This is a genomic window from Williamsia sp. Y712 (assembly GCF_059445525.1).
In genome coordinates this window covers 911064-967195 of the sequence record NZ_JCAIUN010000001.1, presented here as the reverse complement: position 1 = coordinate 967195, position 56132 = coordinate 911064, and the positions used below count along the sequence as shown (strand labels likewise).

The window sequence follows — 56132 nt, the reverse complement described above, 5'->3', positions numbered from 1 at the left end:
TACCGCGTCGAAGATCGGTGCACGGTAGACGCACATCAGGGCCACGTCGGTGAGCGGATCGCCCAGCGTCGACATCTCCCAGTCGACCACGGCCTTGATCTTGCCCGGATCATTCGCGTCGAGAATCGTGTTGTCGACCCGGAAATCACCGTGGACAATCGAGTTGGACGTCTGCGCCGGAATCGCTTCACTCAGTGCCGCATGCAGTTTGGCGACATCGTCGAGTTCGCGGGTCTTGACGTGCTCCCACTGGCGCGCCCAGGTCTTGACCTGCCTGGCCACGAACCCGTCGGGCCGACCGAACTCGCCGAGACCCACGGCCTGGTAGTCCACCGCGTGCAGGTCGGCAAGCGCCTGGATCAGGCCGTCGACATTCCGCTCGACATCATCGTCGCGCAGCGGTTTGAGGTCGTCGGCGCTACGCACAACCGAACCGTCGACGAACTCGACGACGGTGCAGGGCGCACCGAGCGCGTCACCTTCCTTGTCGAAGGCGACGGTGACTGCGACCGGAACCGCAGTGTGCTGCAGTCCGTTGGTGACCGTCCATTCGCGGTTCATGTCGTGCGCCGACGGCGTCAGTCCACCGGTCGGTGGGCGCCGAACAACCCAGTGCGAGTTGTCATCCCGGACCGAGAATGTCAGGTTGGACCGCCCGCCGCTGATCAACTCGACCGCCAGATCACCTGCGACCGGAACACCACGCTCGATCAGGAACGTGCGGAGCTTGGCAACGTCCATCCCGGGCAGCGAGGTCATGATGCCTTCCCGGCGGCGATGGCCTTCTTGGTCTTGCCGACGGCACGCTTGGCGATGGCCCACCGGTGCACCTCGGACGGGCCGTCGTAGATCTGGAACGGGCGGAGCTCACGCTGCAGTCGGGCCAGCGGCAACTCATCGGAAACGCCCATGCCGCCACACATCTGGATCGAACGGTCGACCACTCGGGAGAATGCCTCGGCGCCGAACGTCTTCGCAATCGAGGTCTCATCGCCGGCGTTGGAACCCTGATCGAGGGCCCAGCAGGCCTTGACCAGCAGCGCCCGAGCAGCGGCGAGGTCGATCTCGTTGTCGGCCACCATCTTCTGGATCATGCCGAGGTCGCCGAGCTTGCCGCCGAACGCCTCACGCTGCGCGACGTAGTTCAGCGCGACATCGTGCGCCCGGTTGGCACTACCCATCCAGCGCATCACGTGGGTCATCCGAGCCGGCCCCAGACGGACCTGCGCATAGCGGTAGCCCTCATCGACCTCACCGAGGACGTCCTCGTCGGGGACGAATACGTCACGGAATGCGACCTCGCAATGCCCACCGATCATCGCCCGGTCGATCGTGTTGATGTGGCGCCCGACGGTGATGCCGGGAGTACCCGCCGGGGCCAGGAACATCGTTGCCCCGCCGCGATCGCCGGGGGCGCCGGCCGTACGGGCCATGATGATGAAGAATCCGGCGCCATCGGCTCCGGTGATGAACCACTTGTCGCCGTTGATCTTCCAGCCGCCGTCGACCTTGGTCGCCGCGGTGCGCAGGGCCGACGGATCGGCACCGGCACCGGGCGCGGGTTCGGTCATGGCAAACGCCGACCGCTGGTCACCGGCGGCCAGCGGTGCGAGGTACTTCTGCTTCTGCGCGTCCGAGGCGATGTGGGCCAGCATGTGCACGTTGCCCTCGTCGGGGGCGCCGATGTGCAGGGCGATGGGCCCGAAGACCGAGTAGCCGGCCGCTTCGAAGACCGGCGCGCGGTCCGACATGTTCAATCCGAGACCGCCGTATTCAACCGGGGCGTGCGGTGCGAAGACACCTGCCTCACGGGCACGGTCGCGCATCTCCAGGCGGCGCTCGTCGCCACCGGCCGCCGTGATGTCGCCTGCGAACTCGTCCTCGATCGGCAGCACGTGGTCGCGGACGAAGACGTTCGTCTTCTTGATGATGTCCTCGACCTGGGGATCGTAGGAAAGCTGAATCGCCATGGGCACCTCCTTGTGCGCGGTGCTCGACGATCCGGAACCCCGGCCCGACCGAGCGATCGTTCGGTAGTTGGGGATCACCGTGCCATGCCTGCACCGGGGCGGTCAAGCCGTCCGGTTCACTGCGTCCCGGGCATGACCCCAACCATCTGCCGTGCGATCAGCAGATATCGCGACACCAACTCGTCGGGACCGAGGCGTCCTCGTGGCCGGTACCACGTCGAAACACCCACACACATGGTCGCGACGGCCCGCGCCGCATCCTTGGGATACGGACACACGAAGTCCCCCGTCGCCACGCCGGCCTCGACGATGTTGTCCACCATCCGTTGCTGGCGGTCGCGGAGGGCGATGTACTCCAGACGGAAGTCCGGTTCGAGGCTCCGGGTCTCGGTGGAACCGACAAACGCCCGCGCCCGGCGGTACATGTGGAATCGCAGGAGCGACTCGACCACCGCGTCGAACTGCTCCAAGGGTGCAGGCCCGGCTTCGGCCAGCGCGGCTTCCGAACGGTCCAGGAGGTCGCTCATCGTCCGTTCGAGCAGTCCCTGCAACAGCGACTGCTTGGACGGGTAATGGTGATAGAGGCCCGGCACGCTCAGACCCGCGCGAGCAGCGATGTCACGCACCGACGTGCCGTGGTAGCCGTGCTCGGCGAACGCCGCGAGCGCAGCAGCGAGAGGGACCGGGAGGTCTTCCTCGTCCCCGTACTGCCGCCACGCACCGGAGCTCCGCGCACCGTCATCACTGGCGTGCGACGTCGGATCGACCCCGGAGTTCATGGGTTTCAACCTAGCTTGTCGCGCCGCTGCCCCCATACACACGCACCGACGCACGCGAGCCCGATTGGTGATCCTCGCAGATGATCCGGCAAGCTGACTGGATGCAGGCCGACCCCACCTCGCCCCGGCCCAGTTCCGTCGGCATCAGCTCGTCACTGACGCTCCTGTTCGCGCTCACCTGCGGTCTGTCGGTCTCGTCGCTGTACCTCCTGCAACCGGTCCTCGACGAGATCCGCGCGGACTTCGCCGTGAGTACCGCCACCGCGGCACTGGTGGTGACCGCCGCGCAATTCGGCTACGTCATCGGCATGCTCCTGCTGGTTCCGCTTGGCGACCTGTGGAATCGAAAGTTGCTGGCGCCCAGCATGATGGCCGCGTCTGCCGGCGCTTTGCTGGTCAGTGGACTGGCTCCCGGATTCATCGCACTGTTCGCGGCATCGATCCTGGTCGGGATCAGCGCAGCCACCGCGCAACTCGTCATCCCCTGGTCGTCAGCACTGGCACTGCCCTCCGATCGCGGCCGCGTGGTGGGTGTGGTGATGAGTGGACTACTGATGGGCATCCTGCTCGCTCGCCTGGTCAGCGGCGTGATCGCCGAGTTCGGCGGCTGGCGATCGGTGATGTTCGTCTGCGCCGCACTGATGGCGGCCCTGGCGGTGGTCGTGTATTTCATGGCACCCCCCGATGCCGCACGGCCACATCAGCCGTACGGACAACTGCTGCTGTCGGTGGCCCGGATGGTCCGCACCGAGACGATGCTGCGCCAGCGAATGGCGCTGGGATTTCTCACGATGTTCGGATTCAGCGCGATGTGGACGTCGACGGCGTTCCTGTTGTCCGGTAACCGCGGCGAGCACTTCGACTACTCCGAATCTGCGATCGGCGCCTTCGGGTTGGCCGGGATCGCCGGCGCCGCGGGTGCACCGCTGATCGGTAAGCTCGCCGACCGCGGACATCTGCGTTTGGCAACAACGTCGGCGTGGCTCGTCACCATCGCGGGCTGGCTGCTGCTGGCGTGGCCCAGTACCCCGTTGGCCGCCTTCATCATCGGACTCGTGGTGTTCGACCTCGGAGCGCAGGCTTCACAGCTGTCGAACCAAACTGCCATCTACACACTGGCTCCCGAAGCCCGCAGCCGGGTGACCACCGCCTACATGGTCACGTATTTCACCGGCGCGGTTGCCGGTTCGGTCTGCTCGGGATTTGCCTATGCAGGTGGCGGCTGGGGCACGTTGTGCGTGATCGGGATCGTTGTCTCGACCCTCGGCCTGCTGTTGTGGATCGGCTTCGACCGCTGGAACAACCGCAGAATCAGTGGTGCTGATCGGCCCGCTGCGGAAGCAACTCCGACACCGCACCGTACATCATCGTGACACATAGGTCGACGAGTTCGTCTGTGCTGCAGTCGATCCCGCCGTCGATCCAGGCGGACAGGACCTGCCCGAACCCGCCGACGTAGAAATGGGCAGCGCCCTGCACCTCGGGCCCGTTGTCCTCGGCGCCCGAGTTCTGCATGGTCAGCGTCGCGAACATCAGGATGGTGTCATTGCGTTTACTGGCAAGCTTTCCGCTCAGCAGGGTCTGCGAGAACAACACCCGCCCGCGCCGACGGTCCGCATCGATCCGGTCGACGATGACCCGCACGACCGACGCGATCTGATCGCGGGTCGATCTGCCACCTGCCACCACCGCCTCTTGCGCGGCCGCCGCGATGTCGAGAACGACCTCGTCGTACGTGGCCGCGACCAGCGCGTCGACATCCTCGAAGCTCTCGTAGAAATACCGGGCCGTCAGACCGGCCTGCCGACAGACCCCGCGCACGCTGATCAACCCGCCGTCGGGCGACCCGAGGATGTCCAATGCTGCGTCCACCAGGGTTGCCCGGCGCCGTTTCACCCGGTCTGCTCCGTTTTCGCCACCATATGGGCGCAAGGGGTCAGCCATCCCCCCATCTTGTCACCTCGTGTTCCAGGCGATTGACTTTCGGTCAACGGATCGGTTGAATCAAAGCGACAACGCACGTAGTCACAATGTTCATTGCGAGAAGGGCAGACAATGACGTCTGGGATCATCGATGGAAGCAGCGCACGCTCTACGGAGATACCGGTACCGACGTGGACCCGGGACGAGACTGACAGCGCTTCCGGAGACCTGCTCGAAATGCCCGGTATCTCGGCCCTCGCCGGTGCGGCAAATGTGATCATGCAACTTGCGCTGCCTGCGGTCGGTTACGGGGTCGCGGAGAGCAAGGTCGACTCCGGCAACCTGTTCAAGCACCCACTCAAACGGGCCCGCACCACGCTGTCGTACCTGGCGGTCGCGGTCAACGGGACACCTGCGGACCGCAAGGCCTACCGCAAGGCGATCGGCCACGCCCACGCCCAGGTCAAGTCGAGCGCCTCGAGTCCGGTGAAGTACAACGCCTTCGACCCGAACCTGCAGTTGTGGGTTGCCGCCTGTCTGTACAAGGGCTGGGAGGACATGCAGTACCTCTACGGTGATCCCGAAGCAGTCACCGAACAGGCCTATCAGCAGGGTGCGCTGATGGGCACCACGCTGCAGATGTCCCGCGACATGTGGCCCGCGACCCGCGCCGACTTCCAGGAGTACTGGGACACCACCGTCGCCGGACTCGAGATCGACGACACGATCCGCGAGCTCCTTCTTTCCATCTCCAAGTTCGAGTTCTTGCCGCGGCCGTTCTCCTTCGTGATCGGCGGTTACGGAATGTTCCTCACCACCGGCTTCCTGCCGCCGGAGTTCCGCGACAAGATGGGCTTGGCCTGGTCCGATCGGAACCAGCGGGTGTTCGACATCCACAACCAGCTCGCCAGGTCCGTTGCGACCCGGCTACCGAAGCCGTTGCGCGCCTTCCCCTTCAACGCGTACCTGTGGGACGTCCGGCGCCGGATCCGGACGGGCCGCTCGTTGACCTGACCGCGGCGACGCGCGACCGGCCAGGCCCGGCGCAAACGTCAGATGACTCTCTTCAACGACGCCGGTGTCAGATCAGCGGCGCTCGTGTGGCCCGACAATCCCAGCGTCAGATCCAGCTCGGCGATGATGTTGGCAACGACATCGCGGGCACCATCGGCCCCGGCCAAGGCCAGACCGTACATGTGAGGCCGCCCCACGCAGACCGCGTCGGCGCCAAGCGCCAGCGCCTTGAATGCATCGGCACCACCGTGAATTCCGGAGTCGAGCAACACTTTTGCGCGCCCCTGCACCGCGGCGACGACGTCCACCAGCGCGTCGACCGATCCGATCGCCCCATCAACCTGCCTGCCACCGTGATTGGACACCAGGATCCCGTCGACCCCCAGGTCAACGGCCTGCAGGGCGTCGTCGGGATGCAGAATGCCCTTGAGGACGATCGGCAGCGAGGTGCGTTCACGAAGTCCGGCGATATCGGCCCAACTCAGCGACGGGCGTGAATAGATCTCCAGGAACGTCTGCACCGATTCCCGCGGGACGGGCGAAAGCAGGTTGCGCACAGCACCTCCCGGGGTATTGCGGGCCATCGAGACCAGAGATTTGATGGCACCGAGGGTGATCTGTGGTCGCTCCCGCGGGAGCGCTGCCGCGATCCGCTCCCGGACGATGTCGACGAACCGCGGGTCCGAGGTGTACTGGTCGATCCCGAGCCCCTGAGCGAATGGCAACGATCCCAGATTCAGATCCTGGGGACGCCAGCCGAGCATCGTGGTGTCCAGAGTTACGACTATGGCTGCGGCCCCGGATTTTTCGGCCCGATTCAGGAAGCTGTCGACCAGGTCCTCGTCGGTCGACCAATACAGCTGATACCACCGTGGCGCACCGGCGGCGACCTCATCCATCGCGGCCGCGGTCTGTTCCATCGGCACACTGCCCTGGCTGGAGAAGATATATGGAACGCCGAGCTCGGCAGCGGCACGTCCGATGTGAATATCGGCCTGCGGGTGTGCCAATGCACCGGCACCCACCGGCGAGAAGAGAATCGGTGCAGGCAGTTGTTGCCCGAAGAGTTCGGTCGTCAATGTCCGCTTCGACACATCCCGCAGCATCCGGGGCACGATCGCCCACCGGTCAAAGGCCTTGCGATTTGCCGACATCGTGCCACCGTCACCGGCGCCACCGGCCACGTAGGCCCAGGCCTTCGGCGACATCTTCTTCTTCGCAGCCCGTTCGAGCGCTTCAAAATTGGTTGGTACCTGAGGTTTTCGGCCGAAGACGCCGTTCGAATAGATGGTGTTCTGCCGGGCCCGGCCCACCGAATTCGCCCCGTCTGCCGAGTCTGTTGGGTCGCTGCTCATCGCTCCACCGTAGTGACACCGGGTCGACCAGAACAATGGGTGACGGAACATGGCGCCATTGACGGAACACCGCACCAGGGGCACGGTGGAGGTACACGGTCGATCTCGATGAGGAGACACATGACAAACGCCACCCGTATCGTGCTGGCCGCGCGGCCACACGGTGAGCCCAAGGACTCCGATTTCCGTTTCGAGGAGTTTCCATTGCGTGAGCCACAGGACGGTGAGGTCTCGTTGCAGACGCTCTACCTCTCCCTGGATCCCTACATGCGCGGCCGGATGAGTGCCGCGAAATCGTACGCACCGCCGGTGGAGATCGGCGACACCATGGTCGGCGCAACGGTGTCCCGCGTCATCGAGTCCACCGTCGACCGTTTTGCACCGGGCGATGTGGTGCTCGGCTACGGGGGCTGGCAAACCCATTCGGTCGAGCCCGCCAAGCAACTGCGACTCCTCGACCCGAAGACGAATCCGCCCTCCACCGCACTGGGAGTCCTCGGCATGCCCGGGTTCACCGCGTATTCGGGGCTGCTGACCATCGGTAAACCCCAACCCGGCGAAACCGTTGTGGTGGCGGCCGCGGCGGGTCCGGTGGGATCGGCCGTCGGCCAGATCGCAAAGATCAAGGGGGCACGCGCCGTCGGCATCGCAGGCGGCCCCGAGAAGGTCGCCTACCTGGTCGATGAACTCGGATTCGATGCCGCGGTCGACCATCGCGCCGACAACTTCGCCGAGCAGTTGGCCGCAGCCACACCCGACGGCATCGACGTGTACTTCGAGAACGTGGGCGGCGCGGTGTTCGACGCAGTGCTGCCCCGGATGAACCTCTACGGCCGGATCCCGGTCTGCGGACTCGTCGCCAACTACAACCTGACGTCACTTCCCGAGGGCCCGGACCGGACCGGGCAGCTGATGGGAATCGTGCTGGCCCAGAGCCTGACGATCCGCGGATTCATCCAGACCGAGTTCGCCGCCGAGCAGATGCCGAAGTTCCTCGAAGAGGCGTCCGGATGGGTCGCCGATGGATCGCTGAAATACCGGGAAGACGTCACCGACGGCTTCGAGAACGTCCTCGACGCGTTCCGCGGACTCCTCACGGGACGCAACTTCGGCAAGGCCCTGGTCCGCGTCGCCAGCTGACCCGACCCCCGGACCCCCGCACCAGTTGGGATGGTCGGGTCAGCGCAGGCGTTTGGGCACGACCATCGGTAGATCGGTCACCGGATCGGGCACCACTACGGCGTCGAGTCCGAACACTTCGCTGATCAAGTCGGCGTTCACGACGTTCTCGGGCCGGCCCTGCGCGGCGATCCGGCCACCCGACAACGCAACCAGGTGATCGGCGAATCGGCAGGCCTGGTTGATGTCGTGCAGCACCGTGATGATTGTCCGGCCCGAATCCCGCAGGGACGAACAGAGCTCGAGCAGCTCGTATTGATGGGTGATGTCCAGGAACGACGTGGGCTCGTCCAGCAGGAGGTAGGACGTGTCCTGCGCGAGCACCATCGCGATCCAGACACGTTGCCGTTGACCACCGGACAACTGGCCAACCTGTCGCTCGGCGAGGTCGGTGACACCAGCCTGATCCATCGCGCGGTTCACCGCCTCCTCGTCATCCGGGGACCACATCGACAGCACCGACTGATGCGGGAACCGACCACGGCGCACCAGCCCGTGGACCGTGATGTTCTCCGGTGCCACCAGATCCTGTGGCAGAAAAGCGATCTGCCGGGCCACCGATTTGGGTTTGAGTGAATTGACGTCGGCCCCGTCGAATTCGATGACACCGTCGACCGGCTTGAGCAGCCGCACCATCGCGCGCATCAGTGTCGACTTGCCGCAGGCATTGGGGCCGACGATCGCGGTGAACGCGCCGTCCGGGATGTCGAGGTCAAGACCGGTCGACACGACTCGCCCCTCGTAGCCCAGTGTCACGCCACGCACCCGCAGTCGGGACGGTTTCGTCCCGGCCCTCGGCCCGGCCACCTTGTCAACTGTCACTGTCCCAATCCTTTTCGTGCGCTCTTGACCTCTTTGACCAGCAGCCAGAGCAGGTATGTTCCGCCGATGGCGGTGGTGACCACACCCACCGGCAACGACACCGGCGCCAACAACAACTGCGCGATGAGGTCGGCGGCAAGCAACAGCACCGCACCGGTGAACGCGGCCGGAATCAACGCCACGCCCGCGGACCCGGCAAGCCGGCGCCCGATCTGCGGCGCCGCCAACGCGATGAACACGATCGGTCCGGCCACCGCGGTCACAGTTGCGGTGAGGACGACACCGGCCCCAACCAGCAACAGCCGCAACCGATTCAACTGCACACCACTGGTGACGGCCAGATCGTTGCCCAACGTCGACTGGTGCATCGGTGATGAAACCGCCATGAGTACCAGTACCATCCCGGCGATGATGGCTGCCGGTAGAGCGAGCTCATCCCAGTCCACCCCGTTGATCGACCCGGCGCTCCAGCCCGTCGCAGCGATCGCCACATCGAGGTCGGCACGCAGGATGATCCACGAATTGACCGCTGTCAGCATGGCATTGAACGCGATGCCGACCACGATGAGGGTCACGCCGCCACGCCCGGATCCGAGTGAGAACGCGTAGATGAGGGCCGCGGTGGCCAGGCCTCCGATCACAGAACTCACGGCCAACTCACCCGAGGTCCCCGAGAGCACCGTGATCGCAACCAGGGCACCCGTGTATGCCCCGGCGTCGAGGCCGATCACATCCGGGCTGCCGAGTGGATTGTTGGTCAAGTTCTGAAAGATGGCCCCTGCCAGGCCGAGCGCAGCACCGAAGACCAGTGCGGCAACGACTCGTGGCATCCGCCAGTGGGTGATGACAAACCATTCGTCGCCACGCCCGACCAATGCCTGCAGCACCGTGGCCGGCGAGGACCAGTCGCTGCCGTAGCTCAGCCCGACGAAAGCGAGTAGGACGGCGAGGACAGTCAGGGTCACACAAGCGGTCACACCACGTCGCTCGGCGCGTAGTGTCACCTTTCCGGTGCGGAGAACTATCGCGCTCACAGCGTCATCGCTCCGAACTTCCTGACAACCCAGATCAACATCGGTCCACCCAGGAATGCGGTCACGATCGCGACCGGAACCTCCCCGGTCGGCAGCAACAACCGGGCGATGATATCCGCCGAGACCAGGAGGATCGGTCCAACCAGCATCGAGTAGCCGATCAACCAGGGCACCGACCCGGCAGCCAGGCGACGCGCCAGATGCGGAACGATGAGCCCGACAAACACGATCGGCCCGGCGATCGCGGTCGCAACCGCCGCCAGCATCGTCACCAAGAGCACAACGATCGTGCGGGTCAGCCCAACCCTGGTACCCAGCGAATGCGCAACGGTCTCACCAAGCGCGAGGGTGTCGAGCGAGCGTGTCATCATCATCGCCGCGATCAGGCATCCGACGATGATCAGAATCGGGATCATCAAATCGGCCTGCTCACGCCCTGCCAGCGATCCCACCGACCAGAAACGGTAGCGGTCGAATACGTCCGGCTTCATCAGGCGCAGGCCCAACGAAATGCCCGACAGCACCGCGGTCAGCGCCACCCCGGCCAGGATCAGGTGCAGCGGGGAGGTCCGCCCAACCGCATAGACGGCAACGGACGCGATCAGCGCGCCGAAGAACGAGAGCACCACGATCGGGATCTGGCCCTGGACATCCCAGAGGGCAACACCGACGGTCAACGCGAATCCGGCGCCTGCCGTGACACCGAGAATCCCCGGTTCTGCCAACGGATTTCGCGTCATCGCCTGGATCAATGCGCCGGATGTGCCGAGCGCTGCCCCGACCGCGAAGCCCAGTAGGGTCCTCGGCAATCGCACGTCCCGAACGACGATGTGGCTGTCGTCGGTACCGACGTAATCGGTCAATGCCGCCCAGACCTCGCCCGGCGCAGTGGTACGTGCCCCCACGCACAGGCTCAACACCGTCAACAGAAGCAACACCAGCAGCAGAGTTCCGATGATGGCGGTGTTACTCAGACGCCGACGCGGACGCGCCGTGGCAACCGTGGTTGTCACACCCGCGCCCGCGCTCGAACAGTCCGAACCGAACTAGTGGTCGTGATCATGGTCGTGATCGTGATCGTGATCGTGATCGTGATCGTGATGGTGATGGTCTTCGTCATCTTCATCGAGGTCCACGTCCTCGTCCGAGACACCGCGTTTCCAGTAGCCGGTGATCAGCTTGTCGAGATCACGTCGACTGCGCAGCGGCTTGATGTCTCCGGCTTCGCCTGCGGCAAAGAGGAATACCCGACCCGGCGGCAGATCCAGCGCGTTGACCGTGTCCGCCAGCAACGATGAGCCCGCCGGACGGATCAACCACCGCACCCGGACACCGGACCGCGTCGCCAACGGGTACTGCTGGTGACCGGGGTTCGTCACCTCGACGACCACATCGGCCGATACATCCTGCGGTGACTCGTCGAGCCAGCGCGCCACAGCAGGCAGGGCGGTGGCGTCGACAGCAAAGACGTAGTGGTCATAGTTGTGCGGAAAAGTCTGGGCCCCGGGCGGTCCGGCCACCACCACCGGATCACCCGGCGCGACGCCCGCCGCCCAATCCGATGCCAAGCCGCCTTCGTGCACCACGAAGTCGAGGTCGAGTTCGAGCAATTGCGGGTCGAACCGGCGAATCGTGTACTTCCTGGTCGCCGGATACGGCAGCGGCCAGTCCAGCTCCTGTTTTGCGTTCTCGGTCGGGATCCGCACTGTGCCGTCGGCGTCCGCGAAGATGACCTTCACATGGTCATCGGCCTGATAGGTGTGGAACCCGGCCAGGGCCGGACCCTGAAGTGTCAGGCGAAGCATGCCCGGCGACACCATTGTCCGGCGCTTGACGGTGACCGTGCGAATGCCGATCGGGTATCCGATGCGCGCCAAGCGATCTCCGGATCGGTGATGGGCGGCAACGCGCTCGGCCGGATCTACGCGGCTTGTCCTCACGATGCAGCAGGGGCCGCCGACGGTGCCGGCTCCAGTAGTGGTGCCAACGCTGCGTCGATCGCGTCGAGGGTCTGCATCGCAGATGCGTAGGTTGCGGCCTCGGTGTACTGCAAGCCGTAGACCTGACCCGCCGCGACAGCGGGCAGATTCTTGAACAGCGGCGAATCGAGGACGTACTGGACTTCTGCGTTCGGCTTACCGTCATCCCCGAGGGTGTAGGTGATCACCTGGGCGTCGCCGAGGCTGGCCGGAATCTCCTCGATCGACGGATACTCCGAGACTGCAGCTGCGCCGTTGCCCTTCTCTTTGACCTCTCCGTAGTAGCTCACGCCGATGTCCTGGGCGACATTCGTGCCCCACGATCCGCCGAATTCCCGCATGAAGTCACCGGCTGCGGAGTCGCCGTATGCTCCGACATGCCCGAACTGCAGGGACCCGAGCACACCCGCGTACTTCTCTTTGAGCGCAGCGGCCTTCTCTTCGTAGGCCGCCTTGTCGACCGCATAGGTCTCGTTTTCACCTGCGGCGTCGAGCTGACGGGCGGTCATCTCTCGCCACGCCGAGGGCACGCCGGGGGTGATCGCGACAACCGGTGCGATCGATTCGAGTCGCGCCATGTCGATGTCGCCGAGGGCGGGCTTCGGTACGCCGATCACGATGAGGTCCGGCCGCGCATTCGCGATCGCCTCGTAGTTGGTCTCGGCGGCGGATTCGCCTGCCACCTTCTCCAGCTCGTTGTACTCGGCCAGATCCTCGTCAGACATCAGGTCGGTGCCGCGCTCCCAGGTCGAGATGCCCACCAGGGGTGCGTCCGACTCGACCAGTGCCGGGACCGCATAGCCGGTCGCAACGATGCGCTCGGGCTCCACCGGGATCGTGATATCCCCGTTGTCGGCGACAAAGACCCTGGTCTCGGCGCTATCGGAGCTGGAATCGTCGCTGCCACATGCGGCGGCACCCAGGACCAGGCCGGCCGAGATGGCGACCACGCCCAGGCTCTGCCAATTCGTACGAGCGGACATCTGCACTTCCTTCTACTACGCGGAAAATCGTGATGCGGACCCCACGGCCGCACCCGAACACCAGCTGAGGTTAGCCTTACATGGCTACCTCACGGCTACTTTGAGAGGACACTTCGTGACGCTCGGAGGACAGTTCGATCGCTCCGCGGCACCCAGCGTTTTCGGGGCCGCCGCCGACCCGTTGTGGGTTGAGGAATACGGGTACGGTCTGGGACCCACCACCGGGATCCGGATCCTGAAGTACGCATCGGGTGGCGCCCTCGAGATCGCGAGATCTCGCAGCGACTTCGTCCACCAGCTGTACTGGACGCCGGACGGAATGCTGTCGGTTCGCCATGCCAACCGGACAGAGTTCATCGGCAACAAAGAAGCACTGTGGGCCAGGCGCGGCGTCACCCACGAGGTGTTCGCCTCCCGCAAGCAGATCGTCTACCGCGTGTGCCTGCGCGAGACGCCCGCAAATCTGAGAGACCTGCGGGTGGCAGCGGTGTCGACCAATGCTGCGGCCCGTCGCCTGATCGAGCAGATCGCCCGGCCAGGGCAGGACGAAGACGACGCGCTGGCGGCACGGGCGCTGATCATGGCCGGCCTCGGCGAGGCCCATCGCGACCTTGCGGGGAGACACCCGATCGGCACGCCGGTCAGCCGCAGTGCAGGTTTTGCCGACACGATCGCCAGCACTTTGCTGCACGATCCTTCCGACCAGACCCGGCTCGACGAGTGGGCCACCCGACTGCACACCAGCACCAAGACGTTGCAACGCGACTTCGTCCGCGAGTTCGGGATTCCGTTCTCGCAGTGGCGCACCAAGATTCGACTCGAGGCCGCGGTTGTTCTCCTCGAGACGAGTTCGGTGACCGAGGTCGCCCATCTGGTCGGCTACGCGAGTGTGCCTGCGTTTGTGTCCGCGTTCGCACGCGAGTACGGCCGTACACCGGGACGGTTCGTCACCCAGATGACCGACACCGCCTGACCGACCGCCAATCCCCCACCCCAAACGCTCCAGTTATACGAAGACGATCCACATATTTGTGGATCGTCTTCGTATTTCCGGAGCGTTTGGGGACGTCGGCCTCGGATCGGGGGGTGTCAGGCAGGCATGGTCAGTACCGGCTTGATGGCCGAACCGGTACAGGCCGCCTTCCATGCGGTCCCGAAATCGTCGAATTCGTATGTGGTGACCAGCTTTTCGAGCGGAAGATCGCCTCGCATGTGATGCCCGATCAGTTCCGGGATGAACCGCTCCGGCACACTGTCACCTTCCACGACACCACGAAGCCGCAATCCCCTGCCCATGATCAGCCCGACCGGTAGGTCTGCAATGGGGACACCGAGCCCCACGATGCCCAGTTGTCCACGGGGACGCAGCGCGGTGAGTGCGTCCGACAACACCGACGGCAACGCTGTGGTGTCCAGCGCGTGATCGGCGCCGCCACCGGTGATCTCGACAAGTTCGGCGACAACCTCCGACCCCACCGGATCCAGCACGTGAGTGGCTCCGAGATCGGTTGCCAGCGCACGTCGTTCGGATTTCGGGTCCACCGCGACGATGATGTCACAGCCGGCTATCCGGGCGCCCATCACCGCGGAAAGACCGACAGCACCGGCACCGAACACGACGATCGTCTGACCGCCGTCCGGCGACAGTGCATTGAGAACGGCGCCGACACCGGTTTGCACACTGCATCCCAGGGGCGCTGCGAGTTCGGGGCGGATCTCGTCGCCGATCGAAATCGTGTTGCGCTGGTGTGCAAGTGCATACGTGGAGAAGCTGGACTGCCCGAAGAAGTCGCCGATGACCGGCTCACCGCGCCGGTTCAGCGCGTCGCCGCCATTGCCACGCATGTTCAGAGCGGTTGACCGCACGCAGTATGCCGGGGCATCCGCCGCACAGCTGTGGCAGTTCCCACAGCTGTTGAATGTCAACACAACCCGGCTACCGACCGCGAGCGTGCAGTCCGGTCCGACAGCCTCGACGACCCCCGTTCCCTCGTGACCGAACACCATCGGCATGCGCTTGGCAGGCCACCGCGCCGCCAGGGAGACATCGGTATGGCAGATCCCTACCGCATCGATCCGCACCAGAACCTCGGCACCGACCGGCTCCCTGAGCGCGATCTCCTGCAGTTGCGGCGTGCCACCGACCTCGGTGAGGACCGCGGCGACCGCGCCCTTCATCCCTGCGGACGTCACTCGCGGACGAGGTAGAAGTAGAAGTGCCGCTCGCGTACCAGGCTGGTCTTGCCGTTCATGATGCCCATGACGTGCGTGTCGTCGACCCTCTTGAAGTGGTCGATCACGGGTTGCCCGTCGTAGACCATCGCCGCCGTGGTCTCGCCGCGGAACTCCACCGCCCAGAGGCTGGCCTCACCCTTGCCCAGCTCTTTGTTCGAGTACAGATTCCCATCCTCGTCGCGGCAGACGAGCGGCTTCACGTCGTGGTAGCTGTCGAAGGTCTTTCCATGCCAGTTGACCAGCTCGAGCTGACCGTCCATGGCGTGGCCACTGGGCAATTCACCACCCGACCAGGCGCCGAGCATGAAGTCTCGACCGATCGGCTCGAGACCGGCCCACAGCTCGTCGAGCAGCGCGGGATCGCTGACGGCCTGGCTTTCCTTGAGTTCAAAGAACGTGGCAACAGCTTTGTCGTTGTTCATCTCCACCTCACTACACCTTCGACGATCCCCAGCGGACAGACTCTGAGAACGACAGTAGTCAGAAACTCGTCGCCTGCGAAATGTATGACCGAAATCCGTGACCATCAGAATGCCGCACTGAGGATCAGCACGGCCCCCAACGTTCCCATCACCGCCGCGACCACCACATCCAACAGCTGCCAGGCGCGGGGTCTGGCAAACAGCGGTGCCAGGCGGGACGACCCGAAGCCCAACGCCGCGAACCAGAGCAACGACGCCACGCATGCACCGGCCGCGAACACCCACTTGCTCTGCGGACCGTGACTGTTGGCAACGGCGCCCAACGTGATGACGGTATCGAGGTAGACGTGGGGATTGAGCCAGGTCAACGCGATCGCGGTCCCCACCGCGGCCCAACGCCCCGCCGCAGCGGTTCCACCTGCGACCTCCATCGCACCGGGTCGCATCGCCCGGCGTGCGGCCAACGCAGCGAGCACCAGTAGATAAGTACCCCCTGCCACCGTGGCCACGTCGACCACCTGCGGATATGCCGCGACCACAGCACCGAGTCCGGCCACACCCGCCAGGATCAACACCACATCCGACACGGTGCAGATCGCCACCACCGACATCACGTGCTCACGCCTGATCCCTTGGCGCAGCACAAAAACGTTCTGCGCACCGATCGCGATGATGAGGCCGGCACCGGTCAACAGACCCGCCATTGCGGGAACCACAAAGCTCACCAGGCCACGCTAAGTCCCTGACCGGCTTGAATCCAGCGAATGTTTTTCAAGAACCATTAGAGTTACTGATGATGGACATCAGCAGCGAGGGCCTGCAGACACTGTCCGCGGTGGTCCGCGAGGGAACCTTCGACGCCGCGGCGGCAGTTCTGCATCTGACCCCGTCCGCGGTGAGCCAGCGCATGAAGGCACTCGAGACCGCCGTGGGGGTGGTCCTGGTGCAACGCACCAAACCTGCCCGGGCCACACCGGACGGCGAAATCCTGCTGCGCCTGGCCGCGCAATGGGATCTGCTCCGACTGGAGGCGGTTGCGGCCCTGACCGGCAAACCCGAAGAGGGACATGAAGACTGGCGTGATGTGCCGCGAATACATCTACCCATCGCCGCCAACGCCGACTCGATCTCCGTCTGGCTGCTACCGGTGGTCGCCCAGATCCAGCAACTGCATCCGGTGGCCGTCGAGGTGTTGCGCGACGACGAGAGCCACTCCACAGGCTTCCTGCGCGCCGGACAGGCGGTCGGCGCGATCACGTCCGATCCACGGCCAGTCCGCGGATGCACGGTGCTGCCACTGGGATCCATGCGTTATCTACCGGTCGCGACCACCGAGTTCATCGAAACCTGGCTTCCGAACGGACTACGGGCCGCCGATCTCGCCCGGGCGCCGATGGTCTCCTTCGACCGCAAGGACACCATCCAGCTCGATCTCCTCAATCGACTCACCCGCAAGCACGTCGACCCGCCGGTGACCTACGTGCCCGCGTCGGTCGAGTACCACCGTGCCGTCGAGTTGGGCGCCGGCTGGGGTGCCGTGCCCGCCGCCCAGATCGAACCCGCACTCGCCGCCGGGACCGTCAAGAAGCTCGGCAATCACCACGTCGACATCCAGTTGTTCTGGCAGTACTGGAAATTGGGGTCACCGATCATCAACGACCTCACCCGCCTGATCGAGGCGGGTGCCCGGAAGTTCCTGATCTGACGACCCTTCCGTCCCTCCGCCCGCAGGCACGAGTTCTTCGACGCTCGGGGTATCACGGAGTGGATTGGCGATCTCGTCGTCGCGCAGACGGAACGCGAAGAACGCGATCACGGCCAACGGAACCGGCACCAATCCGGCGATGACAAATGTTGCGGTCAGCCCGATCAGTTCACTGACCGGAGCAGCGATGGCCATCGACACCGGCATCAACGCAATCGAGACGAAGAAGTCGAGGCTCGAGATCCGGCCGAGCATGTGCGGTGGCACCCGCCGTTGTAACAACGTTCCCCACAGGACCATCGGACCGTCGAATGCCATGCCGAGAACAAACGCGGCGACAACAAAAGCCCACAGCTCCGTGGCGAGCCCGACCGCCACCAACGGCACCGAACACAGACCCCAGATCACAAACATCACCGACAGGTAGCGGCGGGGCATCGGCATGGAGGCCAGGATGATCGCACCCAGTCCGGCTCCGAACCCGAAGGCCGCCAACACGATCGCATGGTCGCCGGCGTCACCGCCTGCACGCTCTTTGATGGCGAATGGCACGAGTACCTCGATCGGCCCCATCACCATCAACACCAGGACCAGCGAGTACAGCAGGGTCGCCAGCAACCAGGGCGTGCGCCACATGTAGGCGAACCCCTCGGCGATGTCGGTGACGGTCCCGCGCACCAGGTCGGCTTTGGCGCGGGGCTCATGGCTCGGCGGCGTCGGACGCATCAGGAGGTAGAAGGCCCCGGACAGCGCCGAGGCCACCGCCGACCCGACGATCGCCACCCCTGGCGAGGACATCGCGATGAGCCCGCCCGCGAGGGCCGGTCCAGCAGCCTGAAAGATGGTGGGCCGCAACACACCTTCGATACCGTTGGCCGCCATCAGTTCTTCCCGCGGTACCAACGACGGGATCAACGCCGAGTACGTCGGGTAATAGATCCCGGTGGTGACACCACCGATCAGCGACACCAACACCAGATGCCACAGCGTGATCGTCCCGGACAGTGCCAGCACACCGACACCGCCGATCGCGATGAGTTTGACCACCTCCAGCGCGATGAGGATGGTGCGCTTCGACATCCGGTCCGCGAGCACACCGCCGAGCAGTGTCGAGGCGACCATGCCGACGGCGGCCACCGCGGTGACAATCGACAACTGTCCCGGCCCGCCGCCCATCCCGATGACCTGCCAGACGACACCGACCGTCCAGATCCCGTCGGCGAACATCGCCAGAACCAGCCCCGTGCACAGCAGTCGATACTGCTGATGCGCGAAGGGCTTCAGCGCCCGGGGTAGGCCAGATGGTGCGGTCACCAACCAACTGTGCCCGATTGGGTACGCCGTACGCCAGTCGTTTTCGCCCGGACCTGACGCACGAACTCGCCGCCACCTGGGATTTCGGTGACGGCGAGTTGGCGTTGGGTGAGCGACCGATCAGATCAGTTCACACCGATGACTTCCTGCGCGATGGCAGCAAGCCGGGTCTGGGCAGCGGACACCACGCCCTGCCGGTTCTTGTGTGCCTCTTCGTAGGCGAGGATCGACCGGATGTCAGCCGGCTTGGTGAGTTCCCGGAGTTGGACGATCACCGCGTTGACGTTCAGTGAGTCGTAGTCGTCGATCGGTAGGTCGGCGGGATCGACCACCCCGGCGGCCTCGCGGACGGCGTGCACCGCCTCCGCAGCGCCGACGGCGCCCTGTGCCCGAGCAGTGTCCTCGGCGGCGTCGAGCGCCGCATCCCGAGTTGCCCGAGCGGTCTTGCGGGCGGTCTTTCCGATGTCGGCGGCACGCTCGGCGGCCTCGCCCACCTGTTTCGCAGCCGCATCACCGGTCGAGCTCAACCGTCCGACGGCGTCGTGACCGGCATCGGTGGCCAGTTTGAATACGGCCTCGCCGGTCTCCTGCGTCTTGTCGACGAATCCACCGAACCGGGCGGGCGCAGTGCGGAGCGCGTCGACAACACGTTCGGCACCACGCGCGGTCAGCGTCGCGGGGATACCGGCAACGCGCAAGGCGGTGCCGCTCGCGGCCTGCAACGGACCGCGTTGCAATGCCACCGGGCCACCGATGGCCTCTTCGGCCAGGAGCGTGGTGATCCAATTGACGGTTGCCTCGTGGGCGACGATCAGCCGCTCGGCAAGTGCAACGATCTCGGCTTCACCCTCGGAGGTCGCAAGCGCCTTCACGTACTTCGCCCGGTCGAGCAACTGGTGTTCGAGGGCGAGGTCGCCGAGCAACGCCTCATCAAGGGGCTGGACCTGTTCGGCAACGGCCTTCGCGGTTGCTGCCAGCCGACCGAAGACGGGGCGCAGCACATCGGGCAGTCCGCCAAGTTCACGGATGGCTTTTTCGATCGCGACGGCACGGATACGACCGTTCGCGGCGTTCTGGGACAGTTCCCGGCGTACCGCTTCGGTGCGTGCCTGGGCGGTTCGGGTCTCTGCCACCTGGATCTCGGTATTGGTCAGGGTCAACAACGTCCGCAGCTGGTTGCGCAGAGTGCTGGTGGAAAGGCTCATATCAGTCTCCTCAGGATTGGTGGGCATCGATATTGAGCGTCCTCAAGAGGCGTACCCGTCAGCCCGTCAGATAAACGATGGAGAGAGCCAGATCACATATCGTTTCGCGTGTCGCAGTACGGTGAGACCGATCAGGTGGCCGACGACAAAGGAGATCGCGTGTCCCAACTGCACGGCGTACGAGGGCACACGGCGTCGGACCACCGGGGTCCGGTCTTCGTCGATCTGGCCGATCCGCGGAGATCGACCGAGGAATTGGTCCCCGGATGCCTGATCGCCATCGATTCGGGCGGCGGCCCGATCTCCGATGAGGCTGAACGTCTCGTCGGCCGTTCCACCTTTGCCCTCACGGAGGCGCCTGCGCACGATCGCCGTTTCATCACCGTCGACTCGATACCGGCGGCGATCGCCACACTGACGCAGCGACTGGCCGACCGGCCGGTCTCGGCGGCGGTCTGCGACGACGTGCTGCGGGCAGGCGAATCGAACACCGAGACCTTCAGCGGGCTGATGACCGAGTCGCTGGCCTATTCGACGCTGCAGGCCGGCCGCGAGTTCGGAGACTGGCTGGCCGCGCAGGGACCACGCGGTCTGGCCGATCCGCCACAGCCCGTTGTCCTCGAACGGGCAGGCGATGTTGTTGTCGTCACGCTCAATCAGCCCAAGCGGCACAACGCTTTCAGCAACACCCTGCGCGCCGGCCTGATCGACGGCCTCACCGTTGCCCTGAGCGACCCGACGGTGACCGGGGTGGAATTCCGGGGAAATGGCAAATCATTCTGCAGCGGAGGAGATCTCACCGAGTTCGGCACCTTCTCCGATCCGGCGGCCGCCCATCTGGCCCGCACCCGTTTCAGCCCGGCGCTGCTTCTCAACACGTTGCGCGATCGACTCGGCGAAAACCTGCGGGCCTACACCCACGGCGCCACGATGGGCAGCGGACTGGAGATGGCAGCGGTCTGCGGACACGTCACCGCCCACCCGGCGACGGTCTTCGGGCTCCCCGAACTCACCCTCGGATTGATACCCGGGGCAGGCGGTACCGTCAGCATCCCCCGACGAATCGGCCGCTGGCGCACCGCATATCTGGTGCTGAGCGGTGACACCATCGATGCCACAACAGCTTTGGACTGGGGCCTGATCGACGAGATCAGCACCTGATCGTCCCGGACTCCGGCGAATCGCTGTCTATGCGGTCCTGATCTTAGGTACCGCAAAGGATTCCGGATCGGCCCGCTGCCAGTCACGCTCCCATTCCGCGCGGTCGGTGCCACGGATCAGTTCACCTTCATCAAGCCACTCGAACAGGTCCTCGAACGACTCCGCCGTCGAGTGACCAACCCGGCGCATCACCACCGCGGGCCCGAGGTCGTCGAAGCTGGTCAAACCCATCGCGGCCAGCACCTGCTTCGCCGACTCCACCGTTGCGCGTTGGTAATTGAAGACCCGGTCACCCTTGTCTTCGACATCGAGCGCCCGCGCCCGGCGGACATCCTGCGTGGCCACACCCACCGGACAATTGTTGGTGTGGCATGCCTGCGCCTGGATACAACCGACCGCCATCATCATGGCGCGCGCAGCGTTGGTGAAATCGGCGCCGAGCGCCAGAGCCTTCACGATGTCGGTACCGCCGGCGATCTTGCCCGCGGCACCGATCTTGACCCGCCCCCGCAGGCCGGTGCCCACCAACGCGTTGTGCATCATCATCAAACCCAGATTCAACGGTGTACCAACATGATCCGCGAACTCGGGCGGCGCCGCACCGGTACCACCCTCGGCCCCGTCGATGGTGATGAAGTCGGGCGCGATCTCGGTGCGCAGCATCGCCTTGCACAGCGCCAGCACGTCCGTGCGGGTACCCACGCACAGCTTGAAGCCCACCGGCTTTCCCCCCGACAGGCGGCGGAGCTCGGCCACGAAGTGCATCAATTCGATCGGGCTGGTGAACTCGCTGTGCGCCGGCGGACTGATCACGGTGACACCCTGCTGCACACCACGGGCCTGCGCGATCGCCGCGGTGACCTTGGAACCCGGCAGCACACCACCGAGCCCGGGTTTGGCACCCTGACTCAGTTTGATCAGGATCGCCTTGACGTTGGGCAGACTCGCCTTCTCGGCAAAGCGCTGCGGATCGAATCTCCCGTCGACGGTTCGGCAGCCGAAGTACCCCGAGCCGATCTCCCACACCAGCGGTGCACCGTATTCGAGATGGTGCGCGGTCAGTCCACCTTCACCGGTCTCGTGAAGAAATCCACCGAGAGCCGCGCCTTTGTTCATCGCGCGCACCGCATTTGCCGACAGCGCACCAAAACTCATCGACGAGATGTTGAACAGGGGCGCGTCGTACGGCTGGGCGCACTGGGGTCCGCCGAGGCGCACCGTCGGGACGGTCTGCGCCATCGGCACCGGCGCCATCGAGTGCAGCAGATAGTCGTATCCCGGTTCGGTGATCTCACGTTCGGTACCGAAGGCGGCCTCGGCATGTAATCCCTTGGCGCGCTGGTAGATCAATGATCGAACATTGCGGTCGTATGGACGGCCATCGTAGTTCCGCTCGATGAAATACTGCTGCAACTCGGGCCGGATCGATTCGAGCATGAACCGCATGTGCCCGATCACGGGATAGTTCCGAAGTATCGAATGCTGCTTCTGAAGAACGTCGTAGATGGCAACCAGCAAAACCATGACCACGATCGCAACCGCAAACCACCACACGGTGTGCCGGTTGACCGCAGCCGCGAGCGTGAGCACACCGGCCGCAGCCACCAGCCCCAGGAGCACATTGAACTTCACCATGGATGGAGCTTAGCCGCGGCGTGCCAGCAGGTTTCGCCAACGCACCTTCGCTACGACGAACGCAGTAGTCGCCCGGTCAGGCCTCGACCGTGGCAGGGTCGCTCACCCGGCCGAATACCATCGCTTCCTCGATCCGGTCGAAACGATGATCGATCGCATCCAGGACGTAGTTGTGGCGCACATGCCAGGGTCGGCGGGTTCCCGATTTGGGCAGCACGTGGGGCGATCGCAGAATATATCCGGCCTGCAGATCGAACGCGGGTATCTCGGCGAGTGCCTCATCTCCTCGATGGGGATAGGCGTGTGTGTATCCGTTCGCACCCATATGCGCCAACAGTTTTGCCACCGACTGCGCGGTCATGTCGGATCGCAGCGTCCACGAGGCATTGGTGTAGCCGACGCTCCAGCCCAGGTTCGGCACGTCTTCGAGCAGATGGCCCTTGTAAACGAATCTGTCGTTGAGTTTGATCTCGGCCCCATCGACACTGACCACGACACCGCCCAGTGCTTGTAGCTGCAGGCCGGTGGCCATGACGATGATGTCGGCGTCGAGGTGTCCACCCGAGACAAGTGCAATACCGTCGGCATCGAATGACGCGATGTGATCGGTGACCACCGTTGCGCGCTGGTCGGTGATCATCGTGAACAGATCCGCCTCCGGAATCAAACACATTCGTTGATCCCACGGGTTGTAACTGGGCTTGAAATGGGTGTCGACGTCGTAGCTGTCCGGCAGATTACGGACGGCCATATTGTGCAGGAACTTGGCCATCGCGCCAGGTGCGAGGCGCGAGAATCGAAAGAGCAACCAGGCGAACAGTGCATAGTAGTACCGGATGAGCGCATGTGAGACCTTGCGTGGCAACACCTTACGAATAACGTTGGCAGCTCGGTTCACCCTGGGTCCGGAGAAGACATAGGTGGGTGAACGCTGCAGCATCGTCACCGACCCTGCCTGTTCCGCCAGCGCCGGAACCAGTGTCATCGCCGTGGCGCCACTACCGATCACGACCACATTCTTGCCCTCGTAGTCAAGATCTTCTGGCCAGAACTGCGGGTGGATGATCTGCCCCGTGAACTCGTCCTCACCGGGAAAGACCGGCCGGTATCCCTCGTCGTAGTTGTAGTAGCCGGTCCCGAAGAACAGGAACCGGCAGCTGTAGGTCACGTCGGCGCCATCCTGCTCGGCGTGCACGGTCCAGGTGTCGGTTCGCGAATCCCAGTCGGCCGAATTGACCCGGGTGTCGAACGTGATGTGCTGGTCGATCCGATTCCGACGCGCGGTATCGGTCAGGTACTCGCGGATGTGGTCACCGTCCGCGATCGCCTCCGGCCGCGTCCAGGGTTCAAACGGGTAGCTGAGGGTGAAGATGTCGCTGTCCGAACGGATCCCCGGGTATCGGAACAGGTCCCAGGTGCCACCGATCCGGCTGCGTCGTTCGAGGATCGCGTAGCTCAGTCCCGGGTTTCGTTCCTTGATGCGGTACGCGGCGCCGATCCCCGACAGACCCGCCCCGATTATCAGGACGTCGGTGAACAAGGCATCCTCGTCGGGGATATCTGATGCTGACTGTGCGGTCATACGGAAATCTCCCAGTCGTCGTCGACTTCGGATCGATCCGCTCTTGAGCTGTCATCCGAGGGTCAACCCAGTGCGATGACCATGCCAACCGATCCGAACACCACGATAAGCACCAGAAGGTCGATAAGTCTTGGACTCCGATCAGATCGGGCCACCGATCCGATTCCACCACGGGCTTCGACGGCCGCAGCGAGCTCCCGGCCGTTCTGTACCGCCAGCGAACAGACGACTGTCAGGCAGGATATCCAGCCGTTGATCTGCTCGCCCATCGATTGGCGATGGTCGGGTTTGCGTTGCGACATCGTCTGCAACAGAGTCCGGAAGTCGCTGATCATGAACGGACACAGTCGCAGCGCGAGGGCCACCGACATGGCGGCGGACTGGGCCGGGATACCGATGCGTGCCGCCCAACCGACCAATCGTTGCGCAAACGAAGGTATTTCGACCATCGGTGTCGTCCAGCAGAACAGCAATGCGCAATAGAGCGACAGCACCGTCATGCAGATGAGGATGCCCCAGTAGATCGCGCCGCCGAGTCCGAACTCGACCCCGGCAACCGTGACGTACGGTTCGTCACCGCCCAGCGCCGTGATCCATCCACCGAACAGGGTGATGCCGATCAGCCACTTCGGCAACCGTGGCAGTGCGGCGCGCGGAACCTTGCCGAGCAGCGTCCAGCCGATTGCGATGCCGGCCCCGACCCCGACACTGAGCCAGGTCGGTTCGAGCATGAACATCACCGCGACCGCAGCCAGCGTCAGCAGCTTGGTGCCGACCCACAGTCTCCGGGCCGGCGAGGAATGTGGCAGCGTGCGAACAACATTGGCGAGGTTGGCGGTTGATTTCACCTCCGACGGGTCGGGCGCGGGCTTGACCGGCGCTCCGTCGACCGTGCCCTCGTCGACCACCACGGTGCGGTCGACGAGGTCGGCGAGTTCACCGACGTCGTGAGAGATGACAACCAATGTGGTGCCCGAGGCCTTCACCCGGCGCAGTGCCCTGACCATCGCGGCACGGGCCGGGGTGTCGAGCCCGGCCAGTGGTTCGTCGAGCACCAGCAACCGGGGCTTGCAGGCCAACAGACCGGCCAATGCAACCCGGCGTTGTTGCCCGACCGAGAGCTGATCCACGAGCGCGTCACCGAGCACCGCCGGATTGAGCCCGAGCTCGATCAGTGCGACGTTCACCGCCAGGTCGTCGACGCCTGCGGCATCCTTGATGTCCGCGCGCACCCGCGAGCGCACCAGTTGCAGTCTGGAGTACTGGAATCCGAGCAGAGCATGGTCGCGACCGTTGCGGACCGGCTCCCCGTCGAGCATCACCTGTCCTGACGTGGGTTTCTGCAAGCCGGTCAGAACCCTTGCCAATGTGGACTTTCCGGCACCGTTGGGTCCGGTGATCAGCACGGCCGATCCCGCCTCGATCCGCAGGTTCAGGCCGCTGAAAATCTGGTTGTGCCACGGGGTTCCCGCGTCATGGGCGAACCCGACGTCGTAGAGGGCGACGTTGGCGCCGTTGATGTGCCCCACCGGACGGCTGGGGTTGAGCAGTTCGGTGGAGACCTCGCGGTGCGACGAGTCGAGGACGATCTCCCGATCGGCCAACGCCGCCTCGTCGACGTCGTGCGTGATCTGCAGGACGGCGGTGTCCCCGGCGTCGGCCAGTTCGCGGAAGACCTCGATCACCGAGGTCCGGCCCTCCTGATCGATCATCGCGGTCGACTCGTCGCTGATGAGGACGGCAGGCTCCCGCGACAGCGCGGCGGCGATGGCCAGGCGTTGCAGCTGACCACCCGAGAGGGTGCTGGTCTCGCGGTAGAGCATCCCGCTCAGACCCACCCGGTCGAGCAGCTTGTTCATCTGGGCCTCGGTGAGGTCGTGATTGCCCCAGGCCAGATCGTCGGCGACGACCATGCCCAGCACCTGGGTCTCGGGGCGCTGGCTGATGACAGCAGTGCCACCGGGCTTGCCGAGACCAACCGCACCGGGACGACTGACGGTTCCGGTCGTGGGTTCCCGCCCGGCGACGACTCTCGCGAGCGTCGACTTGCCGACACCATTGGGTCCGGTCACCGCAACGACCTCACCGGCGTCGAGCTGCAGCGAGACATCCCAGATGGCCGGTACCGGAGCGTCCGGATATTGCACCCCGACACCGTCCAGACGCATCGGCAGCGGCGCAACAGGTCCGGACTCGTCGAGTTTCTCCTCGACATGCGGGGCACCGAGTCTGGCGATCATGGGCGGCAGGGGCCTGCGGTGCACGACGTAGACCGCGAGCCCGGAGAACGTCACCCCGACAACACCGACCGCCGGTATGGCGATCCACCAGTAGTCGATGCACCAGTTGATCACCGGGCCGATGACGTCGGTCAGTCCCTCGAGCCCGGCGTTGTTCATGACCCGCTCGGCGCCGCGCCAGCCGTTGCGGATCTGGGTGAACATGAACTCGCGGTAGTCGCTCAGTGCGGCGATGAGTCCGGTGGCGATCGCCGCGGACGGAATTGCGATGAAGACAAACGTGTTCAGGGCGACCTGGGGCGACTTCCATCCGCGGCGCAGCGCGGTCCCGGACAGGATGCCGAAGACCGCCGCCGAGCCGACCAGGTTCGCCGCGGTCACCCCACCGAAGAGGAATGCGACGACCCAGCCCGTCATCGCGCCGAGCAGGCTCACGCGCAGGCGCCTGCGGCCGGAGAGGATGGCAAACGGTACCGACGCGACCAGGACCGCGGCGCCGCCGATGGGCAACACCCGGCTCAGCACACAGATCGCCGCGGCGACGTCGGCCAGGGCGGCGGCCTCCGCGATTTCCACTGCGGTGACCCGGCGCCCGGTTCGGGTGTTCTTGCGCGTGTGCACGGTGGCGTCGCGTTCAGGGACTGGCTCGTGTTGGTCGATCTGTCCAGATTGCCAGAAACCCCGACCGGGGGCGTAGGGCGCCGAAGCTCAGCCGGCCTTGCGCTTGGCCGGGGCCTTCTTCGCTGCGGTCTTCTTCGCGGCCGTTTTCTTCGCCGGGGCCTTCTTGGCCGGGGCTTTCTTGGCCGCCGCCTTTGCGGGCGCTTTCTTCGCCGAACCCTCGTCGTCGTCGTCCGTGGACGACCCACCGCGGTCCTTCACCGACGCCCGCAGCGCCGCGAGCAGGTCGGCGACCTCCGAGTCGTCGCCCTCCTCCTCGTCCTTGGCCTCTGGTCCGGTGAACGCCTCGGTCCCCTCGGCCTTCGCCTCGATGAGCTTGCTCAGCTCTTCTTGATAGGTGTCCTCATATTGGGTCGGGTCGAAGTCGCCCGACATCGACTCGATGAGCGAGGCGGCCATCTGGAGTTCTTGCGGCTTGAGGTCGGGCGATTCGTCGAGAGACGGGAACGCCGCCTCCCGTACTTCGTCCGGCCAGAGCAGGGTCTGCAACGTCAGGACGTCACCGACCACTCGGAGCGCCGCCAGTCGCGTACGGTTCCGGAGCGTGAACGTGGCGATGGCCAGCCGGTCCGTCTTCTTCAGGGCCTCGCGCATGAGCGCGTATGCCTTGGGCGACTTACTCGCCGGCTCCAGGTAATAGGGCTTGTCGAAATAGATCGGGTCGACCTGGTCGATCGGCACGAAGTCGGTGATCGCGATCTCGGGGCTGCGCTGTACCGGGAGTTCGGACAGATCATCTTTGGTGAGAACCACGGTCTGACCGGTGTCGCTCTCGTACGCATTGGCTATCCGCGAGAACTCGACCTCATCGTCGGTGCCCTCACGAACCTTGCGGTATCGGATGCGGGTGCCGTCCTTCGAATCGACCTGGTGCGACGTACGGTCATGGCTCTCCGTCGCGGAGTAGACCTTGACCGGCACATTCACCAGGCCAAAGCTGAGATCGCCCTTCCAAATCGAACGCATATCGCCATTGTGCAGGTATTGAGCATTTGACGCAGCCCCCTGCGGCGATGAAAAGTCGTGGCATGCCCAGGCGCGACACACTCGAGGTCGACGGACACAGCATTGCCATCACCCACCTCGACAAGGTGATCTATCCCGCGACCGGCACGATCAAGGCCCAGGTCATCGAGTACTACAGCGCGATCGCCGACGTGATGTTGCCGCACATCCGCGACCGGCCGGTGACCCGAAAACGGTGGCCCGACGGCGTCGAATCCACTCCGTTCTTCGAAAAGAACCTGCCTGACCATGCTCCGAAATGGATTGGCCGGGCACGGCTCGGGCACAGTGATCGGGACGTGGTGTACCCGGTGTTGTCGTCTCGGGCCGAGTTGGTCTGGCTGGCTCAGCAGGCCGCACTCGAATTGCATGTCCCGCAATGGACCCTCGCCAACTCGCCAGGACGGGACGACGCGTCGTACAAGGCGGACCGGCTCACCGATCGAGTTGTGCTTGATCTGGACCCGGGTCCCGATGTGTCGTTGTTCGACTGCGCGAAGGTCGCGTTGCGGGTCAAGGAGATGCTCGACGCCATCGGCCTGCCGTGTTTTCCGGTGACCAGTGGATCGAAGGGCATACATGTGTATTTCACGCTGAAAACGGCGATCTCATCGGATTCTGCGCGCAAGGTTGCCAAGCAGATAGCCACCGGGCTGCAGTCGGAGAGCCCCGATCTGGTGACCGCGCAGATGACCAAATCGGTGCGGGGCGGACGGGTGTTCGTGGACTGGAGCCAGAACAGCGCGTCGAAGACCACCCTGGCCCCCTACTCGATGCGCGGCCGCGAACAGCCCTGCGTGGCCGCACCGCGACTCTGGGAAGAACTGGAAGACAAAGACATCCGGCATATCTTGTTCGATGAGATGGCCGACCGGATCGACACGTACGGTGACCTGCTGGCCGATCTCGAGAACACGTCGGCAGCGCAGCCGCTGCCGACGTCACCGACATCACCGACATCACCGGCGACACCGGTCGTCGATCTCGGCGCGTACCGCCGCAAACGCGACGAGCGCAAGACCCCGGAGCCGTTCGGGGACAGTCGCTCCGATGCCGATCGCAGTACCGAACCCATGTTCGTGATCCAGGAGCATCACGCCCGTCGCCTGCACTACGACTTCCGCCTCGAGCGTGACGGTGTCCTGGTGTCCTGGGCGGTCCCCAAAAACCTTCCGCTGGAAGGTGACAAGAATCGACTGGCGGTCCAGACCGAGGATCACCCGATCGACTACGCCGACTTCTCGGGTGACATCCCGTCCGGCGAATACGGTGGCGGTCATGTGGAGATCTGGGATCGGGGTACCTACGAGACCGAGAAGTGGCGGGACAGCGAGATCATCGTCCGGCTGCACGGCGAACGCATCCAGGGCCGTTACGCGCTGATCAAGACCGGCGACAAGAACTGGTTGGCCCACTTGATGTCCGACGAAGCACGGCCGATCATGCCCGACAGTCTGCGTGATCCGCGGCCGATGCTCGCCACCGACGAGACCATCGAGCACTTCACCGACGACAAGTGGGCCTTCGAGGGCAAATGGGACGGTTACCGAATTCTGTTGCGCTACATCGATGGAAAGCTCCGGTTGACGTCACGTTCGGGCATCGACATGACCGCGGACTTCCCCCAGATCCACACGGTCACCGATGATCTGGGACTGCTCGATGTGGTGCTCGACGGTGAGATGGTGGTATTCGACGAGCAGGGACGCACCAACTTCACCCAGCTCGCCGGCCGCAACAACTCCGGAGACCTCGACGTCAAACTCCTGCTGTTCGACATCCTGTATCTCAACGGCTCGTCGCTGCTTCGACACACCTGGCAGGACCGGCGCGCACTGCTCGAGGAGATCGGCAAGGCGTTCTCGTCCGATGCGCCCGTGCAGGTTCCACCCCTTCTGCCCGGACCGGGGTCGGATGCCATCGCCCACAGTCGTGAGCGCGGATGGGAAGGTGTTGTCGCCAAGCGGCGCGACTCGACCTACCAGCAAGGCCGACGCTCCAAGACGTGGCTCAAGCAGAAGAACTGGAGCGACATCGAGGTGGTGATCGGCGGTTGGCGACCAGGCAAAGGTGGTCGCAGCAACCGGATCGGCTCACTGTTGATGGGCCTGCCCGAGGAGACCGGGCTGCGCTACGTCGGCCGGGTCGGGACCGGATTCACAGATTCCCAACTCGACGCCCTGCTCGCCGAGCTGGAGCCCTTGCGCCGCAAGACTTCACCGTTCCTGGGTCACCTCGATCGCCCCGTCGAGATGGACGCGGTGTGGGTTCTGCCCAAACTCGTTGCCGATGTGAGGTTCATGGACTGGACCAGCACGGGTCACCTACGTCACCCCTCCTGGCGCGGTATCCGCCGGGACAAGCTACCCGGCGACCTCTGAGAGCAGGAAGGCAGCACGGCTGCACGTGCCCAGAATCTTCGAGCGAGCTACGGTATTTACGGGTTCCGATGGCCGCCCTGCGCCCCGCGGGAACCCACAGCCGCACCAAAAGGAGTCCACGTGCTCGTAGTCGCGCACATCAGCGATCTTCACTTCAACGGAACCGCCGCAAAGCGCGACCGGATCCAAGCTGTGCTCGATTACATCAATTCCAGAGCCGACGGCATCGACGCACTACTGGTGACGGGCGACATCACCGACAACGGTCTGGCTTCCGAATACAAAGAAGCGGGCGAAACGCTGCACAGTCCGCTGCCGACCCTGATCTGCCCGGGAAATCACGACTCCCGCGACGAGTTCAACCAGACCTTCCTGGCCGACGAGCTCTCCCTGCGCAGTACCGACCACACCGCGCCGCTCAATTTCTCTCGGACGATCGCAGGCACATTGTTCCTGATCTGCGACAGCTCCATCCCCGGCGAGAACGGGGGTTACCTGACCGACGAGACCCTCGCCTGGATGGACGAGCAGATATCCGCGGCCGGACCGCAGGTTCCGGTGTTCGTTGCGTTCCACCATCCGCCGGTTGTGCTGCAGATGCCGATGATGGACACCATCCGGCAGACCGGGGAAGAGCGGTTGGCCGCACTGGTCGAGCGGCATCCGAACATCACCATGTTCATGTGTGGACACGCCCACACCGGCGCCGTGACCACCTTTGCCGGACGGCCACTGTGCCTGGCCCCTGGCGTGTCCTCGACCCTCAATCTGCCGTTCGAAGGGGCCGATGTGGTCAACGAGACACAGCCTGCCGGGTTGGCGTTCCACACATACGCCGATGGCCGTGTGATCAGCCACTTCCGTTCGGTTCAGTGATGAGACGCCGCGATCATGCGGCGGAACGGGCCGCCTTGATGCGGTCCGACGGCAGGCCGAGGATGTCGGTCGCATCGATGTAGATGTCCCGCTGATCGACTTTCGCGGGCACGGACAGGTTGCCGATCAGTTCTCGGGTCGACGTGGTCGCCGACACCACCGGTATCCCGGCGACAACCAGGTCGGCCGCAGCGCGCCGAACCTGATCCGGAGAGGTCACCACCACCACATTCGCCAGGCTCAGCGCCCTGGCCATTGCAGCGCAGGCCACCGCACTCTGCGCCAGGGAGTGGGCTGCGGAGTCGACATGGAGACGGGCAGCGGCGATACCGTGGTCAACCAGCCAGGTCCGCATCACGTCGGCCTCGCGTTGTCCGCGGGCGTTGGCGCCCCCGGAGATGATCACCGCAGATTCGTGGGCGACGATCGCCTGGCTCCAGGCGGCGAACAGCCTGCTGGCCGTCTCGGCGGTGGGTGTTCCGTCTGGGTTCAGGCCGGCTCCGAGAACCACGATCCCGGTCGTCTTCCCATGCAGGCCCGGCACCGGATTCGGGCCAACGACCACCCCGCGGCCGATGCCGGCGAGCACCTCGCGAATCCGTCCCTGCAAGGCGCGATCATAGGTCCCCAGGGCGGCCAGTGCCGCCTGGGTCGCCCGTGCATCACCGCTGTAGTCGGACCAGATCGCCTGCAGCGCAAGCGCATCGGTGTCGGAGGGGCTGGCCACCAGAAGCTGTCGGAGTGCATTGAGCCCCAACGGCACCTCACCGCGGCGGAACTGGAGCTGGGCAGAGTTGTACAGGTTCGCCGTGTCCGTCCCGGACATCACCGGCGACACCGCGGTCGGCGCGTTCATGACGGTCGGGATCAGCGCGACCGCCCCGGTCGACATCCCGATGGCAGCGGCCGCGGCCACCAGCGCTCTATTCACTCGCGCCACACGCGCACCACTTGTCACACTGGCCACAATAGGCGCTCAATGCCACGGGACCACATTCAAGCGGTCTCAGCTCGATAACGCCCCCGCCCATCGGCCCCTGACCTCATCCACATCGGGTGATGCCGGAAACACCCCGTCCGGGCACCATCGGTTGTCATGGGCCTGTTCAACCGTTCTCACGAAGACAAACCTGCCGCGATCCGCTACCAGATGCGCGAGAAATTGCTGTCCATCGGCGACGACTACTGGATCGAGAACAGCGCCGGAGAGAAGGTCTTCAAGGTCAACGGCAAGGCGATTCGCTTCCGGCAGACATTCATCCTCGAAGACAGCCGGGGCGCCGAACTCGCGAAGATTCAAGAACGCAAGTTCAGCGTCCGGGACAAGATGCATATCCAACGTGGGGACTCAGAGGCCACCGTGCACAAGGCCATGCTCGGGATCCGGGATCGGTACACGATCGATCCGGATTCCGGGCCGGACCTCAAAGCCAAGGGCAACTTCGTCGACCATGAGTACGAGATCGAACGCGACGGCGACACCATCGCCACGATCTCCAAGAAGTGGTTCCGGCTCCGGGATACCTACGGTGTGGAGATCGCCGCGAACGAAGATCAGGCGTTCATCCTCGCCATCACCGTGTGCATCGACGAGTTGTCCCGCGGCTGAGCGTTCAGCAGGTGCTTGATCTCAGCTTGCCGCCCTCTAATGATCGGCCGCGTAGCTCGAGCGCGTCGTGCGCCAGGCCGATATATGTATGGGCCGTCGATATCCCGGCCTGGTAACCCACGCTGTACTCAGCGACACCGGGCGGGACACCGCTGCCTCGTTCCTGATCGAGGCGACCCTCGATGGTCTGCAATGCCGCGAGCTCCCAGCGGTGACGTGTGGCCGGGTTCTGTTCGACGAGTGGTGTTGTCGGAGCCCCGGCGAGCTGGTCGAGGACGCACAGGCGCGCAAAGCCCATACCCGCGCCATGCCCACGCCGATATTCTTCCGGCTCATCCCTCCCGCAAGCAGTGGCCGAAAAGTGTTCATGCAATGAGGTCAGCATTTCCGTAAGCGTTCTCTCACGACTGGGCGCGTCAGGCATTTTTGCGCTTCCGCATAATAGATCCACTTTCCGCCACCCTTTTATTTTCGCGCTGCGCTTTCATTGCAATTCGCTTTTTCTTCGCCGTTGTCTTCTTTTCAGTCGCCATCGACATCTCCTTGTGGTCCGTAGCACATCAGCGACCATCAGGCCGCTCACCTCCAGACCATAGCCAAGCCCACAGGAAGGTCAAGTTTCTCCATACTGTCCTGTGGGACTGCAACACAGTAGATTTCAGGATCTGATCCGGGACAAATTGACCGGACTGGCTTTTATTTTTTTATGGGCTAGAGTCCATTGGACCGAGTGCGATCGGAGAAGGAGTGAGGATGCGCCGTGAAAACGGTACTGATGGAGGTTCGCTTTCGGGTGTGTGCCACACCCCGGCGGGCCCAGCGCTTTTTTGACCACGTCGCCGACGTCGTTTCTTCTACGCTTCCCGAACGAGTACAGCGCTACCAATTAGTGCAGCAAACAGATTCTGTACTCTTACGGCGCCAATGGGAACGCCTCAACGGCACTTTGGCCCTCGCCCCACCCCAGACGCAAGACATCGGGTACGGACTCCACGATCCGACCGGACGCCTGACGGCGCAAAAGGTCGAGAGCATCGCCAACGACGCGCTCGCCGACCTGGCGTCGCAGCGCTCACACGGCGACAGGGCACAAGAATGCGTGCCGTGGATCCTGACTTTGAACGCCGCCACCGACCGCGCCTCACACGAGGCGATCACGGAGCGATATCCACCGTTGGACGTCGGGCCGCTGCGCAGAACACACCCGAGAATCGCGATCTCCGGGCGCCACAAAACAAACCACTAAGGAACACCCATCATGACCACCACCGATCCGTCCTGGATCAGCGCTGCCACGCGCGAGCGTCTCGAAAATGAAGTGGCACAACTCTATCGAGAACGCGATGCGGCGTCTGCCGACCTGATCAAGCATCGGAACATGGGCGATCTGGACAACAATGACGCATATCACCGAGCGGTCGGAGCACTGGATCACGTCAATACCCGAATCGCGCGGACTCATGCCGTCCTGGCCACCGCAACAACGACCACCACAGACGACGGCACCGTACAGCCGGGCTCGATCGTGACAGTCCAGTTCGACCACGATCATTCCGACACCGACACATTCCTGCTCGGGATGCCCGAGGAACACGAGACCGGGAGGCTGCAGGTGTGCTCACCCGAATCGCCACTCGGGCGGGCGATTCGAGGAGCCCGACTCGGTGACGACTGCCGGTTTCTTCTGCCAACCGGAAGACATTGCACCGCAACAATTATCGCAAACACGCCCTATACCGCCTAGGCAATCTCGAACGCCACGGAATTCGGCCCCTATCCCCGAAGGGGGAATCATGCAGATTGCAGTCTCTCCCCGTATACCCGGTGGACCGTTGCAGCGACCTCACCACGAACCGGTGTTGTTGGTGGGACCCTCCGGCGGATTGAACGCGGCTGTCCGCCGCGCGCTCGCCGATCACGGCGTGACCGCCACCGATGATCCCCGCGATTTGCTGACACCCGAGGCGGGCGAAGCACTTGTCATCGTCACCACCAACACCCCGGCCACGCCCCGGCGCCGAGGGTTCGGCAGGTGGCGTGAATACGTGGTCCGCCAGGCCGCCGAAGACCGTCTCACCGAGGTCGTGGTCGACGCGGCGAGCACCGTATCAGGGGCGCGCGTTCTCCTACTCTGCGATACGTCCGACGCAGCGTCGTCACGAGCTGCGATTCGGGCAACCAGGCAACTGGGCCAACGTATGGCGTACGAGTGTGCATTGAACGGTGCACCCATCAGTTCCACGACCTACGTGGTGATCGACGATGCAACACCTTCCATCACCGCCATCAACGCAGCTGTGACCTGGTACTTCACCCACCAGACGCCGGCGATCGAGGATCGGCCATACTGAGCCAACCCACTTCACGGGCACCTCCGGACGGACCTTTATGACCTTTCCCCGCCGGTTTTCAGAGCACTCGCGGGAGACGTTCGACGGCATGCTCGACCTGTGTACCGACATCGCCGTCAAATGCTTTGCCCCGCATAACAAGAAGTCCGATCAGAACGAGCCACAAATCGGCCCATGCGCCTGTCAGAGCCGCAGGCAGGATCGTCGTTTGCCGACATCACCGCCACGATCGATCGCGCCGGAGAGCGTGCCCAGTACTTCTGCCGCTATGAATTACCGAAGACCAACCCGCAATTCGACCTGCTGGCAGCACTGGACCGCACCACCCTCGACACCGATCCCGGCTGGTTCTGACCCGCCACCCACATGAATTCACACCGCCCACCTGAGGTTTCAGGTGGGCGGTGTGAATTCGGGTGGAGCTGTGGGCCGCAGCCCATTTGTTACAGCGCTTTGAGTTCTTCGATGATCAGGCCCACCGATTTCTTGGCGTCCCCGAACAACATCGACGTACCCGGCAGCGTGAACAGGGGGTTGTCGATACCGGCGTAACCCGAGGCCATACCGCGCTTGAGGACGATCACCGAACGGGACTGATCGACATTGAGGATCGGCATCCCGTGAATCGGGGATGACGGGTCGTTGCGCGCGGCCGGGTTGGTGACATCGTTGGCGCCGATGACCAGGGTGACATCGGTGCGCGAGAACTCGCCGTTGATGTCGTCCATTTCCTTCATCGCGTCGTACTCGACATCAGCTTCGGCGAGAAGGACATTCATGTGTCCGGGCATACGACCGGCGACCGGGTGAATGGCGTACTTCACCTCTACGCCCTTCTCCTCCAGGATCGAGGCCATGTCCTTGACAGCGTGCTGAGCCTGCGCCACTGCGAGTCCGTAACCGGGGACCACGATCACCTGCCCGGCATACGCCATCTGGATGGCCGCATCAGCGGCAGAGGTGGCCTTGACCGTGCCCTGCTCACCGGCCGGACCGGCAACCCCGGCCGCTCCGCCACCACCGAACGAACCGAACACGATCGCCGGGATCGACCGGTTCATCGCCGTGGCCATCAGGTTCGTCAAGATCGAACCCGATGCGCCGACGATCATGCCTGCCACGATCATCGCCGTGTTGTTCAACGCCAGACCCGCTGCCGCAGCGGACAACCCGGTCAATGCGTTGAGCAGTGAGATGACCACCGGCATATCGGCGCCGCCGATCGGCAACACCACGAACAGACCCATCACACCGGCAGCAACCAGCACCAGCACAATCCACCACTGCGAGCTGCCCTCGCCCGGGCTGGCGTTGACGCCGATGAACACGCACGCCGCGAGCGCCACCAACAACAGGACGATGTTCGCAACCTGGAAGATCTTGGCGTTCTTGACGAATGCCTTCTCGACCTTCTTGTTCATCAACTCTTGCAACTTGAGGAAGGCGATCAACGAACCCCAGAACGACACCGAACCGATGATCGCCGCGAACAGCGATCCGATCACGATGTGAATGGTCGGTGATTCGCCATGCTTGAACTCGGAAAACCCTGCGGTCTCGATGAACTCGGCCCAAGCGATCAACGCGACCGTGCCGCCGCCGACACCGTTGAACAAAGCAACCAGCTGTGGCATCGCGGTCATCTTGGTGCGCTTGGCAGGCGGCACACCCAGGATCACACCGATCGCCAGACCGGCCACGATCAGAATCCAGTTGATGGCGTAGGTATCGCGGATCTCGATCAACGTCGCGATCACCGCCAACCCCATGCCGGCAGCAGCAATCCAGTTACCGCGGACCGCGGTCTTGGGCCCGGTCAGGCCCGATAAACCCAGAATGAACAGCGAAAACGCAACAATATAAAGAATATTGACCAGATTGTTCACTTCTGGACTCCCTCAGACGACCCGGCTGCATCTTTTTCGTTCAGCGGAGCCTTCTTGCTCTTGAACATTCCCAACATGCGGTCGGTGACCAAGAAGCCGCCCACCACATTCAGGGTTCCGAAGATCAACGCGACGAAAGCGATGATGCGCACACCCCAAGGAGCATCATCGGGCAAGCGGCCCAACACGATCAGGGCACCGAGGACAACGACGCCGTGAATGGCGTTGGTGCCGGACATCAATGGCGTGTGCAGGGTGTTGGGCACCTTGGAGATGACCGCGAAGCCAACAAAACCGGCCAGCACGAGAATCGCGATATTCGCGAGAAGTCCCGAATACATATCAGGCACCTGCCTTCTGTGTTTCGCGCGTGACACAGGCCGCGGCGAGGATTTCGTCTTCGAAATCGGGAATGATCTTGCCGTCCTCGCCGAGCATCAACTCGATCAGCGCAAGAATGTTTTTCGAATACAGCTCGGATGCGTGCTCGGGCATACCCGCCGGAAGATTGAGCGGTGAGCAGATCATCACGTCATGCTTGATCACCTCTTGGCCCGGTTCGGTCAACTCACAGTTGCCGCCGGTCTCACCGGCCAGGTCGATCACAACGCTGCCGGGCTTCATGCCCTCCACCGCGCCTGCCGTCACCAGGCGCGGCGCCGGACGACCCGGCACCAACGCGGTCGTGATGACCACGTCGAAACCCTTGATCGCGTTCTCCAGAGCCCGCTGCTGCTGTGCGCGTTCGTCTTCGGTCAGCTCGCGAGCGTATCCGCCTTCACCGGCCGCGTCGATCCCGAGATCGAGCCACTGCCCGCCAACGGACTTCACCTGCTCGGCAACCTCGGGACGCACGTCATAGCCGGTTGTCCGAGCACCCAACCGCTTTGCGGTCGCGAGCGCCTGCAACCCGGCCACACCCACACCCAGCACCAGTACCGTGGCCGGCTTCACCGTTCCGGCGGCAGTGGTCAACATCGGGAAGAACCGGGTCGAGCGCTCTGCCGCCAAGATCACGGCCTTGTAGCCGGCGACGTTGGCCTGCGAGGACAACGCATCCATCGACTGTGCCCGCGAGATACGTGGGATCGCCTCGACAGCGAAGGCCTGCACACCCGCCGACTTCAAAGCACCGATCTGATTCTCGGCATTACGCGGGTTCAAAAATCCGATCAACGACGAACCCGACGACAACTTTGCGATCTCGGCATCAGTGGGTGCATCGACCTTCACCACCACATCTGCCGACCACGGATCGCCGATTGAGGCACCTGCGGCCACATACAACGCGTCCGGGATCAACGCGCCCAGACCTGCGCCCGACTCCACGACCACCGATACACCCTTGTTCACCAAAGTGGCGGCAACCTTCGGAACCAGCGCAACCCGGCGTTCCCCCTCCGTCGTTTCGCGCACGACACCCACACTCATAGAAGCTCCCTTGTCATGGGGTTGGGCGGTTCGTCGGTGACACCTTCGTCCGACGCCTGCCCACAAATGGCCGATGTGGCACACGACTCACGTGCGCCACATCACTGCGTTGGAACATAGCATGATCAAATGGGCAGGGGCAGTGTGTAACTGAACACAGTTCAGTTACACAACCGTGCCATTAAAGGCTCTTATCCGGTTGCGCAGTTATCTGCGAGTGACCGAGGCGGCCTGGAGTGTTCGGGCGCCCGGCGGTGTCAGAAAGTGACTGCGACGACCGGGTCGCCTGTCGGCGCTGATGACCCGCCCTCGGGTTCGACCGTGACACCGAACTCGTCCGACCCGGACAACCCGTCGACGGCGACGGCCTGACGGCCCGGTGAACCCTGCATCAGCCCGACCGACAGAGGCTCATGATCCTCCCCCATCAGCCACATCTGATACGTCTGGCCTGCTGGGACCGGGGGCAACCCGTCGGCCAGGACAACCGCTTTGTTCTCGTCGCGCGACGCCACGACGGTGACGCTGGCACCATCACCGATGTCGGCCTGCTTCATCTGCAGGTCCGGCGCCGCCAGCACCTGACTGATCTGCTTGTCCAGGTCACCCTGCGCGACTGGTCCCTCGGCGTCCGGGGCGGTGACCCGGCCGACCATCACTCCGCCGATGATCAATATCAGTGCCGCCGCGACCGCACCGACGGCGATACTCGCCCGCCGACGACGCGATGTGATGTCAACCACATTCGATCGTGACTCGGTGTCGGGCGCCTGTTTCGGCTCGCCGGACTCCGGTGCCGCCTCGCGCTGCGGCAACTCGGCCAACAACAGTCCGCGGATCCGCGGTGGCGGCGCGGTGGCGTACTCGGCCGACAGCGAAGCCAGCGCCTCGCGGGTGCTGGTGATCTCCCCGCGGTACCGCTGCCGATCGGCGAGGGGCGCTTCGGCGATCTCACGCTCGACGCGGTCGACCTCATCCGCTTCCAGAGCCCCGAGGGCGAACAGTTCGATGTGTTCGTCGAGCCAACTGTGCTCAGCCATGGGGGTTCGCCTCCAGACACTGCTTCAGGCGACGGAGGCCGTCGCGGATACGTGATTTAACGGTTGGGAGAGCCGCATCGAGTCGCTCTGCTACCTGCCGATATGTCAGGCCCCCATAGTAGGACAGCTCAATACTCTGACGTTGCGTCGAAGTCAGGCTACCCAGGCAGAACACGACGTCATCACGTTCTTCACGGGACACCACGGACTCGGCCACGCTGTCGCTTGGCAGTTCCAGATTGGATACCGAGTAGTCGGTCGATCGCCTGCTGGCTGCTTCCTCGCTGCGAACGCGGTCGACTGCCCGCCGGTGCGCGATGGTCATCATCCAGCTCAGCGCGGAGCCGGAGGCGGGATCGAACCCTTCGGCCTTCTGCCACACCTGCAGGTACACCTCCTGCAGCGTTTCTTCGGCATAACCACGATCTCGTAGAACTCGAAGGATCAACCCGAACACCCGGGCGCTCGTCGCGTCGTACAGGTCGGCAAAAGCCGATCGATCGTGGCCGGCCGTCCGGATCAACAGATCGGCGAGGTCTACCCGCGCTTCGGGAATTCGGTCGGTCACATCCATGACAGTAGCGATAGTCATCAGAACACCTACGCAATCCGCAGCACTCGGTTGTGCCAACCGGTGGCGCCATCAGGTATCGGTGCAACCCGTTCCTCGGGTTGAACCTGTCCGGTCTTGTCGGTCGCACGGCAGTAGATGGTGTGTTGCCCGGCCGTGGCCGGCCAGGTCCAATACCACTGCCGCCAGGTGTCATCGGAGTACTCCGTCGCCAGCGTCGCGGTGTTCCACGGACCGTCATCGACCCGGACCTCGACCTTGGCGATCCCGCGATGCTGTGCCCACGCGGTTCCGGCGATCACCACATCGCCAACCGGATGCCGCGACAATCCGGCCGGCCGGTCGATGCGCGAGGCGGTCTTGATCGGAGCCTTCTGCGCCCAGTCGCGCTTGGTCCAGTACGCCTGCGCCTTGTCGAACCTGGTGACCTCCCAGTCGACGACCCACTTGCACGCCGAGACGAAGCCATACAGCCCGGGAATCACCTGCCGAACCGGATATCCGTGCTCGAGTGGCAACGGCTCGCCGTTCATGCCGATCGCCAGCATCGCGTCGCGGCCGTCCATCACCGCCTCGAGAGGTGTGCCCGACGTCCATCCGTCGACGCTCGTGGAGAACAACATATCGGCGTCGCCGCGCACACCCGCCCGTTCCAGGATCGCCTTCATCGGGTATCCGACCCAGTCGGCCGTCCCGGCCAGACCGCCGCCGACTTCATTGGAGACGCACGTCAGCGTCACGATTCGTTCGGTTGCCTGCATGTCCATCAGGTCGTCCCAGGTGAGAGTGAACTCGCGCTCGACCATTCCGTGCACCCGTAACCGCCAGTCGCCGGTGGTCAGCGCGGGGACCTGCAGGGCGGTGTCGATTCGGTAGAAGTCGTTGTTTGCGGTGACAAATGGGGTCACGCCCTCGACCCCGACTTCCGCGCCTGACGGAATCGGCGTGGCCACACTGGCCGGCCGCGGGAGCCGCACGCGTTTGCGGTCGGCGATGACGTCACCCATCGTCGAGATCTGCCTACCGACGAAAGCGCCGGCACCGGAGATCACCACGATCAGGCCGGCTGAGATCGCAAAACTCCTACGCGACAAGCCCTCCCGCGACGGCACCCGCTCACCGGACCCCACCGCATTCGCCTCGTCGCGATCCGCAGGACCCTGCGCAGTCCGACCCTGGGGCGACCCGCTGAACAGAAAGCCCCGGAGGTAACGCAACACCAGAACACCAACCACGATCGCAAGCAGGGAGGGCAGCGCATACCAGTTGTCCGACGTGGGCCGGTGAAGTGCCGCGATCACGCCGAAGATTCCGAAGGCCGCGATCAACACCGAACCGGCAGGGACAGAGCGCCGCTCGACGATGCCGGCCACCACCGACAGAATTGCCACGGCAAACCCTATGCCCCACAACAACACCGGTTTGTCGTTGGTTCCGAACGTCTCGATGGCGAACTCCCGCATCGAAGCGGGAGCGCGATCGACGAGGAACGATCCCACGGCATAGAAGGGCGAGGCATAGGAGGAAACGAATGCAGCCGTCAACTCCCCGACAGCGAGCCCGGCACCTGCCGCCACCAGGCCGGCGAGCCCGTGGCGTGCCACCGCTGCTATACGCAATTCCTTAGCCTCTCAGGAGTTTTCAATCTTCCTTTGTCGGGAGGTGATTCGTATCCATCGACGTTTCGGATGGCTGAGGGCTCGATCACAAGATTCCTTCATCTGCACCCATCCGCCCACCGACCAGCTCCGAACCTGCCGTGACCGACAAATGATCGGCGCCACAGATGCCACACGTGGCCGGCGCCGCGCATACATGACCGACGTTATGGATAAGGACAGCGAAGATGGCTCTCAAACGAATTCAGCGACTGGCAGTGACCGTGGCGAGCGTTGGCCTGGCAATCGGCCTCGTGGCAGGTTGTTCGGACGACAGTTCCGACTCCTCGTCGGACAGCACCACGGCCTCGGCGATGACCTCGGCGCCGATGACGACGTCCGCGATGCCCAGCGAATCAGGTACATCGGCAGAAGCCGCCACCCTGGTCGGCCCGGGCTGTGCAGCGTACGCCGAGGCCAACCCGACCGGCGCAGGCTCCGTTGACGGCATGGCCGCCGAACCGGTCGCCACCGCGGCCGCCAACAACCCGTTGCTCACCACACTGACCGCTGCGGTCTCCGGTGGGCTCAACCCGGACGTCAATCTGGTGGACACCCTCAACAGTGGCGAGTTCACCGTCTTCGCGCCCACCGACGACGCGTTCGCCAAGATCGATCCGGCGACCATCGAAGCGCTCAAGACCGACAGCGACACCCTGACCCAGATTTTGACCTACCACGTCGTGCCCGGGCAGCTGTCGCCTGACGAGATCGTCGGCGACCACGAGACCGTCGAAGGCCAAATGGTCACCGTGACCGGTCCCGTCGATACCCTCACGGTCCAGGACGCCTCTGTGATCTGCGGCGGCGTGAAAACCGCCAACGCAACCGTCTACCTCATCGACACGGTGCTGATGCCCCCGGCCGCATAACCCCTGCGACCAGGCATTCACCAAGTGAGGTAGATCAAGAACTCGGGCCGGGGCGGCTACACCCCCGACCGGCCGCTCCGGCCCGGGCCTTGCGTCTCCTTACATCAAGTTTCCACAGTTCGCCCGACAACTTCGCCCGCCGATACCACGAATTCCGGTGTCCTCCCATATCGTGTTCGTTGTGACGGTAGGCCCGGTCCCTGGAGATCAGATCGAAACCGCTGCGGCGGAAACCGATCCTCCCCGGCGAGGAACTCTTGTCGAGTTCATGCGCAGGCCCCTGCCGATGCAGGTCCTGCGTTTTTCTGCGGTCGGGATCATGTGCACCACCGCATACGCCCTGATGTACCTCACGCTGCACGGACTGGTCGGCGCGCAGGCCGCCAACTTCATCTCCATGCTTGTCGCGGCCGTCCTCAACACCGCCGCCAACCGCGCCTTCACGTTCCGGCTGCGGGGCTCTGCGCAGCTGGTCACCCATCACATCCAGGGTGTCGCCGTCTTCGGCTTCGGCTGGGCGCTGACCGCGTTCTCTCTGTTCGTCCTGCACGAGATCTCAGAACACCCGTCGAGCCAGCTCGAACTGGTCATCCTGATGACAGTGAACCTGATCGCGACCGGCGTCCGGTTCGTGACCTTCAGGCAGATGTTCGCTCGTGCGCTGCGCAAGCAGCTCGCCACAGCCGCCTGACGCCGCCCCCACACACCCCAGGTAGACAAAAACGCTCCACCTGCAGAGAACTGCATGTGGAGCGTCTTCGTAGTTGTGGAGCGTCTAGCGGGTCGCGGCGTGCCGGCCGGCCCGACGGCCGAAGAACGATCCCTCACCGAGCTGGGTCCCACTGGCGTAGCCCTTACCGTCCTGCGCGAGGTTGGCGGCCCCGGCCCCGGCCGCGTAGAGACCACTAACAGTCGCACCCGACTCGGTGAGCACCTCACCGTCGACCGAGGTTGCCAGGCCACCCATGGTGAACCCGGCATACATCGCCTTGCCCAGCGACATGTCGAACGCCGCCCACGGCCCGTGGTCCTGAGGTGCCAGCCACTCGGGACGTTTACCGAAATCGGGATCCTCCCCGCGTGCGGCATATTCGTTGTATCGGGCCATCGACGCCTGCAGGTTTCCTTCGGGGATCCCGAGCGCCGACTCCATCTCCGCGATGGTCTCCCACCCGTCGATGAACGGCACCAGCGGAAACTCCGGCCGTTCCATGTGTGCCTCGTCGACGATGAGGTAGGCCACCGCGTCCGGCTGCTCCATCACGAATGCCGACGTCCGCGAGTGATAGGAGTCCTCGCATACAAATCGATGGCCATCTTTGTTGACCGCAAGGCCCGTCAACAGGATCGACGGCGGATAGACCGGAGCGGTCACAAACGGCTGATCCATGTGTTTGAGTCCGCCACCGACAGACGCCCCGAGCCGGATACCCAACCCGTCGTCGTAGGTGCTGCCCAGCGTGTAGGGCTTCTCGGACATCTGCGGGACGAACTCCGCGACCATCGACTCGTTCATCACAAAACCACCCGCCGCGATGATCACCGCCTTGGCCTTGATGAACCCCGTGTCCTGTAGACGCTTCCACCGCACTCCGACGACGTCACCGCTCTCATCGACCACGAGGTTGCGGGCACCGGTCTCGTACCGGATTTCCGCGCCGATCTCGGCCAACCGTTTCACCAGCAGGTCTGTGACCATGCCTGCCCCTCCCAGGTCGCCTTCGACCGGAACCTTGTGACCGCGCGGCGCCGGAACGGCCTGCTCGCAGAAGGGCCAGACCTTTTCGTTGCCGGTGTACATCAAGCCCTGGGTTCCGGGCTGGATCACGGCCTTCTCCGGGTAGTAGCTGCGCTCGAACTCGAAGCCGAGCGACTCGAGCCAGTCGAAGTGCTCGACACTTCCCTGGCAGTAGGCGCGGATCTTGTCCGGTTCGGGTTCACGTGAAACAGCGAGCAGGTATTTCTCCATCTCTTCGGCCGAATCCTCGTGCCCGGTCGCCTTCTGCACCGCGGTGCCCCCACCGAGATAGAAGTGTCCACCGGCCATCGCCGAGGTTCCGCCTGCGACGGCCGCCCGCTCGAGAACCAGCACCCGGGCTCCGGCGGCTGCCGCCTCGACCGCGGCACTACCGCCGGAGACTCCGCATCCGACGACGAGCACGTCGACCTCATCGGACCACTCGTCAACCGTCGATACGGCCACCACCTCGGGCAATTCAGCCTTCATCAGCGCAATCCTCACTCACTCTTCCCGCGGGCGACGCCGAGGTGAGCACCCCGCGATTCGACCCTTCAGTCCCAACCAGAAGAACCAACTACATCCAGCTAAATTAGAACTTGTTCTACTTTAGGTCAATGGGAAGGATGGCGACACGGCTTCAGGTGTGTTCGGAAACGAGCGCCGCGACCGTGTTCGGCTCCAGCGCCGAAAAGGTGTGCCGAACATCGCCCGGGTAGTTGATGTAGTCGCCCGGCCCGAGTTCGACCGGTTCGTCGATCAGGCCGACCAGCGCTCGGCCGGACACCAGCACCACGTGCTCGACGACGCCTGACATATGCGGGTCGGAATCCCGGGGTTCCCCCGGCTGCGCGGTGATCAGATAAAGATCCCTGCGGGCGTAGGTGGGACAGGCCGACAGCAGCGTCGCCACATAGTCCGACCGCTCGGACGACAGGGCAGGCCCCTCGCCGGATCGGATCACCTGGACACGTGGGGCCGGGGGCTGCACCAGTAGCGCAAACGGCACCTCGAGGGCGGTGCTCAGTGCCCACAGCGTTTCCACGCTTGGGTTGCCGTTGCCCGCCTCCAGTTGCGACAACGTCGACTTCGCGACACCCGCCCGGCGGGCGACCTCGGCCAGCGAGAGTCCCGTCCGCTTGCGTTCTCGCTGCAGCGCGGTGGCGATGGCCTGCAGTGGTGCGCCGGTCATGTGGTTCCCCTCGGACTGTTCGGCATAACCAACAACTTCGTTCGACTGACACTACCGTTCGTTCGGGTTGACGAACACAGGGTGAAGAGCCCACTATAAAAGCCATGCGTTCGATATGGCGAACACTTGACCGTGGACTGGCCCGAGATGTGGCACTGGTCTGTGCTGCGATCGCGGTGGTGGGGTTGTCGTTCGGCGCGATCACGGTCGGCAGCGGGTTCGCGATCTGGGTACCGCTGCTGATGTCGGTGATGGTGTTCGCGGGCGCCGCCCAGTTCGCCTTCGTGGCCATCATCGCCGCAGGCGGGAGCATCTTCGCCGGAGTTGCCGCCGGACTCCTGACCAACGCACGCCACATCCTGTTCGGATTCTCCCTCGGCGACGTATTCGGCAAGTCGATCGCCTCACGTCTGGTCGGCGCCCACCTCATGATCGACGAATCCGTGGCGTTCACCATCGCGCAGCGTGACCCGGAGAGGCGACGGGCGGTCTACTGGGCCTGCGGCGCAGGTCTGTTCGCCTCCTGGAACCTCGGCGCCGTTGTGGGTGCCATCGGCGGCAGCATGCTCAGTGATACCAACGCTTTTGGTCTCGACGCCGCGTTTCCCGCTGTGCTGCTGGCGTTGATCCTGCCCAGCCTTCGGGACCACACCACCCGTAAGGCAGCCTGCGCCGGCGCCGTCATCGCGGTCGCCGCATCGCCGTTCACGCCGGCCGGGATCCCGATCCTGTTGGCGCTCTCCGCAGTTGTCCTTGCGGTCCCGATCCGCCGCCCCCAGCAGGCGGTGGCGAAATGAGCGTGAGCACACCCGCGCTCCTCCTCGGGATCGCGGCACTGGCTCTTGGCACCTTCGCGTTCCGCTTTGCCGGGCCCGTCCTGGCGGGACGATGGACCATCCCCGAACGGTTCGAACAGCTCACCGCGATCGGCACCGTGGTCCTGTTGACCGCACTGGTCGCCACCGCCACCTTCATCGAGGCGGGCGAGATATCCAGTCCGGCACGAATTATCGGGGTGGCCGTCGGCGGCGTACTGGCCTGGCGAAGGGTGCCATTTGTGGTCGTGGTGTTGGCTGCCGCCGGATCGACGGCGCTCCTACGACTGGTCGGGATGTCCTGACCCTCGTCAGGCGCGCAGCCAATCCAAGATCTCCTTGGTCACCTTGTTCGTGGCATCCGAGTATTCGGGATGCTTCTTCAAGAATGCCGCGACCAGCGGGCAGACGCCGACGATCTTTTTGCCTTGCGCGCGAGCATCATCGAGCGCTTCCTTGACCAGGATGGTGGCCAACCCTCGACCACCGAAGGCTTCCGCCACCTCTGTGTGATAGAAAACCCGTTGCGCCACACCGCCATCGTCGGTTCGATCCGCATAGGCCGCCAGACCGGCACGCTCACCACCGACCGTGACGATGTATCGATGTTCGCCCGGGTCGTCGGCCACCGTGACCGATGCGCCGGTTTTGTCTGTGATGGCCCCGCTGTTGTTGGTCATGACAGCTGAAACTGCCTGTGCTGCTCGGATATTCCAACTCATCGCGACGGCTCCTGACGTGGTTTGATCCTCGCATTGGGCAACGCGGGCGCCGGCAGGCGGATAACCGGTCCCTCGTACCCGGCCACTTCACCGAATCGATCGGAGCGCTGCTCCCATTGCTCGCGGTACGTCACGATGTCGTCATGGCTGCGGCCGACGAAGTTCCACCACATCACCAGATCCTCGTTGAATGGTGTGCCACCGAGAAGTATCACCCGAGACGGCTGGTCGTCAGAGCTCTGCAACGTCAACTGGGTTTGCCCGGTTCCGATGTAGGCCATCTCCGTTCGTGCCACCTCGACGCCGTCGACACTGACCGTGCCCAGATCGACGAGCACACCGTGTTCAAAGTCCGGATCGACCGAGATCGTCAGCATCGCACCGGTATCCAGGTCGATCTGAGCTCCGAGCAACGGACTGAACGTCTTCACCGGCGACGTTCTTCCCATCAGCGTTCCGATGAACACATTGATCCGGCCGACGTCGACATACAGCGGTGTGGGCACATAGTGGTCAAACCCGCGGCCGGTATCCCTGGCGTCGGCGGGCAGCGCCACCCACAGCTGGACGCCATGGAGTTCGGAGGTCTGCGGCGTCGACACCTCCGAATGACTGATCCCGTGTCCCGCGGTCATCAGATTGACCTCGCCCGGCCGGACCATCGCATGAATGCCGTGGCTGTCGCGGTGCTCGATCTCGCCGGAGAACAACCAGCTGACGGTCTGAAGCCCGGTGTGCGGATGCGGCGGAACGTTCATTCCACCGGTGTCCCGCACGTTCGCCGGACCATAGTGGTCGGCAAAACACCATGCGCCGATGAGGGATCGCGCCCGTTGCGGAAGTGTCCGATGAACCAGCATCGCCCGCGGTCCACCCAACGGAACCTCACGCGAGGTCAGGATCTGCACATGGTGATCGGTTGACGGGGCTGATGCGCAGTCGATCTCCGGACCCTCGACAAGGTTGCTCATCAGCCACTTCTCCCAGTTCGCGTCATGATCCTGCAGGCATTTTCCAGTCCGAGCCACATCGAATATTCAACCGAGCAGACAGTTCATGCCGCAGTGGTGATAATTACCGATAGTAACGGCGATGTACGCCCGTAAAGCCCATTGTGGACGCTTGGCCCGTTGCATCGTGCGAGTTACCCCATGATCATCACCACACCTGGAGGTTTGATCCAATGGCCACTCCGACCACAGTTCAAAAACTTGCCGCCGAGGGGCTGGGCACCTTCTGGCTCGTACTCGGCGGCTGCGGTACCGCAGTCTTCGCCGCCAAATCCATCGCCCAGGACGACGACACCGGAACGATGTACCAAGTGGGTGTCGGTTTCCTCGGTGTGTCGATCGCCTTCGGCCTCACCGTCCTGACCGGCATCTACGCTCTCGGCCACATCTCGGGTGGGCACTTCAACCCGGCGGTGACGATTGGTGCGGCCCTGGCCAGACGCTTCGAATGGAAAGACGTTCCGGGATACATCATCGTCCAGGTGATCGGAGGTATCGCCGGTGGCGCGATCATCCTCGCGATAGCCAGCGGGCGAGATGGTTTCGAAGCCGAAGGAAATATGGCCGCCAATGGATTCGGGGACCATTCCCCGGCCGGTTACGAGCTATGGGCCGCATTGATCGCCGAGGTTGTGCTGACCGCAATCTTTGTCATCGTCATCCTGGGCGCCACCGATACGCGGGCACCGGCGGGTTTGGCCGGCGTCGCGATCGGCCTGACCCTGACCCTGATCCACTTGATCAGCATCCCGATCACGAACACCTCGGTGAACCCGGCCCGATCCACCGGTGTGGCGTTCTTCAACGGGAACGGAGCGCCGGGTCAGTTGTGGCTGTTCTGGGTGGCACCGATCGTCGGCGCGATCATCGCAGGCGTTCTCTATCCGCTGGTCTTCGACAAGGGTGCAGAAGAGCCAGAGCTGGACCGGATCCCCAATCCGGCTCAAGGCCGCTGACATTCGCCAAACGCCAAAGCCGCTCGCCATTCTCACGCTTGCCCGCGCTACGGGAGCAAGTCTGTGAGTACGGCGAGCGGCCTTGTCAGACGCCCATGAAAACCGACCGTGGCTACCGGAATCGGCGCAACCGCAGGCTGTTGCCCACGACGAACACCGACGACAGGGCCATCGCCGCACCCGCGATCATCGGACTGAGCAGCCCGACAGCGGCGAGCGGCAACGCGGCGACGTTGTAGCCGAAGGCCCAGAAGAGGTTTCCCTTGATCGTGCGCAGGGTGGCCCGCGACAGCCGGATCGCATCCGCGGCCGCTCTCAGATCACCCCGCACCAAGGTGATGTCGCTTGCCTCGATCGCGGCATCGGTCCCGGTTCCCATCGCGAGTCCGAGATCGGACTGCGCCAGGGCCGCAGCGTCATTGACACCGTCACCGACCATCGCGACGGTCTTTCCCTGTGCCTGGAGGTCTTTGATGGCGTCAACCTTCGCTTCGGGCAACACACCGGCGATGACGGTGTCGATGCCGACTTGCGCTGCAACGGTTTTCGCCACCGCCTCGTGATCACCGGTCAGCAGGATCGGGGTCAGGCCCAGATCGACGAGTTCGGCAACCGCTTGCGCCGACGTCGGTTTGAGCACATCGGACACCACCAGCACGCCGCGGATTCGGCCGTCCCAACCCACCGCGATCGCGGTGTGGCCGGACCGGGCAGCCGTGTCGATGGCCGACGCCAGCTCATCGGGGAGGTCGAGGCCTCGCTCGATCAGCCACTGCGGCCGTCCGACCGATACCGACACCTCGTCGACGACGCCGGTGACGCCGAGCCCTGCGGTGTTGGCGAAGTCCGACACGGAGGCCAGGTCACCGACCCGTTCCTCGGCGCCGGCGGCAACCGCCCTGGCAATCGGGTGCTCCGAGGCATTCTCGACCGAGCCCGCCCGCAGTGCCACCTGCCGGACGTCTTCGCCGTCGGCCACCACCACCTCGGTCAACGTCATCTGACCAGTGGTGACGGTGCCCGTCTTGTCGAGCACGATCGTATCGACCTGCCTGGTCGATTCCAGGATCTGCGGGCCCTTGATCAGGATGCCCATCGAGGCGCCACGTCCGGTGCCGACCATCAGTGCCGTGGGAGTGGCAAGACCGAGGGCACACGGACAGGCGATGATGAGTACCGCGACCGCAGCGGTGAACGCGTCGGTGGCGTCGTAGCCCAAGCCGAGCCAGACCGCCAGGGTACCGAGCGCCAGGAGGATCACAATCGGGACGAATACCCCCGAGATCCGGTCGGCCAGACGCTGGACCTGCGCCTTACCGGTCTGCGCCTGTTCAACCAACCGTGCCATCTGAGCGAGTTGGGTATCGCTCCCGATGCGCTTGGCCCGCACAATTATCCGGCCGCCTGCATTGACCGTTGCGCCGACAACCGAGTCACCGGGCTCGACTTCCACCGGCACTGATTCGCCGGTGAGCATCGAGGCATCGATTGCGGACGAGCCACTTTCGACCTCGCCATCGGTGGCGATGCGTTCGCCCGGTCGCACCACGAACAGGTCTCCGACCGCCAGTTGCTCGATCGGAATCAGCTTTTCGCGTCCTCCGACGAGGACGGTGACGCTTTTCGCGCCGAGTTCGAGCAGGCTGCGCAGGGCACTGCCGGCCCGCCGCTTCGACCGCATCTCGAAATAGCGCCCCGCGAGGATGAAGGTGGTGACACCGGCCGCGGCTTCGAGGTAGATGTTGGCCGTGCCATCGGAGGAGGCCATCTCCATGGCCCCGTGCGCGATTTCGGGATCACCGGCCGCGCCGAAGAACAGCGCATACAGCGACCATCCCAGGGCTGCCAACGTCCCGACGGAGACCAGCGTGTCCATCGTGGCGGCACCGTGGCGGGCGTTGATCGCGGCCGCCCGGTGGAATTGCCAGCCACCCCAGACAACCACGGGCGCAGCCAATGTCAGCGACAGCCACATCCAGTTGTCGAACTGTAGCTGCGGGATCATCGCCATCGCGATCACGGGAATCGACAGGGCCGCACTGACCAGGGTCTTGTGCAGGAGCGTGCGAAGCTCAGGGTCGGGTTTGTCGTCATCGGTGCGGTCTGCGCCGGTCGGTTCCGGCACCTTGGCGTGATAGCCGGCCGCCTCGACAGCGGCGATGAGGTCCGCGGTGTCCACAGATCCGGGGTAACTGACACTTGCCTTTTCGGTGGCGTAGTTGACCGTGGCCGCCACACCGTCGAGCTTGTTGAGCTTGCGCTCGATCCGATTGGCGCACGACGCGCATGTCATGCCGCCGATCTCGAGATCGATATGCGCGGGTGTTGTGGTGGTCATGCGTTCAGCCCAACCTGTATCCGGCTTCGACAACCGCCTCTTCGATCTTCTCGCGCGCAACGGGTTGTGCGGCATGGACATTCAGTGCTCCGGTGTCCAGATCGACGTCAACTCGGTCCACCCCTGGGATCTCTCCGACTTCTTCGGTGACCGACGCGACGCAGTGCTGGCAGGTCATTCCGACCACCCGGTAGGTTTCGACACTCATCTCATACTTCCCCTCTATGAACGGACCAGCCGGGCGATCGCCTCGGTGGCCTCTTTGACTTTCGCCTGCCCCTGCTCATTGCCTTCACGGGCGGCATCGATGACGCAGTGCGACATGTGCTCTTCGAGCAGACCGAGGCTCACTGCCTGCAGCGCCTTGGTCATCGCGGACACCTGGGTCAGGATGTCGATGCAGTACTTCTCTTCCTCGACCATCCGCTGCAGTCCACGCGCCTGGCCTTCGATCCGCTTCAGTCGCTTGAGGTAGTCCCCTTTGCGGTGAATGTAGCCGTGCTGATGCTCTTCGGTCATGGTTGCTCCTGTCGCCTACCAACAGAACTACCATACCCCCCTATGGTATTCCCGTCGACGAGATCTACCTGTCGATCGACAGCGGATCGGGGTAGGTCAGGACTCGTGTCGCGCCTTGATGGCCGCTGCCAACTCCGACAGGAGGTCGACGAGATCGAGCAGCACGTCATCGACCGCGCGCGTCCGGTCGGCAGCGCGGCCTCCCGTCCATTCCACCTCGTCCGCGGGCTCATCGGAGTGCCGGGAACGGCGACCGGTGCCGACTGGGACATCGACCGCCTCGGGTGTCGGATCAGTCGATTCATGCCGCGGACTGCGCGTTTCCGGCTCGGGAAGCGCCTCCGGGGCCGGGACGGGTTCAGGTGCGCTCGGGGGCTCTGGAACGTCAGGTGCGCTCTGGGTCGCATCTTCCGCGGTCGCCACCGAACCCGATCGGTTCAACCCGTTCACACTCACGGTGGTGTCGGGCCGATAGTGCGAGCCGAACCGCGGCGTCGATGTCGTCGGGATGTACCGGTGCGGTCCGCCGTGGCCGGCGAAAAAAACACAGGCCAGTTCTGTGCTGTCGAGGACCGGGCAGGGTTCGAGTTCGGTCAACCGATGGTCGTCGTCGTCGTCCGACCATTGCAGCCACAGTCGAAAGCCGTCGCGTGGCCCCACGCCCGCATCGGACGCGTGGATTCCGGGATGTCCCGAGCCCAGACGGCAACGCTGGACCCATCCATTGTCCGGGGCGTCGTCGAAGGCGGCATGCGTGTCGGTGGCAGCAATTACCGTTGACCAACACACATCGAATTCTCCCGCCACATGTCCATCTTGTCCTCAAGTGGTAGTGGTCGCGAGTTCGACACACGAGTTGGGAGTACTGATGATCGGTTTCGTGAAAGCAATTGCACTTGACGGTCCGAATCCGGTGGAACTGGCCAGTTTTTACCAGAAAGTGCTCGGCGGAGACCTCGACACCAGCGATCCGGAATGGGTCGAATTGGACTGCGGCCTCGGCAAGGCGAAACTGACGTTTCAGCGGTCGACGAGCTACGTACCACCGACATTTCCCGACCCGAACGGAAGTCAGCAGGTCCATATCGACATCCAGGTCTCCGACTTCGACAACGCCGAACCCCGGGTTCTCGAAGCAGGCGCAACCAAGGTCGAGGGGCAGGAATTCGAAACCTTCCGGGTCTATCTGGACCCCGTCGGCCATCCGTTCTGCTTGGTGCTGAGCTGACCTGAGTCCGGACCAGAATCGCCTGACTCTGATAAGCCCTAGTCAGGGGGCGTATATTTGGGGTCATGGTAGCCGTTCTGGATGACAAGTTGGCCGACCTCGATCGCTGGGTTCCCGGCAATCGGTGCTCGATCACCCGCGCCCTCGATGTGGTCGGCACCAAGACGGCGATGCTGATCCTGCGCGAGGCGATGTACGGCACCACCAGGTTCGACGGGTTCGCGCGCCGGGTCGGGGTCAGTGATGCGGTGGCCTCCGCACGCCTCAAGGGGCTCGTCGACGCCGGACTCCTGGAGAAGGCCCCATATCAAGAGCCCGGGCAGCGCACCCGGTACGAGTACCACCTCACCGAGATGGGCACCGACCTGATGCCTGTCGTCTTCGGGCTGATGCAGTGGGGCGACAAATACCTCCAGCCCGAGGGCCACCCGCTCGACCTGATCTCCGACGTCACCGGTGAACCCGTCAAAGCCGGATTGACCACGCCGGACGGCACCGAGGTGCCGCTCGACGAGCTACGGATATCGCTGGTCAAACCCTGATCTGTCGGTCATGACCTCGACGGATAGACTTTTCACTCATGGTTTCCGACGCGGCGCTGCGCACTGATCTGGTCGTGGTCGGGGCCGGTGTTGCCGGCCTCACCGCGGCAGCGAGCGCAGCCGAGACCGGCCTGGATGTCCTGGTCATCAACAAGGGGCGCGGCTGGCATCCGGGCGACCGCGAACCCGGTACCGCCACCTATTTCGCCCAGGGCGGCATCGCCGTGGTCGAGCCCCACAACACCGAGGACTCGACCGCGCTCCACACCCGCGACACCGTCGTGGCCGGAGCCGGACTCACCGATCCGGTCGCCACCGAATCGATCGTCGGCGACGGATTCGCGGCAGTCTCCGCGCTGGTCGGCTGGGGTGCCGAGTTCGATGTCGGCGCGGATGGTCGATTTCTGCGGACCCGCGAAGGTGGCCACAGCGTTCGTCGCATCATCCACGCCGGCGGTGACGCCACCGGCGCCCAGGTGCAGCGGGCACTGACGCAGAAGGCACTGTCACACCCGAAGATCAGGGTGCTCGACGACACGCACGCCCAGCAGATCCTGCTCAGCGCCGACGGAATTGCCGTCGGCCTGACCATCGGTTCCGGCGACGGAGTCCGCACCGAGGTGTACTCACCGACCGTTGTGCTGGCCACCGGCGGCGTCGGCCACATGTACCGAGCCACCACCAACCCACTCGGCGCAACCGGCGACGGCATCGCCCTGGCCCATGCGGCGGGTGCGGCGGTCGTCGACATGGAATTCATCCAATTCCATCCGACGATGCTGTACCGGCCGGGAGTCCGGGGGCGCCGAACCCTGATCAGTGAGGCGTTGCGGGGCGAGGGCGCGATACTCGTTGATGTCCAAGGCAATTCGGTGACCGCAGGCGTTCATCCACTCGGCGACCTCGCGCCACGCGACGTGGTGGCCGACGCGGTGAGCGCGGCGATGACCCGCACCGACGCCGAACACGTCTATCTCGATGCCCGCCACATCGCCGGTGTCGCCGAGCGGTTCCCGACGGTCACCGCCGGAATTGCCGAGATCGGCATCAACCCCGCGGTCGATCTGATCCCGGTGGTCCCCGGCGCCCACTACCTGTGTGGTGGCGTGGTCACCGACACTGCAGGGGCTACCACAGTGCCCGGCCTGTACGCCGCAGGCGAAGTTGCACGAACCGGCCTACATGGAGCAAATCGGTTGGCGTCCAACAGTTTACTCGAGGGACTGGTGATGGGTAGGCGGGTGGCGCAGGCTGCCGCCGGGCGGGTGGGCATCACGCTGGCGGAACCGGATTCGAGACCGACTTCCCCGGTTCGGATCGCAACTCGTCAGGAACTCCAGGATCAGATGTCCACGCACGCTGCCCTGAGCCGCGATCAGATCGGCCTGAGTGCACTCGCCGACCGACTCGAATCAGCCCCGGTGCGCCGCCCCCGCGACGTCACCGACCACGAGGACGCCGCACTCACCCTGACCGCACAGCTCGTGATCGCTTCGGCATTGGCGCGCAAAGAGTCTCGCGGATGCCATCACCGGACGGACGATCCGGCCATCTGACGGGCCCCGGCAGGCCGGGTGCGCTGAACCGCAGCCTTCGGTACCGCGAGCGGACCGGTCGTCCCTGTCGGCCGGATACCGGCGACCAACGCGACGCTCCGGAAGGCGACGATTCCCCAGGCTGCCAGCAGGAGTACGTATAGACACACCGAAATGACCTGGAGCAGGACCGAACCGGCGTCGAATCCGAGAGCGGACGACCCCGTGACGCAGGTTCCGACGGGAAAAGTGAAGCTCCACCAGGCCGGGGTGAAACTCATACCCTGCCGTGCGTTGTGGACCGTGATGGACACCGCCAGGATGAAGACGAAGACCGCGAACCCGCCCATCACCAGCCCGTAGCCGATTCCGAGGATACGGAGTCCGTCGGCGATCGAGGCCTGATCGCCGACGAAAACCAGCGATGCCCGCTCCCCCAAAAGCACTGCGGCAGTGACGGACTGTCCGATCAGACCGAGCATGATCCACATCGTCGGGGCGACCTGCGCCGAGGGAAGTCCACGGTGAACCAGTCGCGAGTACACCATGCCGATGGTCAGCAGTCCGACGAGCAGGCTCAGCCCGAACATCCCGTAGCAAATGGCGAGCACACTCATCCGCAGCTGACCGGCCGAAATGTGC

At 64.2% G+C, this 56132-nt stretch carries 57 protein-coding genes (2 of these 57 cut by a window edge); 21 read left to right on the top strand and 36 right to left on the bottom strand.

Going from position 1 to position 56132, the window contains the following annotated elements; all coding sequences use genetic code 11:
• From AC1D75_RS04750 to AC1D75_RS04740, 3 genes are all read right to left on the bottom strand, one after another.
• Positions 1 to 759, bottom strand: the 5' portion of a protein-coding gene (locus AC1D75_RS04750; RefSeq protein WP_495514136.1) for a phosphotransferase family protein. The gene continues 264 nt to the left of window position 1, outside the view; only the first 759 of its 1023 coding nucleotides appear in the window; its start codon is at positions 757 to 759; the stop codon falls past the left edge of the window.
• Positions 756 to 1970 carry an acyl-CoA dehydrogenase family protein gene (locus tag AC1D75_RS04745; RefSeq protein WP_495514135.1) on the bottom strand — a complete coding sequence of 405 codons (1215 nt, stop codon included), beginning with the start codon at positions 1968 to 1970 and terminating at the stop codon, positions 756 to 758. The genes AC1D75_RS04750 and AC1D75_RS04745 overlap by 4 nt, the downstream gene beginning before the upstream one ends.
• 116 nt (positions 1971 to 2086) lie before the next feature.
• Positions 2087 to 2749, bottom strand: a complete 663-nt coding sequence (locus AC1D75_RS04740) for a TetR/AcrR family transcriptional regulator (protein WP_495514134.1) — start codon at positions 2747 to 2749, stop codon at positions 2087 to 2089.
• An 80-nt stretch (positions 2750 to 2829) separates the two neighbouring features.
• Between AC1D75_RS04740 and AC1D75_RS04735 the strand changes: the two genes are divergently transcribed.
• The gene (locus tag AC1D75_RS04735; protein WP_495514133.1) at positions 2830 to 4122 is read left to right on the top strand and encodes an MFS transporter; all 1293 of its coding nucleotides are present in this window, start codon (positions 2830 to 2832) and stop codon (positions 4120 to 4122) included.
• On the opposite strand, the gene AC1D75_RS04730 is transcribed toward AC1D75_RS04735, so the two are convergent.
• Positions 4061 to 4693: a TetR/AcrR family transcriptional regulator gene (locus AC1D75_RS04730; RefSeq protein ID WP_495514132.1), complete on the bottom strand. Its 633-nt coding sequence runs from the start codon at positions 4691 to 4693 to the stop codon at positions 4061 to 4063. The two genes, AC1D75_RS04735 and AC1D75_RS04730, sit on opposite strands and share 62 nt — an antisense overlap.
• A 111-nt stretch (positions 4694 to 4804) precedes the next feature.
• Here AC1D75_RS04730 and AC1D75_RS04725 point away from each other — a divergent pair, with 111 nt between their 5' ends.
• On the top strand, positions 4805 to 5686 hold the full coding sequence (locus AC1D75_RS04725) for an oxygenase MpaB family protein (RefSeq protein WP_495514131.1): 882 nt from the start codon (positions 4805 to 4807) through the stop codon (positions 5684 to 5686).
• A 38-nt stretch (positions 5687 to 5724) separates the two neighbouring features.
• Here AC1D75_RS04725 and AC1D75_RS04720 read toward each other — a convergent pair whose 3' ends face one another.
• Positions 5725 to 7041 carry an alpha-hydroxy-acid oxidizing protein gene (locus AC1D75_RS04720; RefSeq protein WP_495514130.1) on the bottom strand — a complete coding sequence of 439 codons (1317 nt, stop codon included), beginning with the start codon at positions 7039 to 7041 and terminating at the stop codon, positions 5725 to 5727.
• Positions 7042 to 7161: 120 nt separating this feature from the next.
• On the opposite strand from AC1D75_RS04720, the gene curA reads away from it, so the two are divergent.
• Positions 7162 to 8181, top strand: coding sequence for an NADPH-dependent curcumin/dihydrocurcumin reductase (curA, locus tag AC1D75_RS04715; protein WP_495514129.1), 1020 nt, complete (start codon positions 7162 to 7164; stop codon positions 8179 to 8181).
• Positions 8182 to 8220: 39 nt separating this feature from the next.
• Here curA and AC1D75_RS04710 read toward each other — a convergent pair whose 3' ends face one another.
• From AC1D75_RS04710 to AC1D75_RS04690, 5 genes are all read right to left on the bottom strand, one after another.
• Complete coding sequence (locus AC1D75_RS04710) at positions 8221 to 9042, bottom strand: ABC transporter ATP-binding protein (protein ID WP_495514128.1); 822 nt, start codon at positions 9040 to 9042, stop codon at positions 8221 to 8223.
• Entirely contained in the window at positions 9039 to 10007 is a 969-nt protein-coding gene (locus tag AC1D75_RS04705) for a FecCD family ABC transporter permease (protein WP_495514127.1), read from the bottom strand. The genes AC1D75_RS04710 and AC1D75_RS04705 overlap by 4 nt, the downstream gene beginning before the upstream one ends.
• 65 nt (positions 10008 to 10072) lie before the next feature.
• Entirely contained in the window at positions 10073 to 11089 is a 1017-nt protein-coding gene (locus AC1D75_RS04700) for a FecCD family ABC transporter permease (RefSeq protein ID WP_495514126.1), read from the bottom strand.
• A gap of 33 nt (positions 11090 to 11122) precedes the next feature.
• A complete protein-coding gene (locus AC1D75_RS04695) occupies positions 11123 to 11953 on the bottom strand; it encodes a siderophore-interacting protein (RefSeq protein ID WP_495514125.1) in 831 nt (276 codons plus the stop codon).
• A gap of 59 nt (positions 11954 to 12012) precedes the next feature.
• Positions 12013 to 13038 (bottom strand): ABC transporter substrate-binding protein, encoded by a 1026-nt coding sequence (locus AC1D75_RS04690; RefSeq protein ID WP_495514124.1) that lies wholly within the window; start codon positions 13036 to 13038, stop codon positions 12013 to 12015.
• Between the two features lie 115 nt (positions 13039 to 13153).
• Here AC1D75_RS04690 and AC1D75_RS04685 point away from each other — a divergent pair, with 115 nt between their 5' ends.
• A complete protein-coding gene (locus tag AC1D75_RS04685) occupies positions 13154 to 14011 on the top strand; it encodes a helix-turn-helix transcriptional regulator (protein WP_495514123.1) in 858 nt (285 codons plus the stop codon).
• A 116-nt stretch (positions 14012 to 14127) separates the two neighbouring features.
• Here AC1D75_RS04685 and AC1D75_RS04680 read toward each other — a convergent pair whose 3' ends face one another.
• The 3 genes from AC1D75_RS04680 to AC1D75_RS04670 all read right to left on the bottom strand — a co-directional run bounded on the left by AC1D75_RS04680 (position 14128) and on the right by AC1D75_RS04670 (position 16423).
• On the bottom strand, positions 14128 to 15231 hold the full coding sequence (locus AC1D75_RS04680) for an NAD(P)-dependent alcohol dehydrogenase (RefSeq protein WP_495514122.1): 1104 nt from the start codon (positions 15229 to 15231) through the stop codon (positions 14128 to 14130).
• Positions 15228 to 15695, bottom strand: coding sequence for a DUF4334 domain-containing protein (locus AC1D75_RS04675; RefSeq protein ID WP_495515983.1), 468 nt, complete (start codon positions 15693 to 15695; stop codon positions 15228 to 15230). Before AC1D75_RS04675 ends, AC1D75_RS04680 begins: the two co-directional genes overlap by 4 nt.
• A gap of 104 nt (positions 15696 to 15799) precedes the next feature.
• On the bottom strand, positions 15800 to 16423 hold the full coding sequence (locus tag AC1D75_RS04670) for a LysE/ArgO family amino acid transporter (RefSeq protein WP_495515982.1): 624 nt from the start codon (positions 16421 to 16423) through the stop codon (positions 15800 to 15802).
• 68 nt (positions 16424 to 16491) lie between these two features.
• On the opposite strand from AC1D75_RS04670, the gene AC1D75_RS04665 reads away from it, so the two are divergent.
• The gene (locus tag AC1D75_RS04665) at positions 16492 to 17400 is read left to right on the top strand and encodes a LysR family transcriptional regulator ArgP (protein ID WP_495514121.1); all 909 of its coding nucleotides are present in this window, start codon (positions 16492 to 16494) and stop codon (positions 17398 to 17400) included.
• On the opposite strand, the gene AC1D75_RS04660 is transcribed toward AC1D75_RS04665, so the two are convergent.
• Positions 17338 to 18714, bottom strand: coding sequence for an MFS transporter (locus tag AC1D75_RS04660; RefSeq protein ID WP_495514120.1), 1377 nt, complete (start codon positions 18712 to 18714; stop codon positions 17338 to 17340). The two genes, AC1D75_RS04665 and AC1D75_RS04660, sit on opposite strands and share 63 nt — an antisense overlap.
• A 125-nt stretch (positions 18715 to 18839) precedes the next feature.
• The gene (locus tag AC1D75_RS04655) at positions 18840 to 19919 is read right to left on the bottom strand and encodes a ferritin-like domain-containing protein (RefSeq protein WP_495514119.1); all 1080 of its coding nucleotides are present in this window, start codon (positions 19917 to 19919) and stop codon (positions 18840 to 18842) included.
• 159 nt (positions 19920 to 20078) lie between these two features.
• On the opposite strand from AC1D75_RS04655, the gene AC1D75_RS04650 reads away from it, so the two are divergent.
• Positions 20079 to 21080, top strand: coding sequence for an enoyl-CoA hydratase/isomerase family protein (locus tag AC1D75_RS04650; protein ID WP_495514118.1), 1002 nt, complete (start codon positions 20079 to 20081; stop codon positions 21078 to 21080).
• Positions 21081 to 21107: 27 nt separating this feature from the next.
• On the opposite strand, the gene AC1D75_RS04645 is transcribed toward AC1D75_RS04650, so the two are convergent.
• The 4 genes from AC1D75_RS04645 to ku form a co-directional block, all read right to left on the bottom strand.
• The gene (locus AC1D75_RS04645; RefSeq protein WP_495514117.1) at positions 21108 to 22715 is read right to left on the bottom strand and encodes an FMN-binding glutamate synthase family protein; all 1608 of its coding nucleotides are present in this window, start codon (positions 22713 to 22715) and stop codon (positions 21108 to 21110) included.
• Positions 22716 to 22791: 76 nt separating this feature from the next.
• Complete coding sequence (locus AC1D75_RS04640; RefSeq protein WP_495514116.1) at positions 22792 to 24297, bottom strand: flavin-containing monooxygenase; 1506 nt, start codon at positions 24295 to 24297, stop codon at positions 22792 to 22794.
• A gap of 62 nt (positions 24298 to 24359) precedes the next feature.
• Positions 24360 to 27158: a DUF2232 domain-containing protein gene (locus AC1D75_RS04635; RefSeq protein ID WP_495514115.1), complete on the bottom strand. Its 2799-nt coding sequence runs from the start codon at positions 27156 to 27158 to the stop codon at positions 24360 to 24362.
• Positions 27159 to 27245: 87 nt separating this feature from the next.
• Positions 27246 to 28181: a non-homologous end joining protein Ku gene (ku, locus tag AC1D75_RS04630; RefSeq protein ID WP_495514114.1), complete on the bottom strand. Its 936-nt coding sequence runs from the start codon at positions 28179 to 28181 to the stop codon at positions 27246 to 27248.
• A 62-nt stretch (positions 28182 to 28243) separates the two neighbouring features.
• Here ku and AC1D75_RS04625 point away from each other — a divergent pair, with 62 nt between their 5' ends.
• Both AC1D75_RS04625 and AC1D75_RS04620 read left to right on the top strand, forming a co-directional pair.
• Complete coding sequence (locus AC1D75_RS04625) at positions 28244 to 30601, top strand: ATP-dependent DNA ligase (RefSeq protein WP_495514113.1); 2358 nt, start codon at positions 28244 to 28246, stop codon at positions 30599 to 30601.
• A gap of 120 nt (positions 30602 to 30721) precedes the next feature.
• On the top strand, positions 30722 to 31477 hold the full coding sequence (locus AC1D75_RS04620) for a metallophosphoesterase (RefSeq protein ID WP_495514112.1): 756 nt from the start codon (positions 30722 to 30724) through the stop codon (positions 31475 to 31477).
• Between the two features lie 13 nt (positions 31478 to 31490).
• On the opposite strand, the gene AC1D75_RS04615 is transcribed toward AC1D75_RS04620, so the two are convergent.
• A complete protein-coding gene (locus AC1D75_RS04615; RefSeq protein WP_495514111.1) occupies positions 31491 to 32417 on the bottom strand; it encodes a YdcF family protein in 927 nt (308 codons plus the stop codon).
• 156 nt (positions 32418 to 32573) lie between these two features.
• Between AC1D75_RS04615 and AC1D75_RS04610 the strand changes: the two genes are divergently transcribed.
• Positions 32574 to 33086, top strand: coding sequence for an LURP-one-related/scramblase family protein (locus AC1D75_RS04610; protein WP_495514110.1), 513 nt, complete (start codon positions 32574 to 32576; stop codon positions 33084 to 33086).
• Between the two features lie 4 nt (positions 33087 to 33090).
• Here AC1D75_RS04610 and AC1D75_RS04605 read toward each other — a convergent pair whose 3' ends face one another.
• Entirely contained in the window at positions 33091 to 33384 is a 294-nt protein-coding gene (locus AC1D75_RS04605; RefSeq protein WP_495514109.1) for a hypothetical protein, read from the bottom strand.
• A 462-nt stretch (positions 33385 to 33846) separates the two neighbouring features.
• Between AC1D75_RS04605 and AC1D75_RS04600 the strand changes: the two genes are divergently transcribed.
• The 4 genes from AC1D75_RS04600 to AC1D75_RS04585 all read left to right on the top strand — a co-directional run bounded on the left by AC1D75_RS04600 (position 33847) and on the right by AC1D75_RS04585 (position 35791).
• Positions 33847 to 34332 (top strand): hypothetical protein, encoded by a 486-nt coding sequence (locus tag AC1D75_RS04600; RefSeq protein WP_495514108.1) that lies wholly within the window; start codon positions 33847 to 33849, stop codon positions 34330 to 34332.
• A 12-nt stretch (positions 34333 to 34344) separates the two neighbouring features.
• Positions 34345 to 34830 (top strand): GreA/GreB family elongation factor, encoded by a 486-nt coding sequence (locus tag AC1D75_RS04595; protein ID WP_495514107.1) that lies wholly within the window; start codon positions 34345 to 34347, stop codon positions 34828 to 34830.
• A 49-nt stretch (positions 34831 to 34879) separates the two neighbouring features.
• Positions 34880 to 35437, top strand: a complete 558-nt coding sequence (locus tag AC1D75_RS04590; protein ID WP_495514106.1) for a hypothetical protein — start codon at positions 34880 to 34882, stop codon at positions 35435 to 35437.
• A gap of 174 nt (positions 35438 to 35611) precedes the next feature.
• Positions 35612 to 35791: a hypothetical protein gene (locus AC1D75_RS04585; RefSeq protein WP_495516095.1), complete on the top strand. Its 180-nt coding sequence runs from the start codon at positions 35612 to 35614 to the stop codon at positions 35789 to 35791.
• 89 nt (positions 35792 to 35880) lie between these two features.
• On the opposite strand, the gene AC1D75_RS04580 is transcribed toward AC1D75_RS04585, so the two are convergent.
• From AC1D75_RS04580 to AC1D75_RS04555, 6 genes are all read right to left on the bottom strand, one after another.
• A complete protein-coding gene (locus tag AC1D75_RS04580; RefSeq protein WP_495514105.1) occupies positions 35881 to 37323 on the bottom strand; it encodes an NAD(P)(+) transhydrogenase (Re/Si-specific) subunit beta in 1443 nt (480 codons plus the stop codon).
• Positions 37320 to 37664 carry an NAD(P) transhydrogenase subunit alpha part 2 gene (locus AC1D75_RS04575; RefSeq protein ID WP_495515981.1) on the bottom strand — a complete coding sequence of 115 codons (345 nt, stop codon included), beginning with the start codon at positions 37662 to 37664 and terminating at the stop codon, positions 37320 to 37322. The genes AC1D75_RS04580 and AC1D75_RS04575 overlap by 4 nt, the downstream gene beginning before the upstream one ends.
• A 1-nt stretch (position 37665) precedes the next feature.
• Positions 37666 to 38754, bottom strand: coding sequence for a Re/Si-specific NAD(P)(+) transhydrogenase subunit alpha (locus AC1D75_RS04570; RefSeq protein WP_495514104.1), 1089 nt, complete (start codon positions 38752 to 38754; stop codon positions 37666 to 37668).
• 257 nt (positions 38755 to 39011) lie between these two features.
• The gene (locus tag AC1D75_RS04565; RefSeq protein ID WP_495514103.1) at positions 39012 to 39794 is read right to left on the bottom strand and encodes an anti-sigma factor; all 783 of its coding nucleotides are present in this window, start codon (positions 39792 to 39794) and stop codon (positions 39012 to 39014) included.
• On the bottom strand, positions 39787 to 40368 hold the full coding sequence (sigK, locus tag AC1D75_RS04560) for an ECF RNA polymerase sigma factor SigK (protein ID WP_495515980.1): 582 nt from the start codon (positions 40366 to 40368) through the stop codon (positions 39787 to 39789). Before sigK ends, AC1D75_RS04565 begins: the two co-directional genes overlap by 8 nt.
• A 26-nt stretch (positions 40369 to 40394) precedes the next feature.
• On the bottom strand, positions 40395 to 41984 hold the full coding sequence (locus AC1D75_RS04555) for a molybdopterin-dependent oxidoreductase (protein WP_495514102.1): 1590 nt from the start codon (positions 41982 to 41984) through the stop codon (positions 40395 to 40397).
• 227 nt (positions 41985 to 42211) lie between these two features.
• Here AC1D75_RS04555 and AC1D75_RS04550 point away from each other — a divergent pair, with 227 nt between their 5' ends.
• Both AC1D75_RS04550 and AC1D75_RS04545 read left to right on the top strand, forming a co-directional pair.
• Entirely contained in the window at positions 42212 to 42895 is a 684-nt protein-coding gene (locus AC1D75_RS04550; protein WP_495514101.1) for a fasciclin domain-containing protein, read from the top strand.
• 181 nt (positions 42896 to 43076) lie between these two features.
• Positions 43077 to 43586, top strand: a complete 510-nt coding sequence (locus tag AC1D75_RS04545; protein ID WP_495514100.1) for a GtrA family protein — start codon at positions 43077 to 43079, stop codon at positions 43584 to 43586.
• Between the two features lie 84 nt (positions 43587 to 43670).
• On the opposite strand, the gene AC1D75_RS04540 is transcribed toward AC1D75_RS04545, so the two are convergent.
• Both AC1D75_RS04540 and AC1D75_RS04535 read right to left on the bottom strand, forming a co-directional pair.
• On the bottom strand, positions 43671 to 45122 hold the full coding sequence (locus AC1D75_RS04540; protein WP_495514099.1) for an FAD-binding protein: 1452 nt from the start codon (positions 45120 to 45122) through the stop codon (positions 43671 to 43673).
• 151 nt (positions 45123 to 45273) lie between these two features.
• On the bottom strand, positions 45274 to 45825 hold the full coding sequence (locus AC1D75_RS04535) for a helix-turn-helix domain-containing protein (RefSeq protein ID WP_495514098.1): 552 nt from the start codon (positions 45823 to 45825) through the stop codon (positions 45274 to 45276).
• Positions 45826 to 45929: 104 nt separating this feature from the next.
• On the opposite strand from AC1D75_RS04535, the gene AC1D75_RS04530 reads away from it, so the two are divergent.
• Both AC1D75_RS04530 and AC1D75_RS04525 read left to right on the top strand, forming a co-directional pair.
• Positions 45930 to 46622 (top strand): AzlC family ABC transporter permease, encoded by a 693-nt coding sequence (locus AC1D75_RS04530; RefSeq protein ID WP_495514097.1) that lies wholly within the window; start codon positions 45930 to 45932, stop codon positions 46620 to 46622.
• Positions 46619 to 46945, top strand: a complete 327-nt coding sequence (locus AC1D75_RS04525) for an AzlD domain-containing protein (protein WP_495514096.1) — start codon at positions 46619 to 46621, stop codon at positions 46943 to 46945. Before AC1D75_RS04530 ends, AC1D75_RS04525 begins: the two co-directional genes overlap by 4 nt.
• 6 nt (positions 46946 to 46951) lie before the next feature.
• Here AC1D75_RS04525 and AC1D75_RS04520 read toward each other — a convergent pair whose 3' ends face one another.
• Together AC1D75_RS04520 and AC1D75_RS04515 are read right to left on the bottom strand one after the other, a co-directional pair.
• A complete protein-coding gene (locus AC1D75_RS04520; RefSeq protein WP_495514095.1) occupies positions 46952 to 47320 on the bottom strand; it encodes a GNAT family N-acetyltransferase in 369 nt (122 codons plus the stop codon).
• 38 nt (positions 47321 to 47358) lie between these two features.
• Positions 47359 to 48333 (bottom strand): pirin family protein, encoded by a 975-nt coding sequence (locus AC1D75_RS04515; protein WP_495514094.1) that lies wholly within the window; start codon positions 48331 to 48333, stop codon positions 47359 to 47361.
• A 212-nt stretch (positions 48334 to 48545) separates the two neighbouring features.
• Here AC1D75_RS04515 and aqpZ point away from each other — a divergent pair, with 212 nt between their 5' ends.
• Positions 48546 to 49328 carry an aquaporin Z gene (gene aqpZ, locus AC1D75_RS04510; protein ID WP_495514093.1) on the top strand — a complete coding sequence of 261 codons (783 nt, stop codon included), beginning with the start codon at positions 48546 to 48548 and terminating at the stop codon, positions 49326 to 49328.
• Between the two features lie 112 nt (positions 49329 to 49440).
• Here the strand turns inward: aqpZ and AC1D75_RS04505 are convergent, their stop codons facing one another.
• From AC1D75_RS04505 to AC1D75_RS04490, 4 genes are all read right to left on the bottom strand, one after another.
• A complete protein-coding gene (locus AC1D75_RS04505) occupies positions 49441 to 51666 on the bottom strand; it encodes a heavy metal translocating P-type ATPase (RefSeq protein ID WP_495514092.1) in 2226 nt (741 codons plus the stop codon).
• A 4-nt stretch (positions 51667 to 51670) separates the two neighbouring features.
• Complete coding sequence (locus AC1D75_RS04500) at positions 51671 to 51874, bottom strand: heavy-metal-associated domain-containing protein (protein WP_495514091.1); 204 nt, start codon at positions 51872 to 51874, stop codon at positions 51671 to 51673.
• Between the two features lie 14 nt (positions 51875 to 51888).
• Positions 51889 to 52185 carry a metal-sensitive transcriptional regulator gene (locus tag AC1D75_RS04495; RefSeq protein WP_495514090.1) on the bottom strand — a complete coding sequence of 99 codons (297 nt, stop codon included), beginning with the start codon at positions 52183 to 52185 and terminating at the stop codon, positions 51889 to 51891.
• Positions 52186 to 52281: 96 nt separating this feature from the next.
• The gene (locus tag AC1D75_RS04490) at positions 52282 to 52992 is read right to left on the bottom strand and encodes a hypothetical protein (RefSeq protein WP_495514089.1); all 711 of its coding nucleotides are present in this window, start codon (positions 52990 to 52992) and stop codon (positions 52282 to 52284) included.
• Positions 52993 to 53053: 61 nt separating this feature from the next.
• On the opposite strand from AC1D75_RS04490, the gene AC1D75_RS04485 reads away from it, so the two are divergent.
• The 3 genes from AC1D75_RS04485 (at position 53054) to nadB (ending at position 55511) form a co-directional block, all read left to right on the top strand.
• Complete coding sequence (locus tag AC1D75_RS04485; protein WP_495514088.1) at positions 53054 to 53413, top strand: VOC family protein; 360 nt, start codon at positions 53054 to 53056, stop codon at positions 53411 to 53413.
• A gap of 65 nt (positions 53414 to 53478) precedes the next feature.
• Complete coding sequence (locus AC1D75_RS04480) at positions 53479 to 53955, top strand: winged helix-turn-helix transcriptional regulator (RefSeq protein WP_482136305.1); 477 nt, start codon at positions 53479 to 53481, stop codon at positions 53953 to 53955.
• Between the two features lie 38 nt (positions 53956 to 53993).
• A complete protein-coding gene (nadB, locus tag AC1D75_RS04475) occupies positions 53994 to 55511 on the top strand; it encodes an L-aspartate oxidase (RefSeq protein WP_495514087.1) in 1518 nt (505 codons plus the stop codon).
• Here the strand turns inward: nadB and AC1D75_RS04470 are convergent.
• Positions 55484 to 56132 carry the 3' portion of a TDT family transporter gene (locus AC1D75_RS04470; protein ID WP_495514086.1) on the bottom strand. 467 nt of this gene lie beyond the right edge of the window, so the window shows 649 of its 1116 coding nt (coding positions 468-1116); the start codon falls outside the window, past its right edge; it ends in the stop codon at positions 55484 to 55486. The two genes, nadB and AC1D75_RS04470, sit on opposite strands and share 28 nt — an antisense overlap.

What these genes read in the sequence shown, in the direction of transcription:
- AC1D75_RS04740 (WP_495514134.1), bottom strand. Translation starts at nt 2,749, where the DNA reads ATGAACTCCGGGGTCGATCCGACGTCGCACGCCAGTGATGACGGTGCG.
- curA (WP_495514129.1), top strand. Translation starts at nt 7,162, where the DNA reads ATGACAAACGCCACCCGTATCGTGCTGGCCGCGCGGCCACACGGTGAG.
- AC1D75_RS04575 (WP_495515981.1), bottom strand. Translation starts at nt 37,664, where the DNA reads ATGTATTCGGGACTTCTCGCGAATATCGCGATTCTCGTGCTGGCCGGT.
- sigK (WP_495515980.1), bottom strand. Translation starts at nt 40,368, where the DNA reads ATGGATGTGACCGACCGAATTCCCGAAGCGCGGGTAGACCTCGCCGAT.
- AC1D75_RS04735 (WP_495514133.1), top strand. Translation starts at nt 2,830, where the DNA reads ATGATCCGGCAAGCTGACTGGATGCAGGCCGACCCCACCTCGCCCCGG.
- AC1D75_RS04640 (WP_495514116.1), bottom strand. Translation starts at nt 24,297, where the DNA reads ATGACCGCACAGTCAGCATCAGATATCCCCGACGAGGATGCCTTGTTC.
- AC1D75_RS04590 (WP_495514106.1), top strand. Translation starts at nt 34,880, where the DNA reads ATGCAGATTGCAGTCTCTCCCCGTATACCCGGTGGACCGTTGCAGCGA.
- AC1D75_RS04655 (WP_495514119.1), bottom strand. Translation starts at nt 19,919, where the DNA reads ATGAGCCTTTCCACCAGCACTCTGCGCAACCAGCTGCGGACGTTGTTG.
- aqpZ (WP_495514093.1), top strand. Translation starts at nt 48,546, where the DNA reads ATGGCCACTCCGACCACAGTTCAAAAACTTGCCGCCGAGGGGCTGGGC.
- AC1D75_RS04675 (WP_495515983.1), bottom strand. Translation starts at nt 15,695, where the DNA reads ATGAACAACGACAAAGCTGTTGCCACGTTCTTTGAACTCAAGGAAAGC.
- AC1D75_RS04570 (WP_495514104.1), bottom strand. Translation starts at nt 38,754, where the DNA reads ATGAGTGTGGGTGTCGTGCGCGAAACGACGGAGGGGGAACGCCGGGTT.
- AC1D75_RS04690 (WP_495514124.1), bottom strand. Translation starts at nt 13,038, where the DNA reads ATGTCCGCTCGTACGAATTGGCAGAGCCTGGGCGTGGTCGCCATCTCG.
- AC1D75_RS04565 (WP_495514103.1), bottom strand. Translation starts at nt 39,794, where the DNA reads ATGGCTGAGCACAGTTGGCTCGACGAACACATCGAACTGTTCGCCCTC.
- AC1D75_RS04530 (WP_495514097.1), top strand. Translation starts at nt 45,930, where the DNA reads ATGCGTTCGATATGGCGAACACTTGACCGTGGACTGGCCCGAGATGTG.
- AC1D75_RS04665 (WP_495514121.1), top strand. Translation starts at nt 16,492, where the DNA reads ATGGACATCAGCAGCGAGGGCCTGCAGACACTGTCCGCGGTGGTCCGC.
- AC1D75_RS04480 (WP_482136305.1), top strand. Translation starts at nt 53,479, where the DNA reads ATGGTAGCCGTTCTGGATGACAAGTTGGCCGACCTCGATCGCTGGGTT.
- AC1D75_RS04540 (WP_495514099.1), bottom strand. Translation starts at nt 45,122, where the DNA reads ATGAAGGCTGAATTGCCCGAGGTGGTGGCCGTATCGACGGTTGACGAG.
- AC1D75_RS04610 (WP_495514110.1), top strand. Translation starts at nt 32,574, where the DNA reads ATGGGCCTGTTCAACCGTTCTCACGAAGACAAACCTGCCGCGATCCGC.
- AC1D75_RS04625 (WP_495514113.1), top strand. Translation starts at nt 28,244, where the DNA reads ATGCCCAGGCGCGACACACTCGAGGTCGACGGACACAGCATTGCCATC.
- AC1D75_RS04535 (WP_495514098.1), bottom strand. Translation starts at nt 45,825, where the DNA reads ATGACCGGCGCACCACTGCAGGCCATCGCCACCGCGCTGCAGCGAGAA.
- AC1D75_RS04495 (WP_495514090.1), bottom strand. Translation starts at nt 52,185, where the DNA reads ATGACCGAAGAGCATCAGCACGGCTACATTCACCGCAAAGGGGACTAC.
- AC1D75_RS04720 (WP_495514130.1), bottom strand. Translation starts at nt 7,041, where the DNA reads ATGAGCAGCGACCCAACAGACTCGGCAGACGGGGCGAATTCGGTGGGC.
- AC1D75_RS04550 (WP_495514101.1), top strand. Translation starts at nt 42,212, where the DNA reads ATGGCTCTCAAACGAATTCAGCGACTGGCAGTGACCGTGGCGAGCGTT.
- AC1D75_RS04725 (WP_495514131.1), top strand. Translation starts at nt 4,805, where the DNA reads ATGACGTCTGGGATCATCGATGGAAGCAGCGCACGCTCTACGGAGATA.
- AC1D75_RS04500 (WP_495514091.1), bottom strand. Translation starts at nt 51,874, where the DNA reads ATGAGTGTCGAAACCTACCGGGTGGTCGGAATGACCTGCCAGCACTGC.
- ku (WP_495514114.1), bottom strand. Translation starts at nt 28,181, where the DNA reads ATGCGTTCGATTTGGAAGGGCGATCTCAGCTTTGGCCTGGTGAATGTG.
- AC1D75_RS04585 (WP_495516095.1), top strand. Translation starts at nt 35,612, where the DNA reads ATGCGCCTGTCAGAGCCGCAGGCAGGATCGTCGTTTGCCGACATCACC.
- nadB (WP_495514087.1), top strand. Translation starts at nt 53,994, where the DNA reads ATGGTTTCCGACGCGGCGCTGCGCACTGATCTGGTCGTGGTCGGGGCC.
- AC1D75_RS04605 (WP_495514109.1), bottom strand. Translation starts at nt 33,384, where the DNA reads ATGGGCTTTGCGCGCCTGTGCGTCCTCGACCAGCTCGCCGGGGCTCCG.
- AC1D75_RS04595 (WP_495514107.1), top strand. Translation starts at nt 34,345, where the DNA reads ATGACCACCACCGATCCGTCCTGGATCAGCGCTGCCACGCGCGAGCGT.
- AC1D75_RS04645 (WP_495514117.1), bottom strand. Translation starts at nt 22,715, where the DNA reads ATGGTGAAGTTCAATGTGCTCCTGGGGCTGGTGGCTGCGGCCGGTGTG.
- AC1D75_RS04525 (WP_495514096.1), top strand. Translation starts at nt 46,619, where the DNA reads ATGAGCGTGAGCACACCCGCGCTCCTCCTCGGGATCGCGGCACTGGCT.
- AC1D75_RS04515 (WP_495514094.1), bottom strand. Translation starts at nt 48,333, where the DNA reads ATGAGCAACCTTGTCGAGGGTCCGGAGATCGACTGCGCATCAGCCCCG.
- AC1D75_RS04485 (WP_495514088.1), top strand. Translation starts at nt 53,054, where the DNA reads ATGATCGGTTTCGTGAAAGCAATTGCACTTGACGGTCCGAATCCGGTG.
- AC1D75_RS04520 (WP_495514095.1), bottom strand. Translation starts at nt 47,320, where the DNA reads ATGACCAACAACAGCGGGGCCATCACAGACAAAACCGGCGCATCGGTC.
- AC1D75_RS04730 (WP_495514132.1), bottom strand. Translation starts at nt 4,693, where the DNA reads ATGGCTGACCCCTTGCGCCCATATGGTGGCGAAAACGGAGCAGACCGG.
- AC1D75_RS04745 (WP_495514135.1), bottom strand. Translation starts at nt 1,970, where the DNA reads ATGGCGATTCAGCTTTCCTACGATCCCCAGGTCGAGGACATCATCAAG.
- AC1D75_RS04505 (WP_495514092.1), bottom strand. Translation starts at nt 51,666, where the DNA reads ATGACCACCACAACACCCGCGCATATCGATCTCGAGATCGGCGGCATG.